49 protein-coding genes (1 of these 49 running past the window's edge) are annotated in these 57671 nt (G+C 42.4%); 30 read left to right on the forward strand and 19 right to left on the reverse strand.

Going from position 1 to position 57671, the window contains the following annotated elements; genetic code table 11:
• Window positions 1-384: 384 nt before the first annotated feature.
• The 7 genes from tig (at window position 385) to ACHUGF_RS15685 (ending at window position 9880) form a co-directional block, all read left to right on the forward strand.
• On the forward strand, window positions 385-1689 hold the full coding sequence (gene tig / locus ACHUGF_RS15655; protein ID WP_394132602.1) for a trigger factor: 1305 nt from the start codon (window positions 385-387) through the stop codon (window positions 1687-1689).
• An 89-nt stretch (window positions 1690-1778) separates the two neighbouring features.
• Window positions 1779-2390, forward strand: coding sequence for an ATP-dependent Clp endopeptidase proteolytic subunit ClpP (clpP, locus tag ACHUGF_RS15660; protein ID WP_130601993.1), 612 nt, complete (start codon window positions 1779-1781; stop codon window positions 2388-2390).
• 125 nt (window positions 2391-2515) lie between these two features.
• Window positions 2516-3796 carry an ATP-dependent protease ATP-binding subunit ClpX gene (gene clpX, locus ACHUGF_RS15665; protein ID WP_394132603.1) on the forward strand — a complete coding sequence of 427 codons (1281 nt, stop codon included), beginning with the start codon at window positions 2516-2518 and terminating at the stop codon, window positions 3794-3796.
• A 132-nt stretch (window positions 3797-3928) separates the two neighbouring features.
• Window positions 3929-6280 carry an endopeptidase La gene (lon, locus tag ACHUGF_RS15670; protein ID WP_394132604.1) on the forward strand — a complete coding sequence of 784 codons (2352 nt, stop codon included), beginning with the start codon at window positions 3929-3931 and terminating at the stop codon, window positions 6278-6280.
• A 242-nt stretch (window positions 6281-6522) separates the two neighbouring features.
• Window positions 6523-6810 (forward strand): nucleoid-associated protein HU-beta, encoded by a 288-nt coding sequence (gene hupB / locus ACHUGF_RS15675; protein ID WP_394132698.1) that lies wholly within the window; start codon window positions 6523-6525, stop codon window positions 6808-6810.
• A 201-nt stretch (window positions 6811-7011) separates the two neighbouring features.
• Window positions 7012-8889, forward strand: coding sequence for a SurA N-terminal domain-containing protein (locus ACHUGF_RS15680; RefSeq protein ID WP_394132606.1), 1878 nt, complete (start codon window positions 7012-7014; stop codon window positions 8887-8889).
• Between the two features lie 112 nt (window positions 8890-9001).
• Window positions 9002-9880, forward strand: a complete 879-nt coding sequence (locus ACHUGF_RS15685; protein WP_394132607.1) for an AraC family transcriptional regulator — start codon at window positions 9002-9004, stop codon at window positions 9878-9880.
• Window positions 9881-9937: 57 nt separating this feature from the next.
• Here the strand turns inward: ACHUGF_RS15685 and ACHUGF_RS15690 are convergent, their stop codons facing one another.
• The 3 genes from ACHUGF_RS15690 to ACHUGF_RS15700 form a co-directional block, all read right to left on the reverse strand.
• Window positions 9938-11170 (reverse strand): DUF819 family protein, encoded by a 1233-nt coding sequence (locus ACHUGF_RS15690; protein ID WP_394132609.1) that lies wholly within the window; start codon window positions 11168-11170, stop codon window positions 9938-9940.
• A 32-nt stretch (window positions 11171-11202) separates the two neighbouring features.
• A complete protein-coding gene (locus ACHUGF_RS15695; RefSeq protein ID WP_394132611.1) occupies window positions 11203-12093 on the reverse strand; it encodes a LysR family transcriptional regulator in 891 nt (296 codons plus the stop codon).
• Window positions 12094-12267: 174 nt separating this feature from the next.
• Window positions 12268-13338 carry a porin gene (locus tag ACHUGF_RS15700; protein WP_394132613.1) on the reverse strand — a complete coding sequence of 357 codons (1071 nt, stop codon included), beginning with the start codon at window positions 13336-13338 and terminating at the stop codon, window positions 12268-12270.
• Window positions 13339-13644: 306 nt separating this feature from the next.
• Between ACHUGF_RS15700 and ACHUGF_RS15705 the strand changes: the two genes are divergently transcribed.
• On the forward strand, window positions 13645-15423 hold the full coding sequence (locus tag ACHUGF_RS15705; RefSeq protein ID WP_394132615.1) for a flavocytochrome c: 1779 nt from the start codon (window positions 13645-13647) through the stop codon (window positions 15421-15423).
• Between the two features lie 433 nt (window positions 15424-15856).
• Here ACHUGF_RS15705 and fabV read toward each other — a convergent pair whose 3' ends face one another.
• From fabV to pspF, 7 genes are all read right to left on the reverse strand, one after another.
• A complete protein-coding gene (fabV, locus tag ACHUGF_RS15710) occupies window positions 15857-17059 on the reverse strand; it encodes an enoyl-ACP reductase FabV (protein ID WP_394132617.1) in 1203 nt (400 codons plus the stop codon).
• Window positions 17060-17165: 106 nt separating this feature from the next.
• The gene (locus ACHUGF_RS15715) at window positions 17166-17951 is read right to left on the reverse strand and encodes a peptide ABC transporter ATP-binding protein (protein WP_394132619.1); all 786 of its coding nucleotides are present in this window, start codon (window positions 17949-17951) and stop codon (window positions 17166-17168) included.
• Window positions 17932-18939 carry an oligopeptide/dipeptide ABC transporter ATP-binding protein gene (locus ACHUGF_RS15720; RefSeq protein ID WP_394132620.1) on the reverse strand — a complete coding sequence of 336 codons (1008 nt, stop codon included), beginning with the start codon at window positions 18937-18939 and terminating at the stop codon, window positions 17932-17934. Before ACHUGF_RS15720 ends, ACHUGF_RS15715 begins: the two co-directional genes overlap by 20 nt.
• 3 nt (window positions 18940-18942) lie before the next feature.
• Window positions 18943-19833, reverse strand: coding sequence for an ABC transporter permease subunit (locus ACHUGF_RS15725; protein WP_394132621.1), 891 nt, complete (start codon window positions 19831-19833; stop codon window positions 18943-18945).
• Entirely contained in the window at window positions 19820-20851 is a 1032-nt protein-coding gene (locus ACHUGF_RS15730) for an ABC transporter permease subunit (protein ID WP_394132623.1), read from the reverse strand. Before ACHUGF_RS15730 ends, ACHUGF_RS15725 begins: the two co-directional genes overlap by 14 nt.
• Complete coding sequence (locus ACHUGF_RS15735; protein ID WP_394132624.1) at window positions 20851-22464, reverse strand: ABC transporter substrate-binding protein; 1614 nt, start codon at window positions 22462-22464, stop codon at window positions 20851-20853. The genes ACHUGF_RS15730 and ACHUGF_RS15735 overlap by 1 nt, the downstream gene beginning before the upstream one ends.
• A 100-nt stretch (window positions 22465-22564) precedes the next feature.
• Complete coding sequence (gene pspF / locus ACHUGF_RS15740) at window positions 22565-23635, reverse strand: phage shock protein operon transcriptional activator (protein WP_394132625.1); 1071 nt, start codon at window positions 23633-23635, stop codon at window positions 22565-22567.
• 175 nt (window positions 23636-23810) lie between these two features.
• Here pspF and pspA point away from each other — a divergent pair, with 175 nt between their 5' ends.
• The 6 genes from pspA (at window position 23811) to ACHUGF_RS15770 (ending at window position 28208) form a co-directional block, all read left to right on the forward strand.
• Window positions 23811-24500 (forward strand): phage shock protein PspA, encoded by a 690-nt coding sequence (gene pspA, locus ACHUGF_RS15745; RefSeq protein WP_394132627.1) that lies wholly within the window; start codon window positions 23811-23813, stop codon window positions 24498-24500.
• A 17-nt stretch (window positions 24501-24517) separates the two neighbouring features.
• A complete protein-coding gene (gene pspB / locus ACHUGF_RS15750; RefSeq protein WP_394132629.1) occupies window positions 24518-24757 on the forward strand; it encodes an envelope stress response membrane protein PspB in 240 nt (79 codons plus the stop codon).
• A complete protein-coding gene (gene pspC, locus ACHUGF_RS15755; protein ID WP_394132630.1) occupies window positions 24744-25136 on the forward strand; it encodes an envelope stress response membrane protein PspC in 393 nt (130 codons plus the stop codon). Before pspB ends, pspC begins: the two co-directional genes overlap by 14 nt.
• A gap of 54 nt (window positions 25137-25190) precedes the next feature.
• Window positions 25191-26630, forward strand: coding sequence for a YcjX family GTP-binding protein (locus ACHUGF_RS15760; RefSeq protein ID WP_394132632.1), 1440 nt, complete (start codon window positions 25191-25193; stop codon window positions 26628-26630).
• A 15-nt stretch (window positions 26631-26645) separates the two neighbouring features.
• On the forward strand, window positions 26646-27755 hold the full coding sequence (locus ACHUGF_RS15765) for a YcjF family protein (RefSeq protein WP_394132634.1): 1110 nt from the start codon (window positions 26646-26648) through the stop codon (window positions 27753-27755).
• Between the two features lie 126 nt (window positions 27756-27881).
• A complete protein-coding gene (locus ACHUGF_RS15770; protein WP_394132635.1) occupies window positions 27882-28208 on the forward strand; it encodes a ComEA family DNA-binding protein in 327 nt (108 codons plus the stop codon).
• Between the two features lie 145 nt (window positions 28209-28353).
• Here the strand turns inward: ACHUGF_RS15770 and ACHUGF_RS15775 are convergent, their stop codons facing one another.
• On the reverse strand, window positions 28354-29091 hold the full coding sequence (locus ACHUGF_RS15775; RefSeq protein ID WP_394132637.1) for a YciK family oxidoreductase: 738 nt from the start codon (window positions 29089-29091) through the stop codon (window positions 28354-28356).
• A gap of 264 nt (window positions 29092-29355) precedes the next feature.
• Here ACHUGF_RS15775 and ACHUGF_RS15780 point away from each other — a divergent pair, with 264 nt between their 5' ends.
• From ACHUGF_RS15780 to ACHUGF_RS15790, 3 genes are all read left to right on the forward strand, one after another.
• Window positions 29356-31866, forward strand: coding sequence for a VolA/Pla-1 family phospholipase (locus ACHUGF_RS15780; protein ID WP_394132639.1), 2511 nt, complete (start codon window positions 29356-29358; stop codon window positions 31864-31866).
• 149 nt (window positions 31867-32015) lie between these two features.
• On the forward strand, window positions 32016-33026 hold the full coding sequence (gene sohB, locus ACHUGF_RS15785) for a protease SohB (RefSeq protein WP_394132640.1): 1011 nt from the start codon (window positions 32016-32018) through the stop codon (window positions 33024-33026).
• An 18-nt stretch (window positions 33027-33044) separates the two neighbouring features.
• Window positions 33045-34064, forward strand: a complete 1020-nt coding sequence (locus ACHUGF_RS15790; RefSeq protein ID WP_394132642.1) for a helix-turn-helix domain-containing protein — start codon at window positions 33045-33047, stop codon at window positions 34062-34064.
• A gap of 77 nt (window positions 34065-34141) precedes the next feature.
• Here ACHUGF_RS15790 and ACHUGF_RS15795 read toward each other — a convergent pair whose 3' ends face one another.
• The 4 genes from ACHUGF_RS15795 to ACHUGF_RS15810 form a co-directional block, all read right to left on the reverse strand.
• The gene (locus ACHUGF_RS15795; protein ID WP_394132699.1) at window positions 34142-35317 is read right to left on the reverse strand and encodes an SO2930 family diheme c-type cytochrome; all 1176 of its coding nucleotides are present in this window, start codon (window positions 35315-35317) and stop codon (window positions 34142-34144) included.
• Window positions 35318-35429: 112 nt separating this feature from the next.
• Window positions 35430-38078 (reverse strand): parallel beta-helix domain-containing protein, encoded by a 2649-nt coding sequence (locus ACHUGF_RS15800; protein ID WP_394132643.1) that lies wholly within the window; start codon window positions 38076-38078, stop codon window positions 35430-35432.
• A 253-nt stretch (window positions 38079-38331) separates the two neighbouring features.
• Window positions 38332-39399, reverse strand: coding sequence for a DUF3083 family protein (locus ACHUGF_RS15805; protein ID WP_394132645.1), 1068 nt, complete (start codon window positions 39397-39399; stop codon window positions 38332-38334).
• Between the two features lie 147 nt (window positions 39400-39546).
• Window positions 39547-40197 (reverse strand): arylesterase, encoded by a 651-nt coding sequence (locus ACHUGF_RS15810; protein WP_394132646.1) that lies wholly within the window; start codon window positions 40195-40197, stop codon window positions 39547-39549.
• On the opposite strand from ACHUGF_RS15810, the gene ACHUGF_RS15815 reads away from it, so the two are divergent.
• The 4 genes from ACHUGF_RS15815 (at window position 40163) to ACHUGF_RS15830 (ending at window position 44807) form a co-directional block, all read left to right on the forward strand.
• Window positions 40163-40897 carry an ABC transporter ATP-binding protein gene (locus ACHUGF_RS15815; RefSeq protein ID WP_394132648.1) on the forward strand — a complete coding sequence of 245 codons (735 nt, stop codon included), beginning with the start codon at window positions 40163-40165 and terminating at the stop codon, window positions 40895-40897. The two genes, ACHUGF_RS15810 and ACHUGF_RS15815, sit on opposite strands and share 35 nt — an antisense overlap.
• Entirely contained in the window at window positions 40897-43380 is a 2484-nt protein-coding gene (locus ACHUGF_RS15820) for an ABC transporter permease (protein ID WP_394132649.1), read from the forward strand. Before ACHUGF_RS15815 ends, ACHUGF_RS15820 begins: the two co-directional genes overlap by 1 nt.
• Window positions 43381-43450: 70 nt before the next feature.
• Window positions 43451-43744: an antibiotic biosynthesis monooxygenase family protein gene (locus ACHUGF_RS15825; protein ID WP_394132651.1), complete on the forward strand. Its 294-nt coding sequence runs from the start codon at window positions 43451-43453 to the stop codon at window positions 43742-43744.
• Window positions 43745-43898: 154 nt separating this feature from the next.
• Window positions 43899-44807 (forward strand): LysR family transcriptional regulator, encoded by a 909-nt coding sequence (locus tag ACHUGF_RS15830; protein WP_394132653.1) that lies wholly within the window; start codon window positions 43899-43901, stop codon window positions 44805-44807.
• Window positions 44808-44979: 172 nt separating this feature from the next.
• Here the strand turns inward: ACHUGF_RS15830 and ACHUGF_RS15835 are convergent, their stop codons facing one another.
• Together ACHUGF_RS15835 and folX are read right to left on the reverse strand one after the other, a co-directional pair.
• Window positions 44980-45867 (reverse strand): TIGR01777 family oxidoreductase, encoded by an 888-nt coding sequence (locus ACHUGF_RS15835; RefSeq protein ID WP_394132654.1) that lies wholly within the window; start codon window positions 45865-45867, stop codon window positions 44980-44982.
• 86 nt (window positions 45868-45953) lie between these two features.
• Window positions 45954-46316: a dihydroneopterin triphosphate 2'-epimerase gene (folX, locus tag ACHUGF_RS15840; RefSeq protein ID WP_394132700.1), complete on the reverse strand. Its 363-nt coding sequence runs from the start codon at window positions 46314-46316 to the stop codon at window positions 45954-45956.
• Window positions 46317-46439: 123 nt separating this feature from the next.
• On the opposite strand from folX, the gene ACHUGF_RS15845 reads away from it, so the two are divergent.
• The 9 genes from ACHUGF_RS15845 to ACHUGF_RS15885 all read left to right on the forward strand — a co-directional run bounded on the left by ACHUGF_RS15845 (window position 46440) and on the right by ACHUGF_RS15885 (window position 55828).
• The gene (locus tag ACHUGF_RS15845; protein ID WP_394132656.1) at window positions 46440-47534 is read left to right on the forward strand and encodes an AI-2E family transporter; all 1095 of its coding nucleotides are present in this window, start codon (window positions 46440-46442) and stop codon (window positions 47532-47534) included.
• 83 nt (window positions 47535-47617) lie between these two features.
• Entirely contained in the window at window positions 47618-48532 is a 915-nt protein-coding gene (locus tag ACHUGF_RS15850) for a class I SAM-dependent methyltransferase (RefSeq protein ID WP_394132657.1), read from the forward strand.
• 447 nt (window positions 48533-48979) lie between these two features.
• The gene (locus ACHUGF_RS15855) at window positions 48980-49138 is read left to right on the forward strand and encodes a periplasmic nitrate reductase, NapE protein (protein ID WP_394132659.1); all 159 of its coding nucleotides are present in this window, start codon (window positions 48980-48982) and stop codon (window positions 49136-49138) included.
• Between the two features lie 26 nt (window positions 49139-49164).
• On the forward strand, window positions 49165-49422 hold the full coding sequence (locus ACHUGF_RS15860; RefSeq protein ID WP_394132660.1) for a chaperone NapD: 258 nt from the start codon (window positions 49165-49167) through the stop codon (window positions 49420-49422).
• Between the two features lie 2 nt (window positions 49423-49424).
• Window positions 49425-51914, forward strand: a complete 2490-nt coding sequence (gene napA, locus ACHUGF_RS15865; protein WP_394132662.1) for a nitrate reductase catalytic subunit NapA — start codon at window positions 49425-49427, stop codon at window positions 51912-51914.
• Window positions 51915-51925: 11 nt separating this feature from the next.
• Window positions 51926-52384, forward strand: coding sequence for a nitrate reductase cytochrome c-type subunit (locus tag ACHUGF_RS15870; RefSeq protein ID WP_394132664.1), 459 nt, complete (start codon window positions 51926-51928; stop codon window positions 52382-52384).
• A gap of 8 nt (window positions 52385-52392) precedes the next feature.
• Entirely contained in the window at window positions 52393-52992 is a 600-nt protein-coding gene (locus ACHUGF_RS15875; protein ID WP_394132665.1) for a cytochrome c3 family protein, read from the forward strand.
• A gap of 423 nt (window positions 52993-53415) precedes the next feature.
• Window positions 53416-55098: an ABC transporter substrate-binding protein gene (locus ACHUGF_RS15880; RefSeq protein WP_394132701.1), complete on the forward strand. Its 1683-nt coding sequence runs from the start codon at window positions 53416-53418 to the stop codon at window positions 55096-55098.
• Entirely contained in the window at window positions 55085-55828 is a 744-nt protein-coding gene (locus tag ACHUGF_RS15885) for a substrate-binding periplasmic protein (RefSeq protein ID WP_394132666.1), read from the forward strand. The genes ACHUGF_RS15880 and ACHUGF_RS15885 overlap by 14 nt, the downstream gene beginning before the upstream one ends.
• Before the next feature lie 80 nt (window positions 55829-55908).
• On the opposite strand, the gene ACHUGF_RS15890 is transcribed toward ACHUGF_RS15885, so the two are convergent.
• Both ACHUGF_RS15890 and recD read right to left on the reverse strand, forming a co-directional pair.
• Window positions 55909-56913, reverse strand: coding sequence for a D-alanine--D-alanine ligase (locus ACHUGF_RS15890; protein ID WP_394132668.1), 1005 nt, complete (start codon window positions 56911-56913; stop codon window positions 55909-55911).
• 139 nt (window positions 56914-57052) lie between these two features.
• A protein-coding gene (gene recD, locus ACHUGF_RS15895; RefSeq protein ID WP_394132669.1) for an exodeoxyribonuclease V subunit alpha crosses the window boundary here: on the reverse strand, window positions 57053-57671 show its final stretch. Its footprint extends 1415 nt past the window's final position; only the last 619 of its 2034 coding nucleotides appear in the window; its start codon lies beyond the right edge, outside the window; the stop codon is at window positions 57053-57055.

Raw genomic sequence — 57671 nt, forward strand, 5'->3', positions numbered from 1 at the left:
TGACTGTAGCTCAGTTGGTAGAGTCCCGGATTGTGATTCCGGTTGTCGCGGGTTCAATCCCCGTCAGTCACCCCATTATTCTTCGCTTGTTATTGCCTAACAAGCTGCGTCAATGCTAGTAAAATAGCCAGTTGATGCCAAAAGCGACCTCTGGTCGCTTTTTTTATGACTGAAATCCGCCTTTTGATGCTCGACTCCTATGAAAACCGTGGCTATAATGTCGCGTCTTGATAAATATCCATTAAAGTTGCTAGTTCCAATGGCGTCATTATTCTTTCTCGCTATGTTGGACATCCTAGTCAAAATCAATGATCAAGAAACGAATAATTAAATAGTTGAACTATCGACTATTAAAGGACGTTAGACATATTTCGAGGTAAAACAATGCAAGTTTCTGTTGAAACAACTCAAGGCCTAGAGCGTCGCCTAACCATTTCTGTTCCTGCGGAACAAATTGAGAAATTGGTAAAAGACAGTTTATCACGTGAAGCTAAGCGTGCTCGTATCCCGGGTTTCCGTCCTGGTAAAGTACCTGTTTCTGTTATCAACAAGCGCTATGGTGCTGCTATTCGCCAGGATGTAACTGGTGAAATCATGCAACGTAACTTTGTTGAAGCTATCATGGCTGAAAAATTAAACCCAGCGGGTCAGCCTGTATTTGCTCCAGGTAACTCTGAAGGTGAAAACTTTGAGTTTGTTGCAACTTTTGAAATCTACCCAGAAGTTGAACTTTCTGGTTTAGACGCAATTGAAGTTGAACAGCCACAAGCTGAAGTTAACGATGCTGACGTTGACACCATGATTGAAACGCTACGTAAGCAACATGCAACTTATGACGTTGCTGAGCGTGAAGCTGCTGAAGGCGATAAAGTTAAAATCAACTTTATCGGTAGTGTAGATGGCGAAGAGTTTGAAGGCGGTAAAGCTGAAGACTTCGAACTACAACTTGGCAGCAACCGTATGATCCCAGGTTTCGAAACTGGTGTCCAAGGTCACAAAGCCGGTGATGAATTCGAAATCGAAGTAAACTTCCCAGAAGATTACCACGCTGAAAACCTAAAAGGTAAAGCAGCTAAGTTCGTCATCACATTAAATGAAGTTCAAGTTGCTAACTTACCAGAAGTTAACGATGAATTTGCTTCATTATTCGGGATTGCTGAAGGTGGTTTAGATGCACTTAAAGCTGAAATCCGTAAAAACATGACTCGTGAACTTGAGCAAGCGTTAAAAGCTAACGTGAAAGAGCAAGTAATTACTGGTCTATTAGCAGCTAACGAAATAGATATCCCTAAAGCATTGGTTGATGGTGAAGTAAATGTACTTCGTCAACAAGCTATGCAGCGTTTCGGTGGCCAAACTGAAAACATGCCTGAGCTACCAGCTGACTTATTCACTGAGCAAGCTGAGCGTCGCGTTAAAGTAGGTTTACTACTTGGCGAAGTGATTAAAGCTAACAAGCTTGAAGCTGAAGATGAGCGTGTTCAAGGTCTAATCACTTCAATGGCTTCTGCTTACGAAGACCCAAGTGAAGTTGTTGAGTACTACAACGGCAATAAAGAGCTAATGCAAAACATGCGTAACGTTGCGTTAGAAGAACAAGCTGTTGAAGCGCTATTAAAATCTGCAAAAGTAACGACTAAAGACGTCGAATTTGAAGATTTTATGAACAAGGCGCAAGCTCAGCAGTAAGCTTAGCTTGACTTAAATGGCACTTCGCCATTTATAATGGCTCGTATGAGGTTCCTCATGCGGGCCATTTTACTTTAGGGAATTACACAATGCATAAAGCGCCAGAATCAGTATTAAATGCTCTTGTACCTATGGTTGTTGAACAAACAGCTAAGGGCGAGCGTTCTTATGATATCTATTCACGTTTATTGAAAGAACGAGTCATTTTTTTAGTTGGTCAAGTAGAAGAACATATGGCTAACCTTATCGTGGCGCAGCTGTTGTTTCTTGAATCTGAAAGCCCAGACAAAGATATTTATTTGTACATTAACTCGCCAGGCGGCTCTGTAACCGCAGGTATGGCGATTTATGACACCATGAAGTTCATCAAGCCAAATGTGAGCACAGTTTGTATTGGTCAAGCTGCTAGTATGGGCGCGTTCCTACTTGCAGGTGGTGAGAAAGGCAAGCGTCACTGCTTACCTAACTCTAGAGTGATGATCCACCAACCATTAGGTGGCTTCCAAGGTCAAGCTTCTGATATTCAAATTCATGCACAAGAAATTCTTGGCATTAAAAATAAACTTAACCAAATGTTAGCTGATCACACAGGCCAGCCATTGGAAGTTGTTGAACGTGATACTGACCGTGACAACTTCATGAGTGCAGAGCAAGCCGTTGAATACGGACTAGTGGATTCAGTGTTAACGACGCGCGGCTAAATCGAAAGCTGATTTTTTGGCTACACTAGGTTATTGTGTAGCAATAGATTTTGTAGCCAAGGCTTAATCTGGCCAGAAAGTGGATTAAGCCTTAATCAGTAATGGCTGCCAACAGAGGTAAAATAATGGGCGATAACAAAGATAACGGTGACAGCGGAAAACTGCTGTACTGCTCTTTTTGCGGTAAAAGTCAGCACGAAGTGAGAAAACTCATTGCTGGCCCATCAGTATATGTGTGTGACGAGTGTGTGGAATTATGTAATGACATCATTCGCGAAGAGATTAAAGAAATCTCACCTAAGCAAGATGAAGATAAGCTACCTACGCCGCACGAGCTGCGTGAGCATCTAGACGACTATGTAATTGGTCAAGATAAAGCCAAAAAAGTGCTCGCAGTTGCCGTTTATAATCACTATAAGCGTTTGCGCAATGGTACGTCTAAAGACGGCGTTGAATTAGGTAAGAGTAATATCTTGCTTGTGGGCCCAACAGGTAGCGGTAAAACCTTATTGGCTGAAACGTTAGCACGTTCATTGAATGTGCCATTCACTATGGCAGATGCTACTACGTTAACTGAAGCTGGTTACGTGGGTGAAGATGTTGAAAATATCATCCAGAAGCTTCTACAGAAATGTGATTATGATGTAGAAAAAGCAGAGCGCGGTATTGTCTATATTGATGAAATTGACAAAATCAGCCGTAAATCAGATAACCCTTCTATTACGCGTGACGTATCTGGTGAAGGTGTACAGCAAGCACTGTTAAAATTGATTGAAGGTACGGTTGCTTCTGTACCGCCTCAAGGTGGTCGTAAACATCCTCAGCAAGAGTTTCTTCAGGTTGATACTTCAAAAATCCTGTTCATCTGTGGTGGTGCTTTCGCTGGCTTAGAAAAAGTGATTGAGCAACGTGCTCACGTTGGCACGGGTATTGGTTTTGGTGCTGAAGTGAAAGGTGAGAGCGATAAAGAAACGATTTCACAAACGCTGGGTAAAGTTGAGCCAGGTGATTTAGTTAAGTTTGGCCTTATTCCTGAATTTATCGGTCGTCTACCTGTAGTTGCAACCTTAACCGAGCTTGATGAAGCAGCTTTAGTGCAGATCTTATCAGAACCGAAGAATGCTATCACCAAGCAATACAATGCACTTTTTGAAATGGAAGATGTTGAATTAGAATTCCGTGAAGATGCATTAAAAGCGATTGCGAATAAAGCCATGGTGCGTAAAACAGGTGCTCGTGGTTTACGCTCCATTGTAGAAAGCATTTTACTGGATACCATGTATGACTTACCTTCGGTTGAAGGTGTTGTTAAAGCCGTGGTAGATGAGTCTGTTGTAAAAGGCGAATCTGCTCCAATATTAATTTATGAGAATAATGAGCAACAAGCTGCCTCAGGCGAACAATAATTGTTCAGATAAACATGAATTAAACAAATAAGGAGTCCATTGGACTCCTTTTTTTATTTCTGGGCATTGAAACTGATGTCTTCACCCCAATATACTGAGATATAAGTCCATTTCATCAACTGGAATTGAGCCATGACACAAGAGCGTGAAGCGCAGATCGAACTCCCCGTATTGCCACTGAGAGATGTAGTGGTATATCCCCATATGGTAATTCCACTGTTTGTCGGAAGGGAAAAGTCCATTCGTTGTCTTGAGTCGGCAATGGAGCAGGAAAAACAAATTCTACTAGTCGCGCAGCGAGATGCGGATTTAGATGAGCCAACCAAAGAAGATATTTTTGATATTGGTACAGTAGCGTCTATTTTACAGTTACTGAAATTGCCTGATGGCACAGTTAAAGTCTTAGTGGAAGGTGGTCAGCGTGCCAAAATTAACCAATACACTCAAGATGAAGACTTCTTTGTTGCCACTGCAGAGTATTTAGATTCTGAAGTACTAAGTGATCAAGAAGAAGAAGTATTAGTACGTAGTGCGATTGGCCAGTTTGAAGGTTATATCAAACTGAATAAGAAGATCCCACCAGAAGTACTCACTTCGCTTAATGGTATTGAAGAAGCTGCTCGACTTGCTGATACTATGGCTGCACATATGCCGCTTAAGCTGGAAGACAAGCAATCTGTACTTGAGATGATCAATGTGGGCGAGCGTCTAGAGTATTTGATGGCAATGATGGAAGCGGAAATTGACCTACTACAGGTTGAAAAACGCATCCGTACTCGTGTTAAAAAGCAGATGGAAAAAAGTCAGCGTGAGTACTATTTGAATGAGCAAATGAAAGCGATTCAAAAAGAACTGGGCGATATTGACGAAAGCCATGATGAATTCGAAGTTCTGACCAAAAAAATTGAAGATGCAGGTATGCCTGCTGATGCCAAAGATAAAGCGACTGCAGAGTTAAACAAGTTGAAGATGATGTCACCTATGTCTGCTGAAGCGACAGTGGTGCGCAGCTATGTTGACTGGATGACATCAGTACCTTGGAAACAACGCTCAAAGATCAAACGTGATTTGTCTAAGGCGCAAGATGTGCTTGATACAGACCATCACGGTTTAGAGAAAGTGAAAGAGCGTATTCTTGAATACCTAGCCGTACAGAGCCGCGTGAAACAGCTTAAAGGTCCAATCTTATGTTTAGTCGGACCGCCAGGTGTGGGTAAAACCTCTTTAGGCCAATCAATTGCGAAAGCGACTGGCCGTAAGTATGTGCGCGTAGCTTTAGGTGGCGTACGTGATGAAGCGGAAATTCGTGGTCATCGCCGTACTTATATTGGTTCAATGCCAGGTAAAGTGATTCAAAAGATGTCAAAAGTGGGCGTGAAAAACCCGCTGTTCCTATTAGATGAAATCGACAAAATGAGCTCAGATATGCGCGGTGATCCATCATCGGCATTACTTGAGGTATTAGATCCTGAACAAAACTCAGCGTTCAATGATCACTACTTAGAAGTAGATTATGATTTATCTGATGTGATGTTTGTGGCAACGTCTAACTCGATGGATATTCCTGGTCCATTATTGGATCGTATGGAAGTGATTCGTCTTTCAGGTTATACCGAAGATGAAAAACTGAACATCGCTAAACAGCACTTACTACCAAAACAGATTGAGCGTAACGGATTAAAAGCGAAAGAAATCAACGTTGATGACAGTGCCATTTTAGGCATTATCCGCTATTACACCCGTGAAGCTGGCGTGCGTTCGTTGGAACGTGAGTTATCTAAAGTGTGCCGTAAGGTAGTTAAGCAGATCTTGTTAGACAAGTCGGTTAAATCCGTTGAAGTAAATCAAGATAACCTTAAATCATTCCTAGGTGTGCAGCGCCATGACTTTGGTAAAGCAGATTCAAATAACCAAATTGGTCAGGTTACAGGGTTAGCCTGGACACAAGTTGGTGGTGACTTACTGACGATTGAGGCAACATCGGTTTCGGGCAAAGGTAAGCTTGCTTATACCGGTTCTCTGGGTGATGTCATGCAAGAGTCTATTCAAGCTGCAATGACAGTTGTTCGCGCTCGCGCTGAACAGTTGGGCATCAATAATGATTTCTATGAGAAGCGTGACATCCATGTGCATGTGCCAGAAGGTGCAACGCCAAAAGACGGGCCTTCTGCAGGTGCTGCGATGTGTACAGCATTAGTGTCAAGTTTAACGGGTAACCCAGTGCGAAGTGATGTTGCCATGACAGGTGAAATCACTTTACGCGGTGAAGTTCTACCTATCGGTGGCTTGAAAGAAAAGTTACTTGCAGCGCATCGTGGTGGTATTAAGCATGTGCTTATACCGAAGGAAAATGAACGTGATTTGGAAGAAATTCCACAAAATGTGATTGCGGATTTACAAATACATGCAGTACGCTGGGTGGATGAAGTATTGAAATTAGCCCTTGAAAGACCAGTAGAAGGTTTTGAAGTGGTTAAAAAATAGCTGATTAATTAAAAAAAATGCTTAATAGACTAAAAAAATTGAAAAAAGGGGCTTAACAAACCGCTATCCTGTGGTAGCCTAGGTTTGTGGAGAGTCAGACGCACCAAGCCCTTGGGGTATCTGACTTCTAGCTGTATCCAATTTAATTTTTGGTTGTATTATTTTTGCTTGAAAATTTTCAAGCTGTTAAAAGCCTCCGCCGACCGCTCTAAACACGGAAAAGGTTACGGCGCTACAAAAACATTCAAGGGGAAGACATGAACAAATCTGAACTAATCGAGAAAATCGCATCTGGTGCTGACATTTCTAAAGCTGCTGCTGGTCGCGCATTAGACTCATTTATCGCTGCGGTAACTGAAGGTCTTAAAGAGGGCGATAAAATTTCTCTAGTTGGTTTTGGTACTTTCGAAGTTCGTCAACGTGCTGAGCGTACTGGACGTAACCCACAAACTGGTAAAGAGATCAAGATTGCTGCTGCGAACATTCCTGCATTCAAAGCTGGTAAAGCGCTTAAAGACGCTGTTAACTAAATAAAAGTTAGCGTTGCCTTTGTAAGGCATTCGTAGATTTAAGCACTGCACATGCAGTGCTTTTTACGAACAGGCTATCACGATTGTTTGATAGCTGAAGTGACAACTTTTTAATGTCACTTTGTAAAAATTACAAAAAAGGCGCATCCCAAGCTGAGATGCGTCTTTTTATTTTATTAATCGCAACTAGCGAGAACTCAGATGTTAGAAAAAATCCGCGAAGGGTCGCAAGGGGTAGTCGCCAAGACAATTCTCGTACTTGTGATACTTTCATTTGCTTTCACCGGTGTTAGCAGCTATTTAGGCTCTAATACGGGTGTGCCAGCCGCCGTGGTTAACGGTGATGAAATCTCTGCTAATCAACTTGAGCAGGCCTATCAAAATGAACGTGCTCGTCTTGAGCAACAGTTTGGTGAAATGTTTGAAGCTTTAGCTGCAGATCCAACTTACATGGAAGGCATTAAGCAAAGTGTTCTTGAGCGTTTGGTTGCAGATAAACTGGTTGACCAAGCTGCTATAGAACTTGGATTGCGCGTATCTGATGACCAAATCAGAACTGCGATTGTATCTGAGCCAGCATTTCAAACTGATGGACGTTTTGATAATGACCGTTATTTAGCGCTACTTGCGCAAATGGGTTATCAAACAAGCGACTTCAGAAACATGATGCGCACTGATATGACGCGACGTCAATTAGTGATGTCAGTTGTTGGAAGCGAGTTTGTATTACCTGGTGAAGCGAAACAAGTCGCTGAAATTCAAGGTCAAACCCGTGATACACGTTACCTCGTCGTGGATGCAGCTCCTTTCACTGAAACTGTCGTTGTCAGTGATGAAGATGCACAACAATTCTACAATGAAAATCAATTGCAATTTACTAGCCCAGAAATGGTTAGTGTAGAGTACGTTGAGCTAAATGCTGACGATATGATGAATATCGCAGGCGTTCCAGATGAAGATATTCGAGCTTATTACGATGATAACGCGCGTTTATTCCAAACTGCTGAAAAACGCTTAGCCGCACATATTCTTATTGCCGCCAGTGGCGACGATAGTGCCGAGCTAGAAAAAGCGCAAGCTGCACTGGTTAAGATTCAAAACGGTGAAGACTTCGCTGCCGTGGCTAAATCTGATTCAGATGACCAATTCAGTGCAGAGCAAGGTGGCCAATTAGATTGGTTTGAGCCTGGTGTAATGGATCCTGCATTTGATGAAGCGTTATTCGCACTTAATCAAGGTGAAGTTTCAGGCGTGGTTAAATCAGATTTTGGTTATCACATCATTAAATTACTCGACACTCAAGCGGGTTCAACTCAAGCATTTGATGATGTTAAAGATGAAATCTTAGTTCAACTACAACAACGTCAAGCGCAAGATGCTTTCTTTGGCTTACAGTCGAAGCTTGCTGATACTAGCTATGAAATTCCAGATACCTTAATTGAAACTGCTGAAGCGGTTGGTGGTGAAGTGAAAACGACAGAGCTATTCTCTCGTAACTCAGTACCAGCGCCATTTAATACACCAGCATTCACTCAAGCAGCATTTTCAGATCAAGTCATTGCTGATGGTATGAACAGTGACGTGATTGAGTTATCAGCAAGTCACGTTGTCGTTGTGCGATTAAAAGAGCACAAAATGGCAGGCACATTGAACTTTGAAGAAGTGAAGGCCGATATTGTTAATCGCTTAAAACAACAAAAAGCCAATGACATTGCCCGTGTTAAAGCAACAGAGTATATGGCTCAATTCAAAGCTGGTGACTTTAGTGTTTCAGGTGATGAGTTAGTGACCGTGGCCAAAATGCCTCGTTTCTCACAAGATACAAACCCTGCCATTACTGATAAAGTCTTTAAAATGCCGAAACCTCAAGCGGGTGAAGTATCAATTGACACAGCTGAGCTAGCGACAGGTTATGCTGTTGTTGTGCTTGATAAAGTACATGAAGCAGACAGTATTGAGCAAAACCTGATTGAGTCTATGCAGCAGCGCATGGCATCACAGTACAGCGAAGCAAACTATCGCTCTGTGATTAACATGCTTAAAGCGCAAGCTAAGATTGAGTACCCTATCGTAGAGTAAGACGATAAGTTCATGATATAAGAAGCCAAGGTTATTTCCTTGGCTTTTTTGTATGAGTGTAATGGCTTAATCATTGTGCAAAGTCTAACTAAGTTTGAAAAAGGAAGCCGCCGTGAGTTCTCGCTTTGATACACAGTTTGAACGTGCATTAGCTTATATTGATGCGCATCTCAACGAACAATTTACCATTGAGCAACTCGCTGAGATCGCCCAGTTACCTGTATGTCATTTCAGCTTTTTATTTCGTAGCTTATATCGGACAAGTATTGAAGACTATACACGCTTGTTACGTTTACTCGACAGCGCTCAGCGATTGGCTTTTAACCCTGAGGAGTCGTTGGGGCAGGTAGCCAGTCATGCAGGTTTTAGTTCTGAAGCGGATTTTAAGCGCGACTTTGAGCGTCAAATAGGACAGTCCGTTACTGCATTTCGAGCTATGCCTGATTGGGGAAACTTATTTGCTAAACAGCAGCCATTAAAAACACTCAATACTGCTTCACCTGAGGAAACTTTCCCTGTAGTTGTTGAATCATTTATAGGTGTGAGTGTGGCAGCCATTAATCACAATGGACCTAAAGCGTATTTACATCAGAGCGTTCAGGCGATGAGAGCTTGGCGGCAAGCAAATAGTATAAGTCCTGATAGCAGTCGGACTTTTAACCTCTTTAAAGGCGAACGCTGCCAAGAAGAGTTAGAAATAGAGATGACCATTGCGGTGAGTATTACAGCTGAGCAGCAGGTTTCACTGGCTACAGATATATCAAACTCTGATTACTTCTATTTAGATAAAATAGCCAGTATGCATTGTGCACGGATAACTGTAGAAGGTGACAAACAATTGCAAAAGGCAATCGCCTGGCTTTATGGTTATTGGCTTATTAACTCAGATTATCAGTTAACGCAATCACCATTATTTATTGAACGTTTAAACATTGAACAAGAGGCGAAACCAAATACGATAAATATCTATTTACCCGTGCGGCAGGCTTAAAAGCGCTCGACAGCGGATCAACATCATTATATCGAAATGGTATCGACATAGATTAAGCTATGGCTGAATATTGCGCATTATTTCGGCACAAATCCACGCCATGTAAGTTGCCCAAGCATAACCGAAAACCGAAAAAAGGATGGCAACAGGTGCCAATGAACGATTAAAAGCCATAGCTACAACAGGTGAAGAGGCCGCACCACCAATACAGCATTGACTTGAAATTGCCATATACGCCACTGGGGTACGCATGAACATGCCCACTATGATAACGATGAAAGCATGGATGAATAACCAAATAAAGCCAATGGCAAAGTAGATTGGAAAGTCATCAATAGTCGTTAAATCCATTTGCAGCCCCATGTTTGCGATTAACAAATACAACATGACACTGGCTACTTTAGAGGCACCGTATTGCTCTAGGTTTCTTAATTTGGTTTGCGATAGCAGCAAGCTGAAAGTTGTCACACAGATCACCAGCCAGAAAAAGGATGAAGTTAGGCTAAACTTTTCAAATTCTGGGTAGTTATTTGCAAAATAGGGGGCAAAAATATCTGCGATAAAGTGTGCTAATCCTGTCACCCCAAATGCAACAGCAAAAATCATCATGTAATTGAGTAACTGAGTGGGCTTATTGGCTGGCGCTGTTGCTTCCACTGTCGCATTGATAAGTGAGTTTAACTCCGTTTGATTGGCTTTAAGATGTTTGTCTATACCTGCCGCATGCTTCGCTATAAATAACAGAAATGACATCCATACGGCTGATATCACCACATTAACGGATATCATGATGGCAAATAGTGTGTTGTCTGTGTCATAGACTTTTTGCATGGCGAGTTGATTTGCTGTGCCGCCAATCCAATTTCCTGCCAATGTTGCCATGCCTCGCCATACGGCATCAGAACCACTCCATTGCACAGTTTCAGGCGCCCATGATGCGACAATTAATAGCGCTAAAGGCCCACCAATGATGATGCCAAAACTTGCGCATAAAAAAAGAATAATAATTTTGGGGCCGAGCAAGAGTATTGATTTAATGTCTACACTGATGATGAGTAGAGTTAGGCAAGCAGGCATTAAATAGTTTGAAGATAATTTATTTAGCTGACTATGACTGCTGTCGACGATTTCAAAGGTATTAAATACCGAAGGTAATACATAGCACATTACCATTACAGGGATAACGGCATAAATTCTTTTACAAAACCGGTTGTTTAACTTGCTGGTGTAAAATACCAGCCCGACAATGGCTGTAATTAACCCAAAAATAATGGGATCTTGATTAATCACGCAGAAGCCTAATATGCATTGATAGTAGTGGTTTAAACAATGGTCTGATTTTCATTACAAAACTCTGTAAATTCAGCAATAAGTTTCGAGGTGGGTTCATCGCTACGCACAATTGACCAATACCTTCTATGAAAATCCCAATTATCGAGCTGTAATTCATGCAATTCACCACGCAAGATTTCTTCTTTAATGGCGATATAGGGTAAAACACTGACACCTACACCTGTTCCAATTGCGCGTTTTATTGCTCCCATTGTATTCATCGTTAGCTCGTTTTTGATGCTCACTTTAGCGCTTTTTAATAGCTGTATGTTTCGGATCCGAGAAACTGAAACTGTTTCATCTGTGACCCAAAGTTGTTTTGAAAGTAGCTCTGGGGTGATGGTTTCTGACACAAGCGGGTTATTTTTGCCCGTCACTATGCACAGCTTGTCCTTTATCCATGGTTGATGTTGTAAGTTATTGAGCCCAGGTTTTGCATCAACAAAACCTAAATCCAATGCTTTTTCAGACACCATTTTCTCAATATCTAGACTGTGGCCAATAGTGAGTTTGATATCAACTGATGGGTTTTGCTTTTTGAAAAGTGGAATTCTTCTTGAAAGTATATAATTTCCTGCTGTTTTACTGCAGCCAACTCTAATGGTGCCTCTAATATTATTACCTGTATTAAATATCTCTTCTAACTGCTGGCTTTTTGACAGCATTTCATTGGCATAGGGAAGAATAACTGCACCGTTGTCATTGATAGTTAGCCCATTGCTACCTCGCTCAAACAGGCGACTTCCTAGTGACCCTTCTAACTCTTTTAATGCCATACTCACCGCGGGGATCGACATATGCAGTTGCTTTGCCGCTTTGGAGATTTGTCCATATTCATGAATGGCTTTAAAAATAGTTAATTGTTTAAGGGTTATTTTCATATTAACGTCATTGAAACAAGCGATGTAATCATCTTAGTATGAATAGTAATATTTTTTGGTGCTGAACTCGTCAAATTAATAACTAGCTTACATATTCAGAAATAAGTTTGTTTTTTTGTGACTTCAGTGACACAAAGACCACGCATAAAGGTGATCTTTGTGATGCCATATTATTTAGAAGTCATAACGAATACCTAGCGTAAAGATTTTGTCTTTCTCTAGCTCAATTAATGGACCTGTTTTCTCAGCACGATATTCCCCGTCGTACATCGCATAGTGGCCGTATAACATGGTTGATTTCGATATCTTGTAGTCTGCACCAACCACAAATGAGTTGATATCAACATCAGTTGCTTGGTTATAACCGTCTGAAGTCAATGCAGAGTTTTTGAAGTATTTACCAAAGCCCGCATTATCTTTACCGTACTCAGCCTTTAAATTAACGCCATTTAAGTTATATACCGCGCTGATAAAGAATGAATTACCTTCTTTATCGCTATATGTTTGACTTTGCGTATTTTGGAATAATCCACCTAGTTTTAACTTGTTGAATTTATATTGAATGACACCTCGATATGCGTCTACGCCACCGATGGTGTTGTACGCTGCAGCAAAGTAGTAGGGGGCTTGTTTGAGCTTTTTATCACCTGCAGTAATACTGATGGCATATTGTTGTTCGTCTGCATCTATGCGGTTACCAGCATCATCATATTCAGCATAGTTATCATCCATGAGGTAAGTGGCATTAATATTAAATATATCTGCTAACTTTGGAGAGTAATAGGTGATGCCGTCACCTTTACGCACTTGGCCCGCTATCATACGGTTGTATGCTGCATTGGTTAATGCAAAGGCTTCAGCGGTGCCTTTTGAGGTTTTCATTACCGTATCATTTCGTCCAACGAGTAAAGTACCCAACTGTGATTTCAAGCCAATGTAAGTATTACGGGGAGTAAATACTTTATCGCTACCTTCATTAGTCGCACTGTTAACCTGTACTTCTACTCGATATAAAACAGTCAAACTATCATTTATCGCTTCGCTACCTTTTACACCCAGCTTAGAAAAATTATTTTCAAATACGGTACCTTGCTTTCCATTTTGCGTAGTAAAACCATTATCTGAGTTAGACAATGCCATATCTAAACGGCCGTAAAAGTTTGGTGATTCGGTGCTTGCATTAACACTTAGGCAGGTTGTACTAGCAAGTATTGCCAAAGCAATCAGTGATTTTTCATTTTTCATCCCATTTCTCCAAAGGTCTTCACCTATATATTTAGTATTGTTTTTGGTTGAACGCTATGACAGGTATCAAATCTGCCAAGTCAAACCATGCGTTTCGATTGGCATGAATTCTATGGAATGGTTAATAAAAGTGTTTTAACGCAGGTCACACATGTTAACTAAAAGTGTTGTTTTAAGTTTATTTTAATAGTGTTTCACAAAAACTAAACCACGAGATGAACATGACAATGATCTAAGTTTTCGTATTCCTTTGTGGGTAATCTTTCGCTCAACAACACATCAAAGATGATTACAAAGGAAAAGAGAATGAAGATGAAACTTGCTGCTACTGCCGTGGCGCTATTGATGATGTCCTCTGGCAGCGTATTAGCCAAATCTCAAGATATGGCTTCTTTTCATGCTGAAATGGGTGGATGTGACTCTTGCCATGTTTCTGCAAAATTGAAAGATATCAAAGCTAACTTAACAGACAGTCAAACTCACGAAAATGCACAGTGCCGAGATTGCCACGGTGGTTATACCGAGCTGGCGAATGATAAGTTAGAATTTGATCCTCATACTTCTCACCTCGGTGAAATTAACTGTACTTCTTGCCATACCGCGCATGCTAAGCCTGAGTTAACTTGTAATAACTGCCATAATTTTGAAATGGACATGCCGTTTGCTGATGCAAAAGCAAAGAAAAAGTGGGATGGAGATTGGAATCAACAAAAAATCCAGCAAGCGATTGATAAAGGGCCTGTTGAAACCGTAGATGTCATCATCGTGGGTGGTGGTTCAGCTGGATTTAATGCCGCAATCAGTGCAAAAGCAGCTGGTGCGAATGTGGTTTTATTTGAAAAAGCGCCTTATACAGGTGGTAACTCAATGCTTGCTGCTGGTGGTATCAATGCTGTGGGTACCCCACAACAAAAGAAAAAAGGCATTGAAGATAAAGTTGAATGGTATGCCGAAGATGCGATGAAAGGTGGTCGTTATCAAAACGATCCTAAGTTAGTACAAATTCTTGCTGAAGAGTCTGCAGAAGCGGTTGCTTGGTTAGAGTCACTCGGTGCCAATATGGATGACTTAAAGCGTTCAGGTGGTGCACGTGTTGAGCGTACTCACCGTCCATCAGGCGGTGCATCAGTAGGGCCACATATTATTGATACGCTGCGTAAAGCGGCTAAAGATCGAGATATTGATGTGAGAGTCAATTCTCGTATTGAAAAAATTGTACTTAACGATGATAAGTCGGTTGCGGGTGTAGTAGTACACGGCCGACATTCGGGCTACAACATGGTTGCAGCAGACTCAGTTGTCTTAGCAACTGGCGGTTATGGTATGAATAAGAAAATGGTCGCTTACTATCGACCAACGATGAAAGACATGACCAGCTCTAACAATGTAACAGCAACGGGGGATGGTGTCTTACTTGCAAAAGAAATCGGTGCTTCAATGACTGATATCGATTGGGTTCAAGCTCACCCAACAATTGGTAAAGATAGCCGTATTCTTATATCAGAAACCGTACGTGGTGTTGGTGCCATTATGGTGAATACTGATGGTCAACGCTTTATCAGTGAACTAACCACGCGAGATCGTGCATCAGACGCCATTTTGAAGCAAAAAGATCAATATGCTTGGTTGGTATTTGATGAGCAATTGGTCGAGAAGAAGAAAATGGTTCGCGGTTATGAGCACCTAGGGATGTTAAGTAAGGCTAATACAATTGAACAGCTGGCTAAAATCACCAATATGAAAGACTTAGCTAAGACTGCTGCACAGTACAATCAATATCAAGCATCAGGTAAAGATGATGCCTTTGGTCGTGAAGATATGCCGTTAAATTTAAGTCAGCCTCCTTATTATGCGGTAAAAGTTGCGCCAGGTATTCACCACACTATGGGTGGTGTCGCGGTTGATACTGATGCGAACGTATTGAATCTTCAAAGCTGGAAAATGGATGGTCTGTTTGCAGCTGGTGAAGTGACAGGTGGTCTGCACGGCTATAACCGTTTAGGCGGAAATGCGATTGCAGATACAGTGGTATTTGGCCGTAAAGCAGGTGAAAATGCCGCCAAGTTTGCGCTAGAGAAAAAATAGAACTAGCTCAAATACTCAAATTGTAGCGAAACGGTTGGCACCATTTATCTATCCCTATAAAAATGGTGTCAGCCAACTTGTTAACTATCGTTAAAATGAATTACCTCATCCTTGCTTTGTCTAGCAATAGGCAATGGTTAAGCTAAGTTCTCATCAGCTCGGTTCAACTATTTTTAAGTGCCAGCCTCATCATCTGGCACTTTTTCTTTGCGACTCTTTTTTATCTTTTTAACGTGTATCATCATCAATAAAGCTAATTATCTTAATATGAGATAACTCTGAAAATTTAGTTTACGCTTTCTGGTGATAGCTAATGAATCTATAAAAACAAAAAACCAAGCAAAATGCTTGGTTTTTATGGTTTAAATACGCTGATTACATAAATGAAACGGCGTTAAGCTTTATAAATAAAACTTCTCATTAAAGAGGCTTATTATAAAGAAATGACGTCAAAGTCGACTTCTGGGTTAACGTCAGCCTCGTAATCAATACCTTCAATACCAAATCCGAATAAACGTAAGAACTCTTCTTTATACTCAACGTAGTCAGTTAATTCACTTAGGTTTTCTGTGTTGACTTGTGGCCATAAATCACGGCAATGTTGCTGAATATTGTCACGTAGTTCCCAGTCATCAAGGCGTAAGCGGTTACTTTCATCGACGTCTGCAGCTTGACCGTCAGCGCGGTATAAGCGTTCACTGAACATACGATAAATTTGTTCCATGCATCCTTCATGTAAGCCTTCTTCGCGCATCTTTTTAAAGACCATCGCGATGTATAGTGGCATGACCGGGATGGCTGAACTTGCTTGTGTTACCACACTCTTTAGCACGGCAACATTGGCACTGCCGCCAGTTGCTGATAGTTGAGTGTTTAGTGCATTTGCCGCACGGTCTAGGTCCATTTTCGCTTTACCTAGTGCGCCATGCCAGTAGATTGGCCAAGTGATTTCGGTACCAATATAACTGTAAGCAACGGTTTTACAATTGTCAGTTAGGACACCGGCTTCACTGAGCGCTGCCATCCACAATTCCCAATCTTGACCGCCCATTACAGTAACAGTATCAGCAATTTCTTGCTCTGTTGCTGGCTCAACAGAGGTTTCAATAATGGTGTCTTTATTAGTATCAACGGCTGTTGCCGTGTATTGCTCACCAATAGGCTTTAATGACGAGCGGATAACTTCACCTGAGTCAGGCATTTTACGCACGGGTGATGCCAGTGAGTAAACCACCATATCAACTTGACCTAGATCTTGCTTAATCAGTTCAATGACTTTTTGTTTCGCTTCATGACTAAATGCGTCACAGTTTACGCTTTTCGAGTACAAGCCATCAGCTTTAGCAAATTTATCGAAATAAGCTGAGTTGTACCAACCAGCGGTACCTGGCTTTCTTTCTGTACCTGGCTTTTCAAAGAATACGCCTAAGGTGGCGGCATCGCTGCCGTAAGCCGCGGCAATGCGGGACGATAAGCCATAACCGCTAGATGAGCCAATAACTAATACTTTTTTTGGGCCGTTGGCGATTTTGCCTTTAGCTTTAGTGGTTTCTATTTGTTGTTTTACGTTTGCTTCACAGCCAAGTGGGTGAGTCGTTGTACAAATAAAGCCACGAATTCTAGGTTTAATAATCATAGTTTTTAGTATCTTCCTTTAATATTGGCTCTAGGATAATTAGTTACACACAGAAATGGCACTGATTTTTTGTAATTCAAGCCAAAATGGCAGTGGTTGGAGCAGTTTATCGAGTTTGTAATCGTTGCGTCTGCTCTGCAATTAATCGTTGTGTATAGTCATGTTGAGGTGAAGTAAATATTTGTTCCGTTGGCGCTTTTTCAATTACCTCACCGTCTTTTAGTACCATGACCTTGTCACTAATATGACGAATAATATTCAAATTGTGCGACACAAAGATGTAGCTTAAACCTAAGTCTTTTTGCAGTTTTAGTAGCAAGTTAATGATCTGCGAGCGAACTGATAAATCCAATGCCGTCATCGCTTCATCGGCAATAATGATTTTAGGGTTAAGCATTAACGCGCGTGCAACGGCTACACGTTGTTTTTGACCTTCAGAAATCATATGTGGATAGAAATCAGTATGCTCTGGCAGTAAACCGACTTTTCGCAATGTGTCGATGACCTGTTTATTGCGCTCATAGCGATTTAACTGGGTATTAAACCTAAGTGGTTCATCTAATAATTGCCCAATGGAGAGGCGCGGATTAAGTGAGGTGTTGGGGTCTTGAAATATCATGCGAATCAAACGGCATCGCTGGTTTAAGTTGCGGGACTCGAGCTCTTCGCCTTCAAAATGAATATCACCACCGCTGCGCTCTTCTGCACCGACCAAAATTCGCGCTAAAGTACTTTTCCCTGAGCCAACACCACCAACAATCGCCAAAGTTTCACCCTTGCCAAGCTCAAATGACGTTGGCGAAAGTGCTTGAGTGTGTTGGCGTTGTAGCCACTTAAACCCAGTGCAATATTGTTTGCTAAGATTTGAAACTTTAAGTAATGGCGTTGTCATCGTCGGGCTCATTATTTAATGGGAAATGACAGGCATAGTATCTGTCTTTTACATGTCTTAGTTTAGGTTGTTGTACACATTTACGTTGTGCTTCAGGACAACGAGGACCCAAACGACAACCTGCTGGCAAATGGTGAAGTGATGCAGAAGAACCTTGCAGAGTCGGTAACAATGCTTTGTGACGCATTTTGCCTGTATGCTCTGGTAAGTTCTTCAATAAAGCATAAGTATAAGGGTGATATGGTTGCTCAATAATCGTTGTGGTATTGCCAGATTCCATGATTTGGCCGCTGTATAAAACGGTTAGATTATCACACCAACTTACCAGGGTTTCTAATTCATGACTCACCAGTAAAATGGACACATTCTGTAATTGGTTTAACTGAGTGAGTAATCTAAAGATTTGTGCTTGTGTGCTGACTTCCATTGAGTTGGTCGGCTCATCGGCAATCAAGAGTTTAGGGTGATTAGATACGGCCATGGCAATCATCACTTTCTGACACTCGCCATCAGTGAGCTCCCATGGGTAGCGTTTCATTAAGCGCTTAGGGTTTTTTATGCCTACTTTATGTAACCATTTTTGAGCATTCAGCTCAGTATCTTTTGCTCTGCGCCAAAAGGGAACTGTTTTATTCGGTGTTAACGCTTCTGTAATTTGACTACCGATGGTTCGAACAGGATCAAGACTGCCAACTGGATCTTGAAATATCATGGCAATATCACTACCCATGAGGTTACGTCGCTGTTTCGATGTCATTTCAAGCAGGTTTTTACCATCCCACATCATGCGATCTGCAATGATACGCCACTGACTACCTAATACACCTAAAATGGCTTTAGCAAGTAGGGTACGTCCAGAGCCTGACTCACCCACTAGCCCGTGAATTTCACCACTATTAATGGTTAAACTCACTTTTTCAAGCACCTTTACAACACCTTCTTCAGTGTCGAGCTCTAGGGTTAGGTTGCGGATATCGAGTAATGGCATAGGTTAATGTCTTTTCTTGGCAAGGGCTGAACGTAAACCGTCGCCGACGAGGTTAACAGATAGCACTGAAATCAGAATAGCGACACCCGGTATGGTGATAGTCCAAGGTGCAAGTAGCAAGTTATCTAGCCCTTGCGACATCATTGAGCCCCATTCGGCACTTGGCGCTTGCGCCCCTAGCTTTAGAAAACCTAGAGCAGCGATATCAAGAATGGCTGCTGAGATGGCCATTGTAACCTGAATAATCATGACATCCCACACGTTTGGCATAATCACAAACCAGAAAATCTGCCAGGTGTTGGCACCGTCAAGTCTTGCTGCAGTGACATAATCTTTCTGTAATTCTTCATGGACAGCTTGGTGAATAGCACGAATGAATTGCGGTACCATGGCAACACCCACAGCCCAGAAAACATTGGTTAGCCCAGGTCCCATCACTGCCACAACCAAGATTGCCATCAGTAAGGATGGAATCGATAACAGTGCATCAAATAAATGACCTAGAATACTCGACTTTAGACCTGTCATCATGCCAGATATCGCACCAATCACGCAGCCAATAAGCATGGCGAATAGGATGATTACAAGTGACATGCCAAATGTTAACTGCACACCATGAATAATGCGGCTAAATATGTCTCGGCCTAAGTCATCTGTGCCGAAGAAATAGTCCACAGAACCTTCGTTATGCCAAGAGGGCGGCATGAGTATCTGTTCAGGGTGTTGCACTGCATAACCATAAGGGGCAATCCACGGAGCAAACACCGACAGCAGGAGTAAAAAGCACATTACCCATAATCCCACTACCGCGAAAGGGTTGTCTGAGAATGCATCCCAAAGTCTGCCGAGCGGTGAAGAGATGTTCTCTTCTTGGTATAGCTTATTTTGAGGCATACAACTCCTTTCGACTAACAGGGTTAATTGCCGCGTGAATAAACTCAACCAAAATGCTTAATGAAATGATCAGGATTGAAACCGATAGTATGCCAGCTTGAATGACAGTGTAATCTCGCTGGTAAATACCCGAAATTAGCCAGTTACCAACACCAGGCCAAGAGAAAATCACTTCAACAATAATGCCATAGCTGGCAAAGGTGCCCATCATTAGCCCCATACTTTTCAATACAGGGATGAGTGCATTGGGTAATGCATGACGAAGCAATATCTTTGCTGTGTGCAAGCCACGGGCTTCAGCCGCGCGAATATAAGATTGCTCCATGACATGGTTCATTGCCTGACGGGTGATACGAGTAACCAAGGTTAACGGCAGCAATGCCAAGGTAACAGCCGGTAGAATTAAATGTAGTAAGGCGTCCTGAAAGGCTGACACTTTATAGGGAACATCAGACAGCACAATATCAACCAGTAAAAAGCCTGTGACAGTGGGGATATCATATAGCAGATTGATTTGGCCAGATGTTGGTAACCAGTTCAGGTTCACCCCGAACCACAATAGCAGACTCAATCCAAGCCAAAATACAGGAATTGAATAGCCCGTTAAGGTAAATGCCAACATCGTCCGCTGAACAGCCACATTTTTTGTTAATGCTGCAATTGTACCAGCAGGAACCCCTATGACGACGGCAATAAAGCCAGCAACAAAGGCGAGTTCAAATGAGGCAGGAAGTACTGAAGCTAGCTCTCCGCTGACCAGCTGCTGCGAGTTAACTGACATCCCGAGGTTGCCTGAAAGCCGCTGTTGTAAGTACGCAAAAAACTGGCTAAAAGTACTACTATCAAGTTTGTATTGTTCAACAATGATGGCCATCTGCTGTTCTGTTGGAGCAGAGATGCCACTTAGGGCAAAACTTTTATCGACAGGAAACATGCCAATTGCAAAAAATAGAACAGCAACCATCAAAATGGATGTGGCTACAAATAGATTGAGTCGTCTAAATAAATATCGCCACATTATTCAGACCTTTTCTTAGTTGATACCTGCGTGCGGGCAAACGATATACCGCCATAGGCGTTCACATGCATATCGAGGATGTTTTTATGTTTTAGCACGACTTTTTGTGCATGAGCAATAGGAACAATCGGGACTCGATCACTAATAATAGCCTCGGCTGATTGAAAGTAAGCTTTACGAGATTCTTGATTCGTCAGGGCTCTTGCCTCATCTAAAATATGCTCAAAGCCATAATCGCACCATCTTGAGCGGTTATTATTTGATAACAATGCATTGCAACTCAGAATAGGTGTGAAGAAATTATCAGGGTCACTGTTATCAGCACTCCAGCCAATGAGCACTGAGTCGTAATCACTTTGGGCTAACTTTTGGGTAAATACACTCCAGTCATAACTAATAATATTGAGTTTTACGCCAATTTTAGCAAGGTCGGCCTGAATTAACTCAGCCATTTTGAGAGCGTTGGGGTTATATATCCGAGCAACAGGCATGGCCCATACATCAATGGTTAAGTCACTAATGTTCGCTTGTTTCAGTAAGCTTCTGGCCTTGTCAGGATTATATTCGTTTGGTTCATGTATTTTAGAGTAAGCCCATGATGTAGGAGGCAGTACACCGGTAGCTTCAACAGCGGTATCGTTATACACCACATCTAGAATGTTACGTTTATCAATGGCGTGAGCTAATGCTTGGCGAACCCGTAAATCGGTAAACGGTGGCTTTTGGGTGTTAAATGCCCAGAATGCAACATTGAGCCCTGGGCTTGAATCCGCCACGATTTGTGGGTGTTCATCTAATACTGCTAACTCTGCTGAGCGAGGTAATGCTGAAACCGAGCAGTCACCAGTAATCAACTTAGTGAGCCGACCTGTACTGTTTGGCGTAATATCAAAGACCAACTGCTCAGGCTCTGGGTAAGGCCCCCAATAGCTTTGGTGTCGTTTGAAGCGAATATGATCATTTTTGACATAGTTATCTAAGCGAAAGGGCCCTGTGCCGATGGCAAAAAAATCGATGTCTTCAGGCTTGCCTGCTTGAAGTAATTGCTGCCCATATTCAGCCGATAAAATGATGGCAAAGTCTGTCGCTAAATTTGATAAAAAGCTAGCATCTTTACGACTAAGGTGGAAGACCACTTCGTGATCGTTGACGCGTTCAATACGATCAATGAGGCGTTCAAAATCGATGCTTTGAAAAAATGGGTAACCGGTTCTACTGATGTCGTGAAACGGGTGCTGTTTATCTATGATGCGGTTAAAGCTGAACAACACATCATCAGCATTTAAAAATCGACTGGGCACAAAGCGTTCAGATTGATGAAAAGCCACATGTTTGTGCAAGGTAAAGCGGTAACTGAGTCCATCTTGAGACACTTGCCATTTTCGTGCAAGGCTTGGGATTAATTGATTGGTGTTAATATCGTATTGGACGAGTCGGTCATAAATTTGATGTGATGTGGCATCAATCGTGGTACCAGAGGTAACTGTTTGAGGGTTAAAGCTTTCTGGGTTTCCTTCACTACAATAAACGATGCCTGAAGGCAATTGCGGTTCACTACAGCCTACTAATAGGCTTAAGGTGAATATGGTGAATGGGTAAATCCAAGTTTTCATTGGCACCAGCATCTAGGCATCAGTTTGTATATCAAGAGTAATATTCTAACAGTGTTATTGAGTTAGGAGCAATTAACTCATCATGTTGTAGCGTTTACTGCTAAGTTTTGTCCAATAGATTGTACTTTTTCAAAATCCCGCGCAGCTGGTGGTAACTCAGGCCTAATAATTCGGCAGTTTTCTTTTGATTATATTGCCCATGAGCCAGCGCCTTTTGTAAGAGGTCAACTTCTTGTTGCTCAGTGTACTCTTTAAAGTTGATAGGGAAGTTGAGTTCGACAGCTGGTGTTGCACTTGGCGTAGGTTCTGCTTCGGCTGGCGCTTGTTCTGTAGCGACAGGCTCACTGGCCACTTGGCGCTCTTTGGTTTTAACTCTTTTTGTAGGACGGTAAGGAGATGCAAATGGGTCGAGAATGATTTTTGCAATCTCTTGCCCGTCAGAGCCTTCCCTATAAACGCTACGTTCAACCACATTTTTAAGCTCACGAATATTACCCGGCCAGCCGTGTATCATGAGTTGCTCAACGGCAAGTGGGCTAAATCCACCAAAAAAGTCGAGTCCGAGCTGCCTTGCCATATTCACTGCAAAATACTCTGCCAACGGCATGATGTCTTCGGTACGGTTTCTAAGTGGCGGTAGGGTAATTACGTCGAAGGCGAGACGATCCAGTAAATCCGCACGGAATTCACCATTTTCAGCTAATGATGGTAAATCTTCGTTAGCGGCACATATTAAACGTACATCGGTTTGTACCGTTTTACTGCCTCCCACACGCTCGAATTCACCATATTCAATTACTCTTAACAGCTTTTCTTGAATAAGCCCTGAAGTATTGGCTAATTCATCGAGGAATAAAGTACCAGCATCGGCTCGTTCAAAACGGCCTTCATGTTTGCCTTTGGCCCCCGTAAAGGCACCAGATTCATGACCAAAGAGTTCACTCTCAAGTAAGTTTTCACTTAATGAAGAACAATTTAACTTAATAAAGCTTTGATCCCAGCGCGCTGACAAGTAATGTAAGCGTTCAGCAATTAACTCTTTACCAGTACCGCGCTCGCCAATAATTAATACGGGCTTTGATAGCGGTGCGATTTTAGATACATGCTCAAGTACTTCTAATAAAGCATTAGACTGGCCAATTAAGTTATCTTGTTGGAATTGTTTGCTCACAGTTTGTTAGTCTTTTACGCTAATAAGTGGTGAAATTCATGATAGTTGTCTTGTTACATAAATGAAAGAAAAACTTGATATTTAAGGTAACTTGTTGATAATAGTGAGTATATAAAAGTTGGCACGAGTTGTGAATTAATAATTTTGAAACCAACTACACACTGAGGAACATATTATGGGAATTTTCAGTCGCTTTGCAGATATTGTTAATTCAAATATTAGTGCAATTCTTGATAAGGCAGAAGATCCAGAAAAAATGGTTCGCCTTATTATTCAAGAAATGGAAGATACATTGGTTGAAGTACGTTCAACGTCAGCCAAAGTATTAGCAGAGAAAAAAGAACTGCTGCGTCGTATTAGTAAAGTACAAGAGCAAGTTCAAGATTGGCAGGATAAAGCTGAGCTAGCATTATCGAAAGATCGTGAAGACTTAGCAAAAGCCGCTTTACTTGAAAAGCAAAAAACCACAGCCTTGTTAGAAACACTTGAAATGGAACTACAAGTTGTTGAAGAGCATATTGTTCGCTTAAAAGACGAAGTTGCTCAACTGCAAGAGAAGTTAAATGATGCTCGTGCTCGTCAAAAGACCATCATTATGCGTAATCAAACTGCCACTTCGCGTTTAGAAGTAAAGAAGCAGCTTGATTCAAGCAAAATTGATGATGCCATGTTGAAATTCGAGCAGTATGAGCGTCGCGTAGAAGGCTTAGAAGCACAAGTTGAGTCATACGATATAGGTAAGAAAAATACCTTAGCTGATGAATTTGCAGCATTAGAAGCTGAAGATTCAGTCAATGATGAACTTGCGGCGCTTAAAGCCAAAGTAAAATCAAAGTCAAAAGCACAAACTAAAACTAAAGCTTAATTTTTTCGAGGTGAGTTATGGATATGGATCTTCTTATTGCCCCAATTATCATATTTTTAGTAATTGTGGCGCCAATTTGGTTGATTCTTCATTATCGCAGTAAGCGACAAGTGAGCCAGGGTCTCACTGAGGAAGAATTTACGCAACTGAATGAGCTGATTGAGCAAGCCGATAAAATGGGTCAGCGCATTGAAACATTAGAAGCAATTTTAGACTCGGAGTCACCGGAGTGGAGGGCAAAACATGAGCACAGCTGATCGTCGAACCCTTTACCGTATACCCAGTAAAGGTAAGATAGCCGGGGTTTGTGCAGGTATCGCTGATTACTTTAACTTTGAAACATGGTTAGTCAGAGTATTAGCAGTATCTATTTTCTTACTCGGTGGTTCAGGCTTTGTATTTATCATTTATATCGCATTATGGATGATTCTGGATTCAAAACCTGAAGATACTGTCGACAAGAATCCTAAGGATATCGAAGTTAAGAAGAAAGTTTGGCAAGCAGGAGAGCCAGCAAAGAAAGCCTTGTTTGATGTTAATCGTAATTTTAGGCAACTGGAAATACGTTTACAAAGGTTAGAAAGGCATGTCACTTCTGATAACTTTGACCTTAAACGACAAATCAATAATCTTTAACACTTCTAATGGGCGGTCTAACCGCCCATCGTTATTTAAGGAGCCGACGCGATAATGAGCTTGTTAGATCGTTCCTTGCAAAAGCTTTCAGCTAAAACTCAATCTTTAATCCATCGTGGCAGCGACCGACATGTGCGTCTCGCCGTTACAGGCCTGTCTGGCGCGGGTAAAACCGCTTTTATCACTGGATTAGTCAATCAAATGATTAACAGCGGTGTGCACCAACAGGGCAATTTACCTTTATGGCAAGTGGCTAGGGAGCAGCGTTTATTAGGCATTAAGCGGAGCATGCAACCTGATTTAGACATCGCAAGCTTTGATTATGATGGCGCTATAGAAGCCATCCATGCTGAGCCGCCACGTTGGCCAGCATCGACTCAAAATATCACTGAATTACGCTTAGCAATTAAGTATCGCCCACAGCAGGGGGTATTAGCCAAATTAACGGATACCGCGACTTTATATGTCGATATTGTTGATTACCCTGGTGAATGGTTGCTTGATTTACCGATGCTGAAAATGAGTTTTCAGCAATGGTGCACGCTGCAACAAAAGCAGTTGAAACACCTTGCAGGCACAGCGTTATATGATGCATTTTTGCAAGCAGTGAGTGAGTTACAACTGCAGCAACATGCCGATGAACAGCAATTGAAACAAGTCGCGCAGCTTTATCAAAAAATGTTGATTGATAGTGTTCGTGAACAAGGATTTTATCATGCTCAACCTGGGCGAATGTTGTTGCCTGGTGAGTACAAAGATACACCACTACTGACATTCTTCCCGTTATTGCCAGTGACAGAGGCACAGCACGTACAATTTCAGCAGGCTACCTCAGAGTCTACCTATCAAGTGTTGCAACAACGCTATCAGGAGTATGTTTCTCAAGTTGTGAAACCGTTTTATCGCAATTACTTTGCCAAATTTGACCGGCAAGTTGTGCTGGTGGATTGCTTGACGGCATTGTCTAACGGTAAAGCGCAATATAATGATATGACCGTCGCATTGAACAATATTTTGGAAAGCTTTCAGTTTGGACAGTCGAGTTTATTGAGGCGTTTGTTTTCCCCTCGGATTGATAAAGTATTATTTGCCGCTAGTCAGGTGGATCGCGTGACACGTGATCAACAAGCTAATTTACTCAAACTGCTCAATGCTATGCTACAAAATAGCCATCACTATGCCAGCTTTGAAGGCTGCGAAGTGGAAGCGATGACGATCAGTGCCATTAAGGCAACGACCCATGGCATGGTACAAACGCCAGATGGACAACAAGAAGTGGTCAAAGGGTATGCAATGGACAATCAGTTAAAAACCTTGTTCCCAGGTGAGGTGCCTAGCCGTATTCCAAATGATGACTATTGGCGTCGAGATGGTTTCAATTTTTCCAACTTCAGGCCTGCAACTTCAGCAGTTGACCACGGACAAATACCGCATTTTGAGCATATTAGGCTCGATCATTTATTAGAGTTCTTACTGGGCGATAAGCTTAAGTAAAGCATTGAGGTTTCTATGAGTGAACAGCCAACCTTTAAAAAAGCTCAGTATTATTCTGAAGACATGAACACGAGTGACAATGATGCTCAGTCTAATGCTGACTTTAAATCAGCTGAGCACTTCACTGAGGCTCAGTTCATTGAAGAATCGCAAATGAGCGAGCAGCAGCTTGAGTCTTTATTGCAGCACAGTGAGTCAGTAGATTTAAATAGTGCAGCTAAAGCCCCCTCTAAGCTCACCAGATTAGTATTAGCTTTATTGTTAATGTTAGTGGGTGTGCAAACAACGATTGCACTACTTGAAGCATTCAATGCAAGCCCATGGCTATTTGGCTTTTATTCAGTCGTACTGACTGTCGTCATGATATGGGGATGTCGTGCTGGGTTTAATGAATATCGTAAACTTAAGTCATTACGGAAAGTGACTGATAATCAACAAGTGGCCTCACGTTTACAGCAAAGCATGCAAACCGGTGAAGCAGATAAGTTTATTGCAACATTATGCCAGCGCAATGTGAATAAGCAGTCCATTACGCGTTACTTTAATGCTGTCAGCCAAGAACATAACGATGCAGAAAAATTAGTGATTTTTGAGCAAACAGTCTTGATTGACCAAGACCAAGCAGCCAAACAAGTTGTGAGCCGATTTGCTGCTGAATCAGCCGTTCTCCTAGCCGCGAGCCCACTAGCGATGTTAGACATGGCGATTATTTTGTGGCGCAATCAAAAAATGATCACTGATATTGCCAATATATATGGGATCGAGCTGGGTTATTGGAGTCGGATAAAGTTAATTCGCAGCATTGTGGTGAATATCATTTACGCAGGCAGTACAGAGGTGATGGCAGACTTAGGTACGCAAATGATGTCGATGGAAATGACAGGTAAGTTATCGACTAGGGTTGCTCAAGGCTTAGGTGGCGGGTTATTAACGGCAAGATTAGGTTATCAGGCGATGCGATTGTGCCGTCCAATTGCTTTTAATGATGACAACCGACCTAAACTTCGAAAGATTTATCAGCAATTGCTGGGTGAGTTAAAGCAGTTTAGTCGCCAAGTGATGGGGAATGTGAAACAAGAAGAGTTACACCATCAATCGACGAAAGGTGAGTCATCAAAATATTAGCTGTCTGATTTTTGTACATACTTGTATTCATGGTCTACATTTATTTTGTTCTGATATTCAGAACCGCTGACTAGCAATGGAAGAAGGATCGCCTGCTAGTTACTACATGGAGACAAGGAGCAATATATGCCACTCTCAAAATTATTGGGGGCCACTTTTGTTGGCCTATTAATTACATCACCAGTTTGTGTTTCAGCCATGGATAAGGCGCAAAGTAGTACTCACAAACCCTCAGCAACGAAACAAGTATCACCTAAAAAGCTAACGGTTAATATTAACAAGGCCAGTATCGCAGAGTTGCAGCAGCTCAAAGGTGTTGGTGAATCGAAAGCGATGGCTATTGTGGAGTTTCGTCAGAAGCATGGCAAGATAGCTAATGCTGAGCAACTCAAGCAAGTGAAGGGTATTGGTGACAAACTCATTAGCCAAAATGCCGCCTACATGACTTTTTAGCTAAAGCTTCTGGTAAGAGTTGTTAGCATGAATAATTAGCACTCGGTTCTAGATTATTTGTGCAACATCAAAAAACGGAAGCCTAGGCTTCCGTTTTTATTAACGGTTCAGCGATAACCAGTAAGTAACAACAGTTAGCTAAAAGCTATTGAGCAGATAGCTTTTGACCATTAACTGATTTGGCATCATCACTCATCAGATAAAGGTAGGTCGGCATGATTTCTTGTGCTGTTTTCAAGCTCATCGGATCTTCTGCTGGGTATGCTTTAGCACGCATTTCAGTACGTGTTGCACCAGGGTTGATAGTGTTTACGATCACTGAAGTGCCATCACACTCATCAGCAAGCACCTCCATCATGCCTTCTGTTGCAAATTTGGAAATGGCATAAGGCCCCCAGTAAGCACGGCCTTTGCGGCCAACACCACTAGACGTGAATATTATCGAAGCGCTAGGTGCTTTTCTTAACACTGGTAAAAGGGCTTTAGTCATCATAGCCGGTGCCGTGACATTGATTTTCATAATGTCTTCCATTGAAGACACATCTAAATGTTCAAATGGTCCTAATGCACCGAGTAATGAGGCGTTGTGGAGCACACCGTCTAAATGGCCGAACTGCTGCTCAATGGTTTCAGCCATATCAATATAGTTTTGCTCGGTTGCACCTTTTAAATCTAAAGGAATGATGGCCGGCATGGGGGCACCAGATTCAACAATTTGATCATACACGGCTTCAAGCTTTTTCACGGTGCGTCCAAGTAAGATAACAGTTGCTCCGTACTTCGCGTACTCTAAGGCAGCTGCTCTACCAATGCCGTCACCTGCACCCGTTACTAAGATAGTTTTGTTATTAAGAAAATCTTTTACAGCTTGAAATTCCAACATTATTAAATCGTTCCTTTAGGCTAAAACGCCCGTAATATCGTTCTTTACAGAAGAGGTAAACACCTGTTTTAAACAAATGACTGACAAAATTGATAGAAACAGCTTGCAGCATGTAACAAACTTGTAGCTAAGTCGCTAATTTTGCGTTAACTTGAGGTCAGGTAAGGACAAAAATATGTCCTTTTAGTCATATGTTTGCTTTGCACTATTGTGACTAATTTTTTGGGGAAACAAAACAATTACAACAAGATTTGGGGAAAAAAGATGAAAAGACTCTTTTTGGGTGTTGCGATTACATCTGCTCTCGGGCTCACAGCCTGTTCTGAAGATAGCTACAACGAAGCTAAGAATAATGTAGAGCCTCTGGTACCAGCTTCAATGATGGTATTTGATCCAGCTAACAGCGAAGTCCCACTACCAAACGATTTATTATTTAATGGCACTACTGACGGTACCCTAGCTATTCCAGGTGAAGATGGTATTGATTACGTTGACCCAACACTTGCTTTGGGTGCATTGGATGGTTGGTCGACCACATCTCCGATCGCGATTAATGTTGCCTTGGCTGAAGAGAACGGCACAATGCTTAGTATCAATGCAGCTTCAGTTGCTCAACCTGGTGCCGTTCGCATGTTTGAAGCCACTGTTGGTGGAGCACTATCGAGCGACCCTGAATGTACTTCAGCGCCAAGTGTGTCAGCGTGTAAAGTGGGTGAAGAACTCCAGTTTGGTGTTGATTTCATTTCTCAAGCGTCAGGCAGCAGTATTGTTATTGTGCCGTTAAAGCCGCTTAAGCCTAATCAATCTTATATTTATGCTACGACGAATCTAATCGAAGACTCATTAGGTCGTGCGATTTCACCTTCAACAACATACGGCTTACTGAAGCTTGATATTACCACTCATCCGCTTGAAACTGATGACCAGTTATTTCTACAGGCTTTAGTAAATAGCTACGAGAAAGGTATTGCAGGCGCACATGGTGTTGATGCTGAAACCATCTCTTATTCTGGCTTATTTACTACTCAATCTGTTGCCGATGTTTATGAAACGTCAAAATTACTTATGGCAGCGGATCCGCGTTATACCCCGTCATTTACTCAACCACCAATGCCGATGCCCAATGGATTCGGTGGTGTTGTCACGGTTGCACAAGCTGCGGGATTAAGCCCTGAAGATGGCCTTGCTTATGTAGTGTCTGATTTAGCCGATGTTTATACGGCTAAAATTAATTTACCTATTTATGGTGACTGCTCATCAACACAGTGCGAAATACCGATTATTGATGGCGCGCCAAGTGCACCAAATGGTCGCTGGATGGCCAGAGGTGATAGTCCAATTTCTGTATTATCAGCATTGCAAGCAGGGACGTTATCGCAAGCAATTTTCGCTACCCAAGCTGAAGATAATGGTGTTGACCCACAAGCGGCGTTAGCCAACCCTGCATTACTGGTTGGTCACACGTGGACATTGGATGATGGCAACCCAGCAGATAGCACTAAACATCTTACAAAATTCAACCCTGTAGTGGGGGTGAGTCACTGGGAAGAAGTGAATGTGCTGATGTCAGTACCAAACCTCGCTAAAGTGGAAGCATTCAATACTGCTCAAGGTCTTAACTTTGAAGCGCCTACAGATGGCTGGCCAGCAACGATTGCTATGCATGGTTTAGGTGGCGGTAAAGAAATGTCATTGGCATATGCGGGTATGTATGCTGCCGCAGGTGTTGCAACTATTGCAATCGATATGCCGCTTCATGGCGAGCGTTCATATGACGCCAATGGCGATGGTATTTATGATATGTCGGCAACCGCGCCTGAGTTTGGAGCGAGCATTGGTAAGCCTGATGAGTTCGCATTTGGTAATCCGTTAGTGTTTGTCAACATTGCAAGTACATTGACTGTGCGTGATAACTTCCGCCAAGCTACCTTAGACCACCTCGGTTTACGTTTACTTGTCACAGGCCTTTATTCGCAAATGAAGCAGGCCGGTATGCCTGCATTATTTGACATGAATAAAGTCAGCACCCAGGGCTTGAGCCTTGGTGGTATTGTTGGCTCCACAGTATCTACTTATGCAAGTACGGGATTATTTGACCCAGCCACAGGCGATGAGTTACCAAATGCTTATGGCATTAACGCCGCTTCGTTAGTGGCACCAGCAGGTGGATTAGCAGGAGCATTTGCTGGTTCAGCAACATTTGCACCTGAGTTGTTTGCAGCCGTTACAGCATCAGATACTTTCCAAGCGTTAGTTGATGAAGCGAACGAAGCTGGTTATGAGCCTGGAACACCTGAATATGATGCATTAGTACAGGCTGTGTATGCTGGATTTATTCCTTCATTTGCATTAGCTGTTCAGACTGCCGTTGATTCAGCTGACCCGATTAACCATGCTGCTGCATTGGCTGCAACCGAGCTACCAGTTCATCTGATTGAAGTGGTGGGTGATGAAAACAACCTACCTGATCAGGTTTTACCAAACGCAGTAGCAGGCTTCCCGCTTTCAGGTACAGAGCCACTTATCAGTGCATTAGGCTATAAATGTGTTGATGGCTTCTCAGCTGGTTCAGGTGTGGTACGTTTCACTAAAGGCCATCACAGTAGCTTAGTCAGCCCAAGTGAAGTTGACGGTGTCACCGATGGTACTGGCTTAGCCGCTGCAGCAACGGTTGAGATGCAAACTCAAGTTGCTCGCTTTGCGCAAACGGCAGGTTTAGGTAATGCAACAATTGTGGCTGAAGATACCCGAGTGCTACAAAGCTGTGGTGAATAGGTAATATCCAAAATCAATTGATAAAAAGCCCAGCATTGCTGGGTTTTTTGTTGCATTTTGTTTCTAAATATTCCCCTCAGCTGATATTTATGTGGCATGCTATTGCTGATAATATTGGTCGCAATTTTGTTTTTTATATGGAGTAAGTATTGGAATTTTTATCTGAATACGGCATGTTTTTAGCCAAGGCAGTTACCATTGTTGTGGCAATTCTCGCAGTGGTTATTTTTATTATGGCTTCTGGAATGAAGCAAAAGGCCGATAAAGGCGAGTTGAAACTGACTGATGTGTCTGAAGAGTTGAAACAGCTCGACCACGATTTAAAGCAAGAGCTACTGTCTAAAAAGCAATTTAAGGCTTATGAAAAAGAGCTGAAGGCGAAAGAAAAGCAAGCTGAGCATGCAGATAAACAACCGAAAAAATTGTTTGTAATTGACTTTAAAGGCAGTATCGATGCCCATGAAGTCAGTGCATTGCGTGAGGAAGTGACGGCGATCTTAACCGTAGCTGATGAAGATGATCAGGTATTAGTTAATGTCGAAAGTGGCGGTGGTATGGTGCATGGATATGGATTAGCTTCAAGTCAGTTAGACAGAATACGTCAAGCGGGTATCCCTCTGAGTGTGGCTATTGATAAAGTGGCGGCGTCAGGTGGTTACATGATGGCTTGTGTAGCGAATAAAGTGTACTCCGCACCATTCGCCATCGTAGGCTCGATTGGGGTTGTTGCTCAATTACCCAACTTTAATCGCTTATTAAAAAAGCACGATATTGATTATGAACAGCACACCGCTGGCGATTTTAAACGCACTTTAACCGTGTTTGGTGAAAATACCGAGCAGGGCAGAGAAAAGTTTCAACAAGAACTGGAAGAAACCCACGTGCTATTTAAACAGTTTGTGGGTCAATATCGCCCTGATATGGATCTGGCAAAAGTGGCAACGGGTGAGCATTGGTATGGTCAACAAGCCGTTGAGCTTGGGCTAGTGGATGAAATTTCAACCAGTGATGACCTTATTCTTAACTTCACAAAAACTCACCAAGTGTTGAAAGTGAAATACCAAACTAAGAAAAAGTTGGCAGACAAAATTGCACATGGCGCCTCGCTATCAGTGAATGCTGTTATCAATCGATTAGCCGATAGAAACGCTTCAGTCTAATTAGGAGAGAAGCTGCCAATGCAGTCCCAAGCAGGTTATCGACAAAATTTGATGGTAGGGGATCAGTGTTACCCTGCATTTGAGTTGCGTAACTTGCTGGGCTTTATTGAACAACATTTAGGGCAAACACTTGTTGATCAATTGTGTCAGCAAATTGGTATCGGATTAACTGAGTTGGAGTCTGTGCAATTTGTTTATGTATGGCAAGTGGAGTTTGCGCTTGAAGCTTTAAGGCTAAATAGCGCAGATCCTGATATTGGTGCGAAACTTGGTGCAAGTTACCAAGTTAAACAGCTAGATGTGCTGCAGCCGCATTTACAACAGTTTTCCGATCTCAACCAATGCTTGCAGTTTGTGATTAAACACCCTGAGTTGGTTGGCAGTTTTACTGATAGCATCGTCCGTGTTGAAAATGATATGTTGTGGATCCGCTGGTTAAATACGGGCAAATCCAGTATTGAAAAGTATGGTTTTCAGTTCCAGCACAGCATTTGTTCACTTGTTTCATTAGCAAGGCAGCTGACAGCTCAGTCTGTATCTGTAGATTATATTCATATTGCACTGCCAGAAACGACAAACCCATTTCTTGCTGAGTTTACCGGTGCAGCCATAACCTATGATTGCGAATATTTTGAATGGGCTATTTCACTTGATTCCTTAGACTTACCGTTAAGCTACCAATTTGATCAAGCAGATATGGTGCTCGCACCGCCTGTTGCATCTTTGATTGAGAAGCTACTAAGTGATATACGGCAATACTTTCCTAAAGTGCCAACATTATCAGCCATGGCATCAAAGCAGCATATGAGCGATAGAACCTTACGGCGAAAGCTTGCGGCTTCTGGCACGAGTTACCAAAAGTTGGTTGATCAGGTACGCTGCCAACATGCAATAGGCTTAATATTGCAGAACCAATTGTCCATAGAAGCCATTGCTGAGCAGCTAGGCTACAGCGATCCAAGTAACTTCCGTCAAAGCTTTAAGCATTGGGTTGGTTACCCTCCTGGGCATTTTTTACGACTTAACCGTAACGATTAACCACTAATATTGACGCAATTGTAGCGTCGATTTATACAACCGCGCTTAATAAGGACTGCTTAGTTTTTCTCAAATAGCTATTGGCAGAGCCCCAAGCTAGGTGGCAAACTATCAATCCAACGTTTCACTAACTCTACGCCTTCATAATGAATAATTTCTCTCCCTATTGGCGGCATTCTGTCTTTAGCGGAAGAAAGTATTTGCCGATTATGTACTATCGAGCGTTCACCATTGCCGGGTACGATGTCGTAAGCTAAGCCATCAGGCCCACCATCCCAACCAGGTGGCTGCTTACATATGCCATATTCAAACGTGGTGTGGTCGACATCAAAACCAAGCCTTAACCCAGATAAACTGGCAAAACCTTCTTCACTGTGACAATGAGCGCAATTTACATCTAAATAGCCCTTTGCTCTGGCAGTCAATGTTTGTGTTTCGTCGTCAATGGCAAAAGATTGTGCCACTTGGGCAATCGCTGGTAGGCCTGCCAGCCAACCTTGTTGCTGCCAGTGAGTTAACTGATTAATACTCGATGTTTGTGTCAGGATCGGCGTATTTAATAAGTGTGCTTTTAGACCTATAGGAATAATGCGATTGGTTGTTGCAGTAACAGACTGGTGACACACCTTGCACTCAACTTTGCTAGGAATTTGGTAATCAAAGTTCAATGATTGCCCTTGGCTGATAAGTGTGTGGTTAATCGCACTGCCAGTAATGTTCAATGAAGCCGTTTGTTCTTGCTCGTCCCACTGGTAGACGAGGGCTTCCCAACCTGTTTCACGGTGGATCAGCAATCGAGTTTCAATGTTACGCTCGTTATCAGGGCCATTTAATTGGGTGTCGTTCGGGAGTGCGAAGGTCTTTACCAGCACAGTGCCCACAGGGAGAGCAAAAACCTCGGTTGGATTAAATGTTATCTGGCTGTTATCAGGTAAAAACACGAAACGATACTTACTCGCATAGTTTGAGAACAGCTCAGTGCTCAACTGATAGCTTATTCCTGGTGTTTGTGGTGATTCGGTTGGCTTAGTTGGGTCAATAAAAAGCCCATAATCAGATAAATTGGGACAATCTTGTTGCATCAGTGCCGTCCAATTGACTTGCACTTGATTGTTGTCACATACCGAGGTGGGTGTTGTTGGTGGAGAGACGGGGGTATCTGATTGATTTTCCTGCACAGGCGTTGAATCACTTGCGCCACCACAACCTACAACTACGAACAATATTGCGGCTGTAAATAACATGCTTTTCATCATCAATCCCCCTTTTAATGAAGATAAAAAAGCCGGAGCGAACTCCGGCTTAACCTGTGAATTTATGGCTAGCCAGCAGACTGTTGCCTTATCTAGTAACCACAAATATCATTTATGATGAACAAGCTGCCGCTGGTAAACGTTTAATCCATTCATGAATTAATGCAACGCCTTCATCATGTGACAGACTACGGCCAATTTCAGGCATTCTGTCCCCAGGGTTATTGGTTTCCATTCTGAAATGCATAATTGACTCTTCAGGATTACCTGGCACGATATCAAACCCTAAGCTACCGCCACCATAGGCAACAGGTGACTTACAGGTACCGTGAGAGAAACCTGCATCTTCGTCATAGCTTCTGAAGTATTCAAGTTTTAACCCGGTATTTGAAGCGTTACCTTCAGGGCGATGACAATGGGCACAGTTAATGTCCAAATAGCCTTTGGCTGTGTTCATTAGCTCAGTGTCAGACATCGTCGTAATGCCTGTTTCATCACCGTCCTGGAATTGTGGCACTTTATCTACCATATCCAATGAAGGTACACCTTCTAAAATACCTGCATCTTGCCATTTACTCAGTTGATTCATCGAGCCATCGGCATAAGGGTAATCACGATTTAGGTGACGTGCTTTAGGCCCAAGTGGCATAAACACGGCGTTACTATCAGCGTCAGCCTTAAACTGGTGACATTGTTTACACTGATTCATACTAGGCACAACATAATCAAAGTCTAATGTTTCGCCCTTGTGGACAACCGATTTTCCTTGAATTGCGCCCGCTTTCGCTAAGACAGCATCAGCCTTATCAGACGTCCAAACATAAGGCAGGGCACTCCAGCCTGTAGGACGTTTGATTAGCAATCGGGTTTCGATTAAGTCCTCATTGCCTATACCGCGATTGTTTGTGTTAGCAGGCAATGCAAATGTTTTCGTTATGACCGTACCCGTTGGGAAGTCAAAAGCCTCATTTGCACTGAAGCTAGCCTTTTCTCCGCCAGGTACAAACACAAAGCGGTATTTAGACGCGTGATCGGTAAATAATGGCGTATTGAGATCGTAAGGTAAGCCACCAGAATTGGGTGAGTCAGTTGGGTTTTTCATGTCGGCAAAGAGGTTGTAATCAGACAAGTTAGGGCAATTGGCTTTTTCAAGCGCTTGCCAATTAACGGCGTTACCGGTCGCTTCACAAAGGCTAAGATCGCCATCACCTTCTAAACCGCCTTCACCTTCGCCAATGGTGCCACCACCACCGACGAGAATACCGCCGTCACAGCCGGCAGTGTCATCATCTACACCACAGCCAAATATTTCATCGCCAAAGGTCACAGTATGTACTGGCAAACTTACTTGAGAACAGTTCATCAAGTCTTTTTGCTCGGCTTCATACAAGGTATCAGGAATGCTCATGTCTGTATTCGAGTTTGCAAATAAACGACCTAAGCTAACGCCACCATTGTTTTGTGCACAAACATTGTCACTGCCATCTTCAGCAAAGGGCAACTCTTGTAGTCCAAGGTATGCTGCGGTGCCATTGTTAGATAACATTTCACCTAAACCGTCGTACAAAATCCCCGGTAGGTGCCCGTGAGTGAACAAGTATGCTTTGATGATATCTGTAATCAGATAACCTTTTGGTTCTGCACCATAGTTTTCAAACTTATTATCGTGAATGAAAATATTGCGTGGTGTTGGGCGCCAGCCGTCAGCGATAGCTTGCCCCGGCTGCCCATAATTGCCGACGAATGTAGCGATATCCGGCTCGGCAATGAAGAAGCTTGATACGGTTAAACCGACTGTATCGTGGTTAGTCACTTCATTGTTGAAAATCTCGACATTATCAGTCGATAGCACAATGATACCAGTGCCTGGCGGTACAATGTGCACACCTGCTGGGTTTGAAGATGCATTGGCAAAGTTTAACGTGTTGTTGTCATAGACTTTGTTATTAAATACACGAACACTTGAACCATAACGCTGGTTGTTAATAGGTAAGTCAAAAATCAAAATACCACCGGTGTTACCCATGGCTTCGTTGTCATAAACGTCGGCATATTTTGAGTTTTCAATTTCAATACCTGCCACATTTTCTTTAGCGATATTGCGGCGAACAACAATGTACTCAGATTGACCAACATAAATCCCGGCATCTGCACTACCGCGTACATAAGTATCTTCAATGAGGATATTTTGACATTCAACAGGGTATAATCCGTAGGCTCCATTGTCTTGGTCAAGCTCGCCATCCCAAATTGTGGCAAGTCGGCGCAAAATTATACCGTTGGTATTTTTCAGCTTAATACCGTTATTTTTTGCTTCATTAACCGATAAATCTTGAATGATAATGTTGACGGCGTTTTGTACAAAAATACCGTCGCCAGAATTGGCTTCTGAAAAATCTAAAACAGTTTCATCTTGACCGTAACCCATGATGGTTATGTTTTTCGCAAAGGTACCATCACCGTCCACGTCCCCATCAAAAAGCAATGTGGATTGGATTTTAAAATTACCTTTAGGTAGGACAATCACATCACCAGATTGCGCATTGATTAATGCTTCTTGGATATTTTGAGTCAGGTTGTCACCGGCTTCAACCATTATGGCGCCATCGGGGAAAGTTGGCCCTGTTTCTGCGGGTGGTTGTACGACATCAGGGGTATCAATGGTCGTGGTTTCATCATCTGAGCCACAAGCTGTGAGCCCCAAACTCACTGCAGTTGCAACTAGAGTAGGCATGAGCCAAGGTAATTTCTTGCTGAACATAACATCTCCTGCTTTTTATTATGTATTGAGCCGAGAGTATGTAGATGATTTCGGCTCGTGAGACGAAGTGTTTTTTACACTTATGTAACAACATGCCTTGGAAAAGTGTCGTTGAATATGTGAAAAGTGGCCACAATTGATTAACCAATGTATCAGCGCTGGCCGTGTGTATATAAAAAAACGGCAAATAAATTGCCGTTTTAAAGTGGTTTGCGAGTAGGTTACTCGCAATCTTGTGTAAGCGACGGGGGGCTTAACACTTATAACTTAGGTGTTGGTGGAAACGCACAATTAAGTCCATATTTTGTTTATCAAGTTCAAAGTCACCGACGAACTTGCGGAGTGTCTCTTCCACTTGATTCATGAAGCGACCATAACCTTGGTCAACAACATTTTCTTTGCCCGCGACGATGACAAAGCGTAAAACCTCGGCTACTTCGTCACCTTGCCATTGGCAAATCGGTTCCACTTCAGTGTCGTTTGGATCAAACCCCACCATCTGAAACTCATTAGTGTCTTGCAGTTGCTCATATTTGCTATTGCGAACCAGAGGGACTTTGCCATTAGTGAACACGGCTAATTTATTAAGCTGTTTTGATTTGGCTGCCTGAATAAACTTATCGCAAAGTGATTGGTAGCTGTCACTATGGTCGATTTCACCAGGCTTAAAAATTTGCTCTTTTATACTGCGGCTAATTGGCAGTGATACAAGGGCATAATTGAGGCTGCTTACATCCTCTGGTAGCTGGCAATCGCGGCGTTCATAGCGACTATCTAGCTTACCAAGTTTGTATCCGTAGGTTTCTTTATTGCCTTTGTTTTTAGCAAAAAAGTCATAGGATAAATGTTGGTGGTCACGGATTTTAGGGGCAACAATTTCTACAGGTAATTGCGGGATCAGTGCTTGAGTAAAGTCTTTTACTTTCTTGTGGAAGCTAGCAGATTGGCTACGTAATTCATTACCTGTGGCTAGAAAAACTACTTTCAGCTTTTTGGCTCGATAGTCAGCTTTTGCGTGAACTCGCTGAGCTTCATGGTGGGCTGGGTTGTAGAAAAAGCGTAGCTGTTCTTCAGTTGAGAAGCAGTAAGCTTCAGCGTGATAACGCACCACGGGTAATTTATCAGTAGTAACTACATGAACATTATATAGCTCATGCTTTTCTGCTAATTGAAATACTAACTTAGCAAATGCTTGATAACAGTCCTCTAAACTAGAGTATTGCGCTAAAAACTCGTCGGTCAAAGGAAAACCGACGGTGATATATTGGTTTTTACGGGTAGTGGTAGGTAAATATACCTTCTTTTGACGACTGACAGACATGTTGTTTCCTTTTAGCCATAGGGTTTGGCAGATATTAAAAATTCATGTTTGAATTGTTATGACTATATCTTAATGTCCCAACCTTAAAATAGTATGACCGCATAGACATTTTCGGTGGAAACATTACCCGTCTTGCCTGTTAGCTCATTATTCAATCGCATCTGTGATCCAGGACAACATCCATTGCGTAATTTTAGGCTGAGCATCGGCATTTGGATGGATACCGTCACGCTGCATTAATGCTTTATTTGGCGCAATGTCCTGCATAAAGAATGGGATCAGTTTTAGGTCAAAGTCATCAGCAAGGTCTTGATACACATCGTTGAACATTTTACTGTATCTAGGACCATAGTTTGGTGGCACCATGATTTCAGTGAGTAAAACCTTTGCGCCACGCTGCTGAGATAATTCAATGATTTTTGTAAGATTTGATTTCAGTTTATTAGGTGGAAAACCACGGAGTCCATCGTTGCCTCCTAATTCAACAACCACTAAATCAATCTCGCTGGAGTCCAGAAGTGCTGGGAGTCTTCTTAATCCTCCAGCTGTTGTTTCGCCGCTGACAGAGCCGTTAATAACCTGATGTTGAGGCAGTTGTTGTTGTAATAATTTGACCCAACCTTGCTCTTCATCAATGCCGTAACCGGCACTTAAACTATCACCTAAGATTAAAATCGTGGCAGCATAGCTAGAAGAGCTTAGAAAAAGTGATAATACAACAGCATAGACGCTGCGTTTGAACGTAAAACAAAAGAAGGATTGTATGCCAATAAACAAAGAGTTAACTGATAGTGCCATTCGTGTCACCGACCTTAAAAAAACTGTTGTTACCCAAGAAGGAGAGTTAACTATCCTCAAGGGCATTAATTTGGATGTCAAGCAGGGTGAAAGTGTGGCGATCTTAGGACCATCGGGTTCTGGTAAGTCAACTTTACTGGGTTTACTCGCTGCACTGGATACTCCCTCTTCAGGAGAAATTACGTTAGACGGGGTAGCGTTGTCAAAATTAGATGAAGAACAAAAAGCGGCGCTAAGAAAACAAAAAGTCAGTTTTATCTTCCAGTCTTTTATGTTGGTCGATACGTTAACTGCATTAGAAAATGTGATGCTGCCCGCTGAATTATCGGGTGTGAAAGATGCCAATGCTAAGGCAAAAGCCATGCTGGAACGAGTGGGGCTTGGTCATAGGTTAACTCATTTACCTAAGCAACTTTCAGGTGGTGAGCAGCAAAGGGTTGCCATTGCTCGTGCGTTTATTTGTGAGCCTAAAGTACTGTTTGCCGATGAGCCTACAGGTAACCTTGATAGTGCTAATGGTGACAAGATTGCCGATATGCTGTTCCAAATGAATCAGGAAAGCGACACAACCCTAGTGCTAGTGACCCATGATATGCATCTAGCACAGCGCTGCGCTCGACAACTGACCATGGACAGTGGCCAACTGTCAGAGACAACAGCAAGCGTTGATAACACTCTCACGCCTGCGGAGGCAGTGTAATGGCGTGGCAATTGGCATGGCGCTTATTTAGGCGTGAGCTGTCACAAGGGCAGCTAGTTTTAATTGTATTGGCTATCACTTTAGCTGTGCTTTCGGTCAGTGGTTTATCCCGAGTGAGTGAACGTTTGCAAGTGGCTATCAATGGTGAGGCCGCTAACTTTATTGCAGCCGATCGCATTATCGACTCTCCCATACCACTTGATGAAAGTGTACTTCAGTTAGCTGATAGCAATGGTTTGCAGCATGTCAAAAACATGCAGTTTAACTCCATGGTCTATGCCGGTGATAATTTTCAACTGGTTACCATTAAGGCCGTTGGACCAGGTTATCCTCTCAAAGGGCAAATTGAGTTAGCTAGCGGCGCTACAAATGATTTGCCTGGTAAGCATCAAGCATGGTTTGAAACTCGTCTCGGTGGCTTAATGGGCTACCCTGACTCATTGGAATTAGGCAGTATTCAATTAAATATGGCGGCCGAAATCAGCCGTTTGCCAGATGGTGGTTTCAATCCGTTTGCTTCATCACCAGTATTGCTCATGCGTATTGAGGATGTTGCTGATACGCAGATTATTCAGCCAGGTAGCCGCGTAACATACCTTTATCAGTTTGCTGGTGAAGCGGCGCAATTAAAACAGTTTGAAGAGCAGGTAAAACCGCTGCTTAATAATTCGCAGCGTTGGGTGGATGTGCAATCTGGTGATTCGCCGATTGCCTCAGCGGTGAAACGAGCTGAACGGTTTTTACTACTCGCTAGCCTGTTAGGCATTGCCTTGGCCTGTGCGGCAATTGGTATTGCTGCGCAGCGTTATTGCCAGCGCCATTATGATGTGGTTGCGATGCTAAAAACCTTTGGTGCATCTGGCAAGCAAATTCGTCAGATTTTTGCGATGCACTTACTGTTGGTGACTGCGCTTGGTGTGGTATTAGGTTTAATGGGGGGCTTTATTCTTGATAGCAGTATTAACGCCTTTTTACCTGCTGAAATCGCTGCTTATTCGCCGCCATATTTTCGGCCGATGATGCTGGGTGTAACGACTGGTTTGGTTAGTGCTTTCATGTTCTCAGCATATCCATTGTTAAGGTTGCTTGCCATACCACCATTAAGGGTGCTGCAGCGTCAGTTAGAGGGTATTCAAGCGGGCATGTGGTTGCACTTATTACTCAGTTTAACGGCAATGGCGCTGCTAGGTTACCTGTATTCACGCAGCCTAGAGTTGACCATGACGGTTGTTTCATCGGTTTTATTATTAGGTGTGTTGTTGAGTGTATTAGGCTTTGTCATGATCCGTTTAGGTCATGGTGTTGGCATGAAAACCACTAATCCTATGCAATTAGCATTGGCTGGTTTGCGCCGCCGTGCAAGGCAAAATGCGGTGCAACTGGTTGGCTTTAGTAGTGCGTTGGTTTTATTACTGACTATTTTGGCATTACGCCAAGACTTGTTGAACGAATGGCAAAAGCAATTACCGGAAGGGGCGCCAAACTACTTTTTAGTGAATATAGCACCTGAAGATAGCCAGCCTTTGAATCATTTCCTTGATGACAACAATATTATTGCGACTGATATTTACCCTGTTATCCGAGGACGCTTAACTCATATTAATGGTGAAGAACTCATTTCTAGAGATCAAAAGCGAAATGGTGTTGAAGGGCGTGTTGGGATCTCCCGTGAATTGAATTTAACTTACCGTGAAACACTGCCACCAAATAACGAGATTATTCAAGGGCACTTTAACCAATCGGATGATGAAGTTTCAGTTGAAGTTGAAGTTGCAGAAAGGCTAGGTCTTGAGCTGGGCGATGAGCTGTCGTTTAATCTAGACAACCAACTCGTGAGCGTGAAAGTTGCCAGTTTTCGTTCAGTGCAGTGGGAAACGCTGCAACCTAACTTCTTCATGATATTTAGACCCAAAGCGCTAGAGGGGTTTTCATATACCTCAATGGCGAGCTTTTATTTGTCTGATGAAACATTAAAAGCCCAAGGTTCAACGCTGACTGCTGATGAGGTGGTACTGCAATTAATTCAATTATTCCCAACCGTGTCAGTGATTGATGTGGGGGCAATGGTTGAACAATTAAGACTGATCATTGATCAAGTGTCGTTGTCGCTGACATTGGTGTTGGCGTTAGTACTTCTGGCAAGTGCCTTAGTATTAATTGCGCAAACTGAAGCGGGCATGGCAACAAGGCAACGGGAGCTGGCAGTATTACGTACATTTGGAGCTTCTGGTTGGTTACTGAGAATGTCCACTGGTTTTGAATTTGCGTTGCTTGGAGCAATAGCGGGGTTGCTCGCTGTCATAGTCGCTGAGTTTACCTTGTACTTACTGAAAACTCAGGTGTTTGAGTTAGTGGTATATATGCACTGGCCATGGTGGGCAATTGCACCATTAGCGGGTGCGGTTGTGGTGGCTATGCTAGGTATGTGGCGCTGTAGACAGTTACTGAATCAAACCTGTGGTGAGCTACTCAAAGCAGGTTAATCAATGGGAGGCATTCGCCTCCCTTTTTATTAATTGTTTCTATTCGAATTCGTCGACAATAGGAGGTGTCATGTTTGCCGTGATCTTTAAAGCCAAGGTGGGTCAGCTGGATGAGCAGTATGGTGAAATGGTGGCTACAATGCGGCAACTGGCATTTGAGCAATACCAGTGCATCGACTTTGTGGCTGTCAGTGAAGGGGAATTAGAGGTGGCGATTTCTTATTGGCATAGTTTGGATGATATCCAAGCTTGGCGAAATGATAAGACGCACCAACAAGCACAGGCGCTAGGGAAGTCACGATGGTATCAAAGCTATAATGTCGAAGTGGTTGAAGTTAAACGCAGTTATGATTTTACAGCTTGAAACATTCACAATGGATGAGTATTGGTTTTATTAAATGGTTAGTAAAATAATTATCATTGCGCATATTTTTGATAATATTGGTTTATTATCAATGTGACTGTTTACCTTAAGTGTTGAGACGTTTAATAACTAAGACACAGAATTTCGGTGGAATATGCTGAACCCTAACTATTTACAAACTTATATCAAGCTGGTTGAAGTCGGTCATTTTGGTCAAACTGCTGAGCAGTTGTTTATGACTCAACCTGGTGTCACTCAGCATATTAAAAAGCTAGAACAACAGGTAGGACAAGCATTGCTGAATCGAGTGGGTAAACGATTCGAGTTAACTCAAGCTGGTCAGGAACTATATCAATACGGTAAACAGCTCGTGCAGCAGCAATCCCAGTTTATCAAATCTTTAGGGCAAGACGACCCATATAGTGGTGAGTGTCGTATTGCTTGCTCAGGCTCTATGGCCATGTTGATCTACCCGCACCTGTTAGAGCTTCAATTATCACATCCCGAACTGACTATGTCGGTGGAAGCTGCACCTAATAATCGTATTATTGAAGGTGTTGTAGAGAACCACATTGATTTAGGCATAGTGACGGGGCAAGTTGCGCACCCACAGTTAAATTGTGAACATTTTGGCGAACAAAACTTGTGCGTCGCTCTGCCGGCCTCTTATGCAGGAAAGACGATAAGTTATGATGATTTAGCCACGTTGGGGATGATAAGCTCGCCTGATGGCATGCATTATTGGCGACAAATTGCTGAGTGCTTTTTTAAAGATATCCCTGCCAAGTATTTGCAGATCCCATCACGTACATATGTTAATCAGTTAAATCAGATTTTATTGCCAGTGGCAAAAGGCCTTGGGTTTGCCGTATTGCCTGAGTTTGCTGTGCAGCATTCAGATGTTGCTGAGCAATTGTACTTAGCTCAACAATTTGATGGACAAGACGAACAGCAAACAGTGTCTGAACCCTTGTTATTTGTGTCTAAAACACACAGGCAATTACCCAGTCGCTATGATGCTGTGATAGAAATTATTCGTCAGTTAGTGAATAAAGCCCATTAATCGTGTGTAGCGACAAAATGGATTAGGTTGGCTACGTCGCCATTCGCCGTCTTTCTACTAAACGAGCCTTATTGGTTGATTAAAACCTGCCCAAGGCTGTTTACAGAACTGAGCTCAAGGCTGTTTACAGAATCGGGCTTAGGGCTGTTTACAGAATCGGGCTTAGGGCTGTTTACAAAATAGCGCTCAAGGCTGTATCAATATCTGAATACTGAAACGTATAACCATCATCAATGGCATGTTGAGGATACACGTATTGGCCCTCAGTGAGCAATTCAGCCATTTCACCCATCGCAAGTTTTAAGGCAAAACTTGGCGTCGGTACAATTGCTGGACGGTTAAGTGCGCGTCCTAAGGCTTTAGAGAATACTTTATTACTTACTGGTTGAGGGGCTGTAGCGTTAAATACGCCTTTGGCGTTGTTGTTCAGTAATAGAAAATGAATCAATCCAACTAGGTCGTTAATGTGTATCCAACTAAATCCCTGATTGCCTGAACCGATAGGCCCGCCAGCGCCGAGTTTAAAAGGTAATAACATCTTTGCCAGGGCGCCACCATTTTTGCCTAACACAATGCCTATGCGAGTAATACATACACGCGTATGGGTAGATTGTGATTGCAGTGCTAAACGCTCCCACTCTTTACACACTCTGTGACTGAATTCATCGTTTACAGGGCTTGTTTCATTGAGGATCTTAACGCCTTGTCTACCATAAAACCCAACCGCAGATGCGCTAATGAATGTATGAGGTGGTGTGTCGCTTTGGCTGATGAGTTGACTAATGGCTGCCGTGATGCTCCAACGACTATCGCATATCACTTGCTTTTGCTTATCGCTCCAACGCTTTCCAATAATAGGCTCACCAGCGAGGTTTATCACTGCATCAAAATCATTGAGGTGAGTTAATGTCAGTAAACTGTCTAGGTAATCGTGTTGTGGTCCTAATATTTGCTTTGCTCTATTAGTGTTGCGGCTCACAATGGACAATTGCTGCTCGGTTAAAGCATTGACCAACGCTTTTCCGACAAAACCTGTGGCACCCGTGATCAATATTTTCATGGTTCACTCCAGACTTTGAGGACGTCTATGGTACATAATCTAATTATGAGTACGCATCAAACATAAGGGTTGATCAAATTTAGACACTATTTGTGGTAGCAAAGCTCCATAGAAACAGAATCTGCAAAGCGCAGGGCATGTGGCTTATCAATTTCTACACTGGCATATTCAACCCAGTCATGTTCGCTAGCAATATTTAGCACTTGTTTGGTGAGGTTTTCTAGCAATGAAAAACGGTTACTTTCAATGAGGGCAATGATTTTCTTTGTGATGGTTCGATAATTTAATGCTTCAGTTATGTCTTCGCTGTTACAGGCTTTTTCAGCACAATAATGAATGATGACATTGACGATAACATCTTGTTGATTATCGATTTCTTCCTGTTTAATACCAATGAAAGTGCGCAGACGTAAGTTTTTTATGCGTATAATGGCAGTATCAGGTCTCATCATGGGAGCTTTTTCCTGTGGCTAGTGTCATTTTATTCCTTTGTGGAATAGTTATATCATGGATTGTTTAAGTGTAGTTAGTTTTACATTTCTCAATGACTTTCAATTACTAAGGGTATTTTTATGAAAGGGTTCCAAGAGTCTTCAATGGCTGTTCGTGGCTTTGTGGTGATGGCGTGTTTAGTCATTATCATGGCAGGTATCAAGGCTGCGAGCCCCATTGTTGTGCCATTTGTTCTGGCGGCTTTCTTGGCAGTGATTTTCAATCCAGTCATTGTGTTCATGACACGCTATAAAATCCCTAAAGCGGTATCAGTTATGCTACTGATGCTGTTTATTGTCTTGATGGGACTGTGGTTGGCAAGTTTGGTCGGGAGTTCGATTAATGAGTTTTCCAAGCAGCTGCCTGTATATAGGGCACAACTTATCGAGCAATTTGCCTGGATATTAGACAAGTTAAACGAGTTCAACATTCATATTTCCAAAGAGAAAGTGTTTGATTATTTCGACCCTGGTATGGCGCTGAGTATGACGACCAATATGTTATCTGGTGTGGGTAATGTAATGGCCAACTTGTTTTTAATCGTACTGACCATTGTGTTTATGTTATTTGAAGCACAGTCATTACCTAAAAAGCTGCATTTAGCGTTAGATGACCCTGACATGCGTTTAAAGCAGATTGATAAGTTTTTACAGTCAGTGAATCAATACATGTTGATCAAAACCATGGTTAGTGTGGGCACAGGTGTGATTGTGGGTATTGGACTTTCGATTATCGGTGTTGATTACGCTTTGCTATGGGCTGTCATCGCTTTCTTATTTAATTATATTCCGAATATTGGTTCTATCATTGCCGCGATCCCAGCGGTGTTATTGGCATTTATTCAAATGGGGCCAGGGGCTGCAGGTATGACAGCATTACTATATCTGGGCACCAATACCGTGATGGGTAATGTAGTCGAGCCTAAATACATGGGTAGAGGCTTAGGTTTATCGACCTTAGTGGTGTTTTTATCATTAATTTTCTGGGGTTGGATGCTCGGATCTGTCGGCATGCTGTTATCGGTGCCATTGACTATGATTGTTAAAATTGCACTTGAGTCTAGTCAATCAGGTAACTGGCTGTCAATTTTGTTATCTGATGATGTCGATAAAGAGGTTTGTGCAATTGAGGCTCTTGAACAAACTGAGCAAGCTAAAAGTGAATCAAACAGTTAAATCAGTGCAAATAACTCGCTTTAAGCGATACCTGTACCGGCTCAAAACTCAATAACTATGCAGTACAAGTGAGTGATTTTTATATGGCAGCATTAATTGACGCGCTAAGTCAGGCGCATCTCGTAAGGGGTAGCTCTCGAATATTTCATGGCCGTGGAGGATTGCACTTAGGTGAAGAGCATTTATGTTTAGACTGGTTTAACCCCGCGCTCTTGCTTACCAGTTTCAAAGTGTTATCGGAAACAGAGCAAGCCAGCTTATTTGAGTCCATCAATGTCGCGTGGAACCAATTTCATAGTGATAAACCGCTTAACCTTGTGTTCCAGTATCGCTCAGGGGGACAAACTCAAACGCAAGTCGTGCAGGGTGATGTACCAGATGAGCATGTCATTATCGAAAATGATGCACGCTTTTTAGTTCATATACTGCGTGGCCAAAATCATGGCTTATTCCTTGATATGGCTAATGGTCGGCGTTGGGTCAAGGCACATGCCCAAGATAAAAATGTACTTAACCTGTTTTCTTATACCTGTGGCTTTAGTGTAATGGCATTACAAGGTGGTGCCAGCCAAGTGGTTAATATGGACATGAGTAAAGGGGCGCTGAGTATTGGTAAGCAAAACCATTTACTGAATGATTTAGCCCACGGGGCTCGTTTCTTTGGTCATGATATCTTCAAATCATGGGGTAAGCTGACTAAATTGGGGCCATATGATCTGATTATTGCTGATCCGCCAAGTAATCAGAAAGGTAGCTTTGTCGCGACCAAAGATTACCAGCGTTTACTTAAGCGCTTGCCAAGCTTGTTATCAGAGGATGGAGAGGTTTTACTTTGTTTAAACGCACCTGAATTAAGCTGTGATTTTTTAATGCAACAGGTCGCTGAAACCGCACCACAATTATTATTTATTGAACGAATAGATAACCCTGAAGTTTATAAGGATATAAATGAACAGAAGTCTTTAAAAGTATTACGTTATAGAAATAACCCTAAATAAGTATAAGATTTCACTTTTAAATAAATATATAAATTCCCACCTGTAAAATCATATTCAATTTCTATTCATTTTTGTCATTTTGTGAGTTGGCTAAAGCATTAGCCAACTACATTTCCTGTAAAATCATCAGACCTTAAACCAAGAACGGCTTGTTAACCAATTTTTAACATAAATTGTTGTTTTTTGCTTATACTGAATATTAGGCTCGACTAAAGTTTGTGGCCCAATCTATAAGTGGTTGGTACGTTAATCGAGAAAACTGCTTGTTTTTCATGATCAATGCTGGAATTGCATTGTTTTTATGATCTAGATCAAGTGAGTGAGTGTTTACCAATTATTGAGTATATAGTTTGTTAAATGTTTAACGATAGAATCCGTTTGAACATGATTAGTGAATTAAAAATAACAATTTAGTTTCTTGATTACATAGTCACTCTTGGAGGGTCCATGAGTATTGATAAAGAAAAAGAAAAAAGCCTTGAATTTAAAATTTTTATATTCTTGACGGTTTTTTTAGCTCCAATTTTATCAGCCTTACTCGTAAGCGCATTAGGTTTTAGTATTTGGTTTAGTCAGATCTTAACCGGTCCGCCTGGTGCAGGTTAAATTAAAAACAAATTGGAAAAATAAAAATGAGCAATGAATTTCACGTAACTAGCCTAATCGTTCAAGTACAACCTGAAAAAATGGCTGATGTTAGACAACAGATTATGGCGATTGAAAATGCAGAGCTATCTGCAAATAACGAAGTGAAATTGGTCGTCGTAGTTGAAGGTCCAAGTCAGAAGTCCCTGATGGATGACATTGCCACTATTAACGCCATTCCTGGCGTGTTATCTGCCACTATGGTTTACCACCAGAGTGAGGCGCTAGATGAAGATGAGAATTGAAGATGAATAGACGCGAATTTATGAAAGCTAATGCTGCAATGACTGCAGCAGGCGTGGCGGGGCTGGCATTGCCAGCTACGGCAAGTAACCTAATTACCAGCTCTGAACAAACAAAATTAGAATGGAATAAGGCGCCTTGTCGTTTTTGTGGTACGGGGTGTTCGGTTATCGTGGCAACACGTGACGGAAAAGTCGTGGCAACTCATGGTGATGCTAAGAGTGAAGTCAATAAGGGCCTTAATTGTATTAAGGGCTACTTCCTATCGAAAATCATGTATGGTCGCGACCGCATCCAAACGCCAATGCTGCGTATGACTGATGGTAAGTACGATAAACACGGTGAATTTACGCCAGTTAGTTGGGATATGGCCTTTGATACCATGGCCGCTAAGTGGAAAAAAACCATGAAGGAGAAGGGACCGACGGCTATTGGTATGTTCGGTTCTGGTCAATGGACTGTTTGGGAAGGTTATGCCGCAGCTAAGCTAATGAAAGCGGGTTTCGGTTCAAATAACCTCGACCCTAACGCGCGTCACTGTATGGCATCTGCTGTAGGTGGGTTCATGCGTACCTTTGGTATTGATGAGCCTATGGGTTGTTATGACGACATGGAAGCGGCCGATGCCTTTGTGCTTTGGGGCTCAAACATGGCTGAAATGCACCCAATCCTGTGGACCCGTGTTACTGACCGTCGTTTATCAGCACCACATGTCAAAGTGGCAGTGCTTTCTACATTCGAACATCGTTCATTTGATTTAGCCGATATCCCAATGGTGTTTACACCACAAACTGACCTTGCAATTCTAAACTTTATTGCGAACTACATTATCCAGAACGATAAAGTAAACAAAGATTTTGTTAGTAAGCACGTTAACTTCCGCAAAGGCCAAACTGATATTGGTTACGGTTTACGACCTAGCCATCCTTTAGAAAAGAAAGCTAAAAATGTTGATACGGCAGGAAGCTCAACACCAATTGATTTTGAAGCGTTCAAAAAATTCGTTGCTGATTATGATGTTAAGTCAGTTAGCAAACTGTCGGGTGTACCAGAAAAACGTCTGATTGAGCTTGCTGAATTATATGCGGATCCAAATCGCAAAGTGACCTCATTCTGGACCATGGGCTTTAACCAACATACTCGTGGTGTGTGGTGTAATAACTTGATTTATAACATTCACTTACTTGTTGGTAAGATTTCTACTCCAGGTAACAGCCCATTCTCATTAACTGGTCAACCTTCAGCGTGTGGTACTGCACGTGAAGTTGGTACTTTCTCTCACCGTTTACCTGCTGATATGGTGGTTAAAAACCCTAAGCACAGAAAAATTGCTGAGAAAATCTGGAAAATTCCTGATGGCATTATCCCGCCAAAACCAGGCTATCACGCCGTTGAGCAAAACCGCCGCTTGAAAGACGGTGATCTTAACTGTTACTGGGTGCAAGTGAACAATAATATGCAAGCTGCACCAAACATGAATGAAGAAGGTCTACCTGGTTACCGTAACCCAGATAACTTTATTGTTGTTTCAGATGCTTACCCGACAGTGACCACTCAGGCAGCTGATTTAATTCTGCCAGCTGCAATGTGGGTTGAGAAAGAAGGTGCATACGGTAATGCTGAGCGTCGTACCCAATTCTGGCACCAACTAGTTAAAGCTCCGGGTGAGTCTCGCTCAGATTTGTGGCAGTTAATGGAGTTTTCTAAGCGCTTTACCACTGATGAAGTTTGGCCAAAAGATGTGTTGGAGGCTAATCCTCAGTACAAGGGTAAAACATTGTTTGAAGTGCTATATCAAAACGGTCAAGTTGATAAATTCCCAATGTCAGACATTGATCCTAAACACCCTAATGACGAAAGTACTGATTACGGTTTCTATGTGCAAAAGGGCTTGTTTGAAGAGTATGCTGCTTTTGGTCGCGGTAAAGCTCATGACCTTGCACCATTTGATGTTTACCACAAAGAGCACGGTTTACGTTGGCCAGTTGTTGATGGTAAAGAAACCCTATGGCGCTTCCGTGAAGGCGCTGACCCTTATGTTGGTAAAGGTAAAGGCTTCGAGTTCTATGGTAAGCCAGATGGCAGAGCGGTAATTTTTGCTCTGCCCTACGAACCGGCTGCTGAAGAGCCTGATAGTGAATATGATTTATGGCTATCAACGGGGCGTGTACTTGAACATTGGCATTCCGGTTCTATGACACAACGTGTGCCAGAGCTGTATAAAGCTTTCCCTGATGCAGTGTGTTTCATGCACCCTGATGATGCTAAAAAACGTGGTTTACGTCGCGGTGATGAAGTGAAAGTGATATCACGACGCGGTGAAATTAAAACCCGTATCGAGACACGTGGACGTAATAAGCCGCCGATTGGTTTAGTGTTCGTTCCTTGGTTTGACGCGAGTCAGTTAATTAACAAAGTGACGCTGGATGCAACAGATCCACTGTCTAAAGAAACTGACTTCAAGAAATGTGCAATTAAAGTTGTCAAAGCCTAAGGAGAATGACCATGAAAGCAGCAAAATTAATCTCAATCATTGCCTTAGTGGGTCTTTCATTCAATGTAATGGCCGAACCGGTTAAAGATGAAAAAGTTGCCACATTACGTTTAGCACCATTAGATGTAGAAATGACACCGCCTGCCATGCAAAAGGTAATCAATTCTGATGTGAGACAAGTGCGTAGCTACCCAATGCAACCGCCTGTCATTCCACATAAGATTGATGGCTACCAAGTTGACCTCAAGGCCAACAAGTGTATGCAGTGCCATGCTCGGACTAGCACGGGGCACACCCAAGCTCCTATGGTCAGTGTGACTCACTTTATGGATCGTGAAAATAACTTCTTGGCCGAGCTATCGCCTCGTCGGTATTTTTGTACGCAATGCCACGCACCGCAACTGGATGCTAAACGACTCGTGGAAAACGATTTTGTTGATGTGCATACGTTAATGCAAAATAGCAAGTAGGAGCCAATATGATTGCGAATCTAATTGCTAAACTTCAAGTAGTATGGAAGGTACTGAGACGACCTAGTGTGCACTATAGCTTAGGCTTTTTAACATTAGGTGGTTTTGTGGCGGGGATTATTTTCTGGGGTGGCTTTAACACTGCCTTAGAAATTACCAACCAAGAAGAGTTTTGTATTGGTTGTCATGAAATGGAGAATAACGTTTATGAAGAACTTAAAACCACAATCCATTTCACTAACCGAAGCGGTGTAAGAGCCACGTGCCCAGATTGCCATGTGCCACATAATTGGACTGATAAGATCGCCCGTAAAATGCAGGCATCAAAAGAGGTTTGGGGTAAGGTTTTTGGTACGATTAACACACCTGAAAAGTTTGAGGCTAAACGTCGTCACTTAGCTGAAAATGAATGGAATCGTTTAAAAGCGAATGATTCATTGGAGTGTCGTAATTGCCATAACTTTGATTACATGGATTTTACTCGCCAATCTACGCGTGCCTCGCAAATGCACTCTACGTCTTTGGCAAGTGGAGAAAAAACCTGTATTGATTGTCACAAAGGTATCGCACATAAACTACCGGATATGGCTGGCGTGAAAGGCTTTTAAAGTCTGTAGGCCAACTTTAAAAAGGCTCATCTTTTGATGAGCCTTTTTTATTGACTAAATACCATGCTAAGTCATTATATAAGTTATATTTATACTAAACTTAATAATACCTGCTCATTGTTCTAGTTTTGCAACTTTCTATTATCGCCATTGGATTGCTATCGTGCCTGAAATAAGAACAATTATGGAGTATTTCAACAACAAGCTATTGAGATGTAGGTTTCACCGTTACTGACGACAAATTAACGAACACGTTAAGCGCTGTATGAAAGAGGTCTTAGGGATAATAAACATTAGGGAGGAAGCTTGTTAAAAGTTTCAGCTTGGCATAATAAATTGCTAGTTACCTTTATAGTCTCACTGTTATTAGTGGCTCAGGGGAAACTCGCTATTGCTATTGAAAGTGACATTACACCTAATGAGATACCTCCCCATTCATTACCAATCGACGCGCAGCTGACATCTCAGCAAAGTCAAACCATCCAACATTTAATCAGTAATCAATTTAAGCACTCAACATTAACTCACCAGCAACAGCGACAGGAGCTCGCTTGGTTTATTGAACAAGCTAAACCTTTTAAAGGGATGCAAGTGAGAGTGGTGTCTGAACGGATCAACACACATCAGTACGAATCTGCTGTATTAGCTAAGGCTTTTTATGAGCTGACAGGTATTCATGTTATTCATGAATTAACGGGTGAAGATGATGTGATTAAAAAGCTGGCCGCTCAAATTATGACTGGAGAGAATTTGTATGATGCTTTTATCAATGACAGTGATCTAATTGGTACGCATTTTCGCAATCAAACGGTTACACCCATCACTCAAATCATTAAGGAGCATGGCAAGGATTATACCTTACCAACGCTTGATTTAGATGACTTCATTGGGCTGAAGTTTACAACAGGGCCCGATGGGATTTTATATCAATTACCAGACCAGCAATTTGCTAATCTATATTGGTATCGTAGCGATTGGTTTGATAACCCTCAATATCAAGCGCAATTTGAACAAAAATATGGCTACCCACTCGGCGTGCCGCAAAACTGGCAAGCTTATGAAGACATTGCCGAATTCTTTTCGGTGGATGTTGGTGAAATTGATGGCCAGAAAATTTATGGTCACATGGATTACGCTAAAACCGATCCTTCCTTGGGCTGGCGTCTGTCTGATGCTTGGTTATCTATGGCAGGGGTCGGGGATGTTGGGTTGCCAAACGGTATGCCTGTTGATGAGTGGGGGATCCGTGTTGAAGCTTGTCACCCCGTTGGTGCCAGTGTTGCAAGGGGCGGGGCGTTAAATTCCCCTGCAGCAGTTTATGCAATCAGTAAATATGTCGAATGGTTAAACCGTTTTGCACCCATTGAGGCTAAACAACTAAACTTTACCGAAGCAGGTGACTGGCCTGCTAGAGGAGTTATTGCTCAAAAGATTTTTTGGTATACCGCGTTTGTTGATGAACTGACTCAACCCGGCTTGCCAGTGGTGAATGCTGATGGTACACCTAAGTGGAAAGTGGCGCCATCGCCAGTGGGCAAATACTGGCGTGAGGGTATGAAGTCTGGCTACCAAGATACCGGTGCTTGGACGTTTTTACGCAATACACCGAAACAGCGACAACTTGCTGCGTGGCTGTATGCTCAATTTGTGGTGTCAAAAACGGTCTCGTTGAGCAAGTTACTGGAAGGGTTAACCCCAATACGCCAGTCTGATATTGAGTCGGAGGTAATGACTAAACAAGCGCCTTACCTAGGAGGACTGGTTGAATTTTATCGCAGTCAGGCGCGTAATGTATGGACACCAACAGGCACAAATGTACCAGATTATCCAGGTATGGCCGGTTATTGGTGGCAGCATATCAGTCAGATTGTTGAAGGGAAAGTGTCAGTAAAACAAGGAATGGACTTGTTTGCCCAAACCATGGACCAGCATTTGTTACAGTTACAAAATGAGGCTGACATTACAGCGGTATGCGCACCAAAGCTAGCACCTAAAAAACCTGAGTCTTATTGGCTAAATAAGCCTGGTGCGCCTAAGCAGACTTTTTTTGGGGAAGTAAAAGGTAAAACATTACCTTATGAGGAGGCGATTCGTGCTTGGCAATAATCGCTTTTTATTGATTTTGACGCTATTTACCGGATTGCTACTACCTGAAGTGGTAGCAAAGCCATTAACTGTCATTACTTATCAAGAAGCTCCGTTTGCTGAACAAGCGGCTAACGGCAATCAAGGTTTGGTGATTGAGCTACTTGCAGAGCTTTTTGCCCGAGCAGAGATTGAATATCATGTTGTTTTTTTTCCTCTAAAGCGCGGTATGGCACTTGCTGAACAACATACAGATTATTGTGTTTTGCCGATTGAACGGAATCAGCAACGTGAAAGCCGATATCGTTGGATAGGCCCTGTGATGATCTCCCGTTATGGCTTATACAGCCATCAACCTTTGAAAGATCCGCTTATCACCCTAGAAGATGCTCGAAAATACTCAATTGGTAGTTTTCTTGGCAGTGGTATTGGAGAGTATTTGATTTCGCTCGGTTTCAAAGTGGAATTAACCAGCAATGCAGCATTGAATGTGAAAAAGCTACAGCGTAATCGTATCGACTTATGGGCCTCAGAACTTATTAGTGCTAACTGGTTAATGAAGCAACAAAGACAAGATTTGGGTGAGCCATTATTGGTGTTCTACACTTCATTAAGGGCGATGGCATGCCATAACTCAATGCCTGATAAGCAATACCATGCTTTAACTGGTGCGTTGCAGTCTATGTATCAAGATGGGTTTATGAAACAGCTGCATGACAAATACAGCACATTTTTAGAACGTTCGCTTTGATATCCGCAGCGACTTAAGAAGGTTTACTGTAAGCCGAACAACTGGTGTGCGGCTTACATTGGTTAGTCACACAAGCATAATTAAGCTACGCTAGCTGCTACTTTTTCTTTTAGGAATTGCACAAACGAATCACCATTATGCGCTAACATTTTAGGGAACATCGAGATTGGTGTTGAACCCGGAAAGGTGTTGATTTCATTTAACAAAATCTCACCGTTCTCAGTAAGGAAAAAGTCAATTCTTGAAAGATGTCGTAGCTTCATACCAGTAAAAGCTTTAATGGCGTATTGGCGAATTTGCTCAGTGACATCTTCAGGAATGTTTTGCGCTTCAACATCGGTTGTTGCTTGACTGGTTGCAGCATATTTCTCATCAAAGCTATAAAAAGAGTTACTGGCACAGATGATCTCGCCAGGTTTACTCGCGACTATTTCACCTTGATATTCATATACAGCAACTTCTAACTCTCTAGCAACAATGGTTTTTTCCACCACCACAAAAGGAGAGAATTGAAATGCTTCAGTCAGTTTAGTTGCCACATCTTGTTGGGTATCGACCTTATAGCAACCGACAGATGAGCCTTGGCTTGCTGCTTTAATAAATATCGACCCCCATTTGTTGAGCGCCGCTTGGGTTTGCTCAATGGCAGGTTGATCAAGCTGATGTAAATATAAATAGGGGGTATGCGGAATATCGAGTGCTGTAAACCACATTTTTGCCGTGATTTTATTAAAACAGTTGCGTGAAGCTTCAGAGCCGCAACCAAAATAGGGCAGTTTAATCAATTCAAAAAACGATTGAATATCGCCGGTTTCACCTGGGTAACCGTGCATGCAAGGAATGGCATAATCAATTGGCCAAGAGGCTTTAGCATCATCCATAAATCGCAATTGTCGTTGGTGGCTTATCTCACAAACATGGCCATCTGATGTGACATATTGCCCCTGTTTGGTTAGCTCAACTTTTTGTACATTAAACTCAGGAATGTTTGCCAATGTAGATTCAAAAAAGCCGGCAGACATTAAAGAAATATCATGCTCTGCACTGCCGCCACCACATAATAGTAATACATTGATAGATGACATCCATCACTCCTGTTATAAGGAAATACTCGCAAGATTCACTGCAAGTGTAAAAGGTAAACCCTTAGGAAATTGCGCTTATAATAATGACCCACGGGTGTACGATGCAAGTTTGCATGAATAAAAGTTTACTGATGTTCGGTCATCGGTTTTTTTGTCGCCATAATCTCAATCCTAAACCGGAAGAACGTTGAGTAAGGTGATTACTGGCGCGCTCGAAAACAGTTGGTGTACCTAAACAAATAAAATGCTGTTTGGCTCGCGTAATCGCCGTGTAAATAAGCTCTTTAGTTAATAATTGCCACTGATTTAAACTTGGCTTCATCGGCAGTACAAGGCTGACTTGATCAAACTCACTGCCTTGGGATTTGTGCACTGTCATGGCAAAACAGGTGTCATGTTTAGGTAACCTTGCTGGGAGTACTTTCAGTAAGCTGCCATCGGCTTGAATAAAGTGTGCCATTAGCCTGTTTGGTTGTTGCTTGTCTTGCAGTTTGTCTTGCAGTTTGTCTTGCAGTTTGTCTTGCAGTATCAGGCCAATGTCACCGTTGAATAATCCTAGGTTGTAATCATTACTTTGGATAATAATCGGTCTGCCCAAATAGAACTCTTGGTTTGGCTGAATAAGCTGGGCAGCGTTTAAGCTCATGGTCATGGATGCATTCATCCCGTCGACACCAAACTCACCGCTACGCATCGCACACAACATACGATATTGATTAAAGCTATTGATGATAGTTTCAGCTGAGTATTGCTCGGTT

The organism is Shewanella maritima (assembly GCF_043643735.1).
GTDB classification, from domain to species: Bacteria; Pseudomonadota; Gammaproteobacteria; order Enterobacterales; family Shewanellaceae; genus Shewanella; species Shewanella maritima_A.

Coding starts and splice junctions, on each gene's coding strand:
- tig (WP_394132602.1), top strand. CDS start 385: ATGCAAGTTTCTGTTGAAACAACTCAAGGCCTAGAGCGTCGCCTAACC.
- clpP (WP_130601993.1), top strand. CDS start 1,779: ATGCATAAAGCGCCAGAATCAGTATTAAATGCTCTTGTACCTATGGTT.
- clpX (WP_394132603.1), top strand. CDS start 2,516: ATGGGCGATAACAAAGATAACGGTGACAGCGGAAAACTGCTGTACTGC.
- lon (WP_394132604.1), top strand. CDS start 3,929: ATGACACAAGAGCGTGAAGCGCAGATCGAACTCCCCGTATTGCCACTG.
- ACHUGF_RS15680 (WP_394132606.1), top strand. CDS start 7,012: ATGTTAGAAAAAATCCGCGAAGGGTCGCAAGGGGTAGTCGCCAAGACA.
- ACHUGF_RS15695 (WP_394132611.1), bottom strand. CDS start 12,093: ATGAAAATAACCCTTAAACAATTAACTATTTTTAAAGCCATTCATGAA.
- ACHUGF_RS15700 (WP_394132613.1), bottom strand. CDS start 13,338: ATGAAAAATGAAAAATCACTGATTGCTTTGGCAATACTTGCTAGTACA.
- ACHUGF_RS15705 (WP_394132615.1), top strand. CDS start 13,645: ATGAAGATGAAACTTGCTGCTACTGCCGTGGCGCTATTGATGATGTCC.
- fabV (WP_394132617.1), bottom strand. CDS start 17,059: ATGATTATTAAACCTAGAATTCGTGGCTTTATTTGTACAACGACTCAC.
- ACHUGF_RS15715 (WP_394132619.1), bottom strand. CDS start 17,951: ATGACAACGCCATTACTTAAAGTTTCAAATCTTAGCAAACAATATTGC.
- ACHUGF_RS15720 (WP_394132620.1), bottom strand. CDS start 18,939: ATGCCATTACTCGATATCCGCAACCTAACCCTAGAGCTCGACACTGAA.
- ACHUGF_RS15725 (WP_394132621.1), bottom strand. CDS start 19,833: ATGCCTCAAAATAAGCTATACCAAGAAGAGAACATCTCTTCACCGCTC.
- ACHUGF_RS15730 (WP_394132623.1), bottom strand. CDS start 20,851: ATGTGGCGATATTTATTTAGACGACTCAATCTATTTGTAGCCACATCC.
- ACHUGF_RS15735 (WP_394132624.1), bottom strand. CDS start 22,464: ATGAAAACTTGGATTTACCCATTCACCATATTCACCTTAAGCCTATTA.
- pspA (WP_394132627.1), top strand. CDS start 23,811: ATGGGAATTTTCAGTCGCTTTGCAGATATTGTTAATTCAAATATTAGT.
- pspB (WP_394132629.1), top strand. CDS start 24,518: ATGGATATGGATCTTCTTATTGCCCCAATTATCATATTTTTAGTAATT.
- pspC (WP_394132630.1), top strand. CDS start 24,744: ATGAGCACAGCTGATCGTCGAACCCTTTACCGTATACCCAGTAAAGGT.
- ACHUGF_RS15760 (WP_394132632.1), top strand. CDS start 25,191: ATGAGCTTGTTAGATCGTTCCTTGCAAAAGCTTTCAGCTAAAACTCAA.
- ACHUGF_RS15765 (WP_394132634.1), top strand. CDS start 26,646: ATGAGTGAACAGCCAACCTTTAAAAAAGCTCAGTATTATTCTGAAGAC.
- ACHUGF_RS15770 (WP_394132635.1), top strand. CDS start 27,882: ATGCCACTCTCAAAATTATTGGGGGCCACTTTTGTTGGCCTATTAATT.
- ACHUGF_RS15775 (WP_394132637.1), bottom strand. CDS start 29,091: ATGTTGGAATTTCAAGCTGTAAAAGATTTTCTTAATAACAAAACTATC.
- ACHUGF_RS15780 (WP_394132639.1), top strand. CDS start 29,356: ATGAAAAGACTCTTTTTGGGTGTTGCGATTACATCTGCTCTCGGGCTC.
- ACHUGF_RS15790 (WP_394132642.1), top strand. CDS start 33,045: ATGCAGTCCCAAGCAGGTTATCGACAAAATTTGATGGTAGGGGATCAG.
- ACHUGF_RS15795 (WP_394132699.1), bottom strand. CDS start 35,317: ATGAAAAGCATGTTATTTACAGCCGCAATATTGTTCGTAGTTGTAGGT.
- ACHUGF_RS15800 (WP_394132643.1), bottom strand. CDS start 38,078: ATGTTCAGCAAGAAATTACCTTGGCTCATGCCTACTCTAGTTGCAACT.
- ACHUGF_RS15805 (WP_394132645.1), bottom strand. CDS start 39,399: ATGTCTGTCAGTCGTCAAAAGAAGGTATATTTACCTACCACTACCCGT.
- ACHUGF_RS15815 (WP_394132648.1), top strand. CDS start 40,163: ATGCCAATAAACAAAGAGTTAACTGATAGTGCCATTCGTGTCACCGAC.
- ACHUGF_RS15810 (WP_394132646.1), bottom strand. CDS start 40,197: ATGGCACTATCAGTTAACTCTTTGTTTATTGGCATACAATCCTTCTTT.
- ACHUGF_RS15820 (WP_394132649.1), top strand. CDS start 40,897: ATGGCGTGGCAATTGGCATGGCGCTTATTTAGGCGTGAGCTGTCACAA.
- ACHUGF_RS15825 (WP_394132651.1), top strand. CDS start 43,451: ATGTTTGCCGTGATCTTTAAAGCCAAGGTGGGTCAGCTGGATGAGCAG.
- ACHUGF_RS15830 (WP_394132653.1), top strand. CDS start 43,899: ATGCTGAACCCTAACTATTTACAAACTTATATCAAGCTGGTTGAAGTC.
- ACHUGF_RS15835 (WP_394132654.1), bottom strand. CDS start 45,867: ATGAAAATATTGATCACGGGTGCCACAGGTTTTGTCGGAAAAGCGTTG.
- folX (WP_394132700.1), bottom strand. CDS start 46,316: ATGAGACCTGATACTGCCATTATACGCATAAAAAACTTACGTCTGCGC.
- ACHUGF_RS15845 (WP_394132656.1), top strand. CDS start 46,440: ATGAAAGGGTTCCAAGAGTCTTCAATGGCTGTTCGTGGCTTTGTGGTG.
- ACHUGF_RS15850 (WP_394132657.1), top strand. CDS start 47,618: ATGGCAGCATTAATTGACGCGCTAAGTCAGGCGCATCTCGTAAGGGGT.
- ACHUGF_RS15855 (WP_394132659.1), top strand. CDS start 48,980: ATGAGTATTGATAAAGAAAAAGAAAAAAGCCTTGAATTTAAAATTTTT.
- ACHUGF_RS15860 (WP_394132660.1), top strand. CDS start 49,165: ATGAGCAATGAATTTCACGTAACTAGCCTAATCGTTCAAGTACAACCT.
- napA (WP_394132662.1), top strand. CDS start 49,425: ATGAATAGACGCGAATTTATGAAAGCTAATGCTGCAATGACTGCAGCA.
- ACHUGF_RS15870 (WP_394132664.1), top strand. CDS start 51,926: ATGAAAGCAGCAAAATTAATCTCAATCATTGCCTTAGTGGGTCTTTCA.
- ACHUGF_RS15875 (WP_394132665.1), top strand. CDS start 52,393: ATGATTGCGAATCTAATTGCTAAACTTCAAGTAGTATGGAAGGTACTG.
- ACHUGF_RS15890 (WP_394132668.1), bottom strand. CDS start 56,913: ATGTCATCTATCAATGTATTACTATTATGTGGTGGCGGCAGTGCAGAG.